This is a genomic window from Nocardiopsis sp. LDBS1602 (assembly GCF_035818715.1).
GTDB lineage: Bacteria > Actinomycetota > Actinomycetes > Streptosporangiales > Streptosporangiaceae > Nocardiopsis > Nocardiopsis alba.
Genome location: NZ_JAYLVW010000002.1, coordinates 768,690 through 826,360, shown reverse-complemented (window position 1 = coordinate 826,360; position 57,671 = coordinate 768,690). Strand labels below are relative to the sequence as shown.

At 69.4% G+C, this 57,671-nt stretch carries 51 protein-coding genes and 1 other RNA gene (1 of these 52 only partly in view); 22 read left to right on the top strand and 30 right to left on the bottom strand.

Annotation, left to right across the window (positions count from 1 at the left end):
* Positions 1 to 419, bottom strand: the beginning of a protein-coding gene (locus tag U9J66_RS11775) for a serine hydrolase domain-containing protein (protein ID WP_326337667.1). Its footprint begins 1,123 nt before the window's first position; the window shows 419 of its 1,542 coding nt (coding positions 1–419); it begins with the start codon at positions 417 to 419; its stop codon lies beyond the left edge, outside the window.
* Between the two features lie 214 nt (positions 420 to 633).
* Positions 634 to 1,764: an NAD(P)-dependent malic enzyme gene (locus U9J66_RS11770; protein WP_202422495.1), complete on the bottom strand. Its 1,131-nt coding sequence runs from the start codon at positions 1,762 to 1,764 to the stop codon at positions 634 to 636.
* Between the two features lie 436 nt (positions 1,765 to 2,200).
* Here U9J66_RS11770 and U9J66_RS11765 point away from each other — a divergent pair, with 436 nt between their 5' ends.
* The 8 genes from U9J66_RS11765 (at position 2,201) to U9J66_RS11730 (ending at position 7,962) form a co-directional block, all read left to right on the top strand.
* Complete coding sequence (locus U9J66_RS11765) at positions 2,201 to 3,022, top strand: ABC transporter substrate-binding protein (protein WP_326337666.1); 822 nt, start codon at positions 2,201 to 2,203, stop codon at positions 3,020 to 3,022.
* A gap of 76 nt (positions 3,023 to 3,098) precedes the next feature.
* Positions 3,099 to 4,058 (top strand): amino acid ABC transporter permease, encoded by a 960-nt coding sequence (locus U9J66_RS11760; RefSeq protein WP_017533557.1) that lies wholly within the window; start codon positions 3,099 to 3,101, stop codon positions 4,056 to 4,058.
* Positions 4,058 to 4,870, top strand: a complete 813-nt coding sequence (locus U9J66_RS11755; RefSeq protein ID WP_014910999.1) for an amino acid ABC transporter ATP-binding protein — start codon at positions 4,058 to 4,060, stop codon at positions 4,868 to 4,870. The genes U9J66_RS11760 and U9J66_RS11755 overlap by 1 nt, the downstream gene beginning before the upstream one ends.
* Positions 4,871 to 5,036: 166 nt before the next feature.
* Positions 5,037 to 5,243, top strand: coding sequence for a DUF6199 family natural product biosynthesis protein (locus U9J66_RS11750; RefSeq protein WP_042283015.1), 207 nt, complete (start codon positions 5,037 to 5,039; stop codon positions 5,241 to 5,243).
* Between the two features lie 180 nt (positions 5,244 to 5,423).
* On the top strand, positions 5,424 to 6,014 hold the full coding sequence (locus U9J66_RS11745; RefSeq protein ID WP_014909797.1) for a class I SAM-dependent methyltransferase: 591 nt from the start codon (positions 5,424 to 5,426) through the stop codon (positions 6,012 to 6,014).
* 105 nt (positions 6,015 to 6,119) lie between these two features.
* Positions 6,120 to 6,611 carry a GNAT family N-acetyltransferase gene (locus tag U9J66_RS11740; RefSeq protein ID WP_017533555.1) on the top strand — a complete coding sequence of 164 codons (492 nt, stop codon included), beginning with the start codon at positions 6,120 to 6,122 and terminating at the stop codon, positions 6,609 to 6,611.
* Between the two features lie 125 nt (positions 6,612 to 6,736).
* Complete coding sequence (locus U9J66_RS11735; protein WP_026124824.1) at positions 6,737 to 7,162, top strand: anti-sigma factor; 426 nt, start codon at positions 6,737 to 6,739, stop codon at positions 7,160 to 7,162.
* 68 nt (positions 7,163 to 7,230) lie between these two features.
* Complete coding sequence (locus U9J66_RS11730) at positions 7,231 to 7,962, top strand: RNA polymerase sigma factor SigF (protein WP_026124823.1); 732 nt, start codon at positions 7,231 to 7,233, stop codon at positions 7,960 to 7,962.
* A 43-nt stretch (positions 7,963 to 8,005) separates the two neighbouring features.
* On the opposite strand, the gene U9J66_RS11725 is transcribed toward U9J66_RS11730, so the two are convergent.
* Positions 8,006 to 8,425, bottom strand: a complete 420-nt coding sequence (locus U9J66_RS11725; protein ID WP_014910339.1) for a hypothetical protein — start codon at positions 8,423 to 8,425, stop codon at positions 8,006 to 8,008.
* Between the two features lie 128 nt (positions 8,426 to 8,553).
* Here U9J66_RS11725 and U9J66_RS11720 point away from each other — a divergent pair, with 128 nt between their 5' ends.
* Both U9J66_RS11720 and U9J66_RS11715 read left to right on the top strand, forming a co-directional pair.
* Positions 8,554 to 9,486, top strand: coding sequence for a diacylglycerol/lipid kinase family protein (locus U9J66_RS11720; protein ID WP_042283017.1), 933 nt, complete (start codon positions 8,554 to 8,556; stop codon positions 9,484 to 9,486).
* A gap of 271 nt (positions 9,487 to 9,757) precedes the next feature.
* Entirely contained in the window at positions 9,758 to 10,018 is a 261-nt protein-coding gene (locus U9J66_RS11715) for a WhiB family transcriptional regulator (protein ID WP_014913036.1), read from the top strand.
* An 80-nt stretch (positions 10,019 to 10,098) separates the two neighbouring features.
* On the opposite strand, the gene U9J66_RS11710 is transcribed toward U9J66_RS11715, so the two are convergent.
* Entirely contained in the window at positions 10,099 to 11,649 is a 1,551-nt protein-coding gene (locus tag U9J66_RS11710; RefSeq protein ID WP_014913377.1) for a sensor histidine kinase, read from the bottom strand.
* Positions 11,650 to 11,789: 140 nt separating this feature from the next.
* Here U9J66_RS11710 and U9J66_RS11705 point away from each other — a divergent pair, with 140 nt between their 5' ends.
* Positions 11,790 to 12,533: a GntR family transcriptional regulator gene (locus tag U9J66_RS11705; protein ID WP_026124822.1), complete on the top strand. Its 744-nt coding sequence runs from the start codon at positions 11,790 to 11,792 to the stop codon at positions 12,531 to 12,533.
* 47 nt (positions 12,534 to 12,580) lie between these two features.
* Here the strand turns inward: U9J66_RS11705 and U9J66_RS11700 are convergent, their stop codons facing one another.
* From U9J66_RS11700 to U9J66_RS11685, 4 genes are all read right to left on the bottom strand, one after another.
* The gene (locus U9J66_RS11700; RefSeq protein ID WP_017533552.1) at positions 12,581 to 13,912 is read right to left on the bottom strand and encodes an HD-GYP domain-containing protein; all 1,332 of its coding nucleotides are present in this window, start codon (positions 13,910 to 13,912) and stop codon (positions 12,581 to 12,583) included.
* Complete coding sequence (locus tag U9J66_RS11695; protein WP_326337709.1) at positions 13,909 to 15,237, bottom strand: HD-GYP domain-containing protein; 1,329 nt, start codon at positions 15,235 to 15,237, stop codon at positions 13,909 to 13,911. Before U9J66_RS11695 ends, U9J66_RS11700 begins: the two co-directional genes overlap by 4 nt.
* A gap of 785 nt (positions 15,238 to 16,022) precedes the next feature.
* The gene (gene rsrA, locus U9J66_RS11690) at positions 16,023 to 16,334 is read right to left on the bottom strand and encodes a mycothiol system anti-sigma-R factor (RefSeq protein ID WP_014910737.1); all 312 of its coding nucleotides are present in this window, start codon (positions 16,332 to 16,334) and stop codon (positions 16,023 to 16,025) included.
* Positions 16,331 to 17,005 carry a sigma-70 family RNA polymerase sigma factor gene (locus U9J66_RS11685; protein WP_014909874.1) on the bottom strand — a complete coding sequence of 225 codons (675 nt, stop codon included), beginning with the start codon at positions 17,003 to 17,005 and terminating at the stop codon, positions 16,331 to 16,333. Before U9J66_RS11685 ends, rsrA begins: the two co-directional genes overlap by 4 nt.
* A 347-nt stretch (positions 17,006 to 17,352) precedes the next feature.
* Here U9J66_RS11685 and U9J66_RS11680 point away from each other — a divergent pair, with 347 nt between their 5' ends.
* Positions 17,353 to 18,177, top strand: a complete 825-nt coding sequence (locus U9J66_RS11680) for a class I SAM-dependent methyltransferase (RefSeq protein WP_017533550.1) — start codon at positions 17,353 to 17,355, stop codon at positions 18,175 to 18,177.
* Between the two features lie 94 nt (positions 18,178 to 18,271).
* Here U9J66_RS11680 and thiC read toward each other — a convergent pair whose 3' ends face one another.
* The 8 genes from thiC to U9J66_RS11640 form a co-directional block, all read right to left on the bottom strand.
* The gene (gene thiC, locus U9J66_RS11675) at positions 18,272 to 19,939 is read right to left on the bottom strand and encodes a phosphomethylpyrimidine synthase ThiC (protein WP_042283019.1); all 1,668 of its coding nucleotides are present in this window, start codon (positions 19,937 to 19,939) and stop codon (positions 18,272 to 18,274) included.
* A 229-nt stretch (positions 19,940 to 20,168) separates the two neighbouring features.
* On the bottom strand, positions 20,169 to 21,020 hold the full coding sequence (locus U9J66_RS11670) for an SOS response-associated peptidase (protein ID WP_017533549.1): 852 nt from the start codon (positions 21,018 to 21,020) through the stop codon (positions 20,169 to 20,171).
* Between the two features lie 86 nt (positions 21,021 to 21,106).
* Complete coding sequence (locus U9J66_RS11665; protein WP_042283021.1) at positions 21,107 to 22,126, bottom strand: DUF3068 domain-containing protein; 1,020 nt, start codon at positions 22,124 to 22,126, stop codon at positions 21,107 to 21,109.
* On the bottom strand, positions 22,123 to 26,586 hold the full coding sequence (locus U9J66_RS11660) for an alpha-(1->3)-arabinofuranosyltransferase (protein WP_326337665.1): 4,464 nt from the start codon (positions 26,584 to 26,586) through the stop codon (positions 22,123 to 22,125). Before U9J66_RS11660 ends, U9J66_RS11665 begins: the two co-directional genes overlap by 4 nt.
* Positions 26,583 to 27,914, bottom strand: a complete 1,332-nt coding sequence (locus U9J66_RS11655; protein WP_326337664.1) for a glycosyltransferase family 4 protein — start codon at positions 27,912 to 27,914, stop codon at positions 26,583 to 26,585. Before U9J66_RS11655 ends, U9J66_RS11660 begins: the two co-directional genes overlap by 4 nt.
* Positions 27,915 to 28,271: 357 nt before the next feature.
* A complete protein-coding gene (locus U9J66_RS11650; protein ID WP_014910046.1) occupies positions 28,272 to 28,412 on the bottom strand; it encodes a hypothetical protein in 141 nt (46 codons plus the stop codon).
* Positions 28,409 to 30,262 (bottom strand): hypothetical protein, encoded by a 1,854-nt coding sequence (locus tag U9J66_RS11645; RefSeq protein WP_326337663.1) that lies wholly within the window; start codon positions 30,260 to 30,262, stop codon positions 28,409 to 28,411. The genes U9J66_RS11650 and U9J66_RS11645 overlap by 4 nt, the downstream gene beginning before the upstream one ends.
* Positions 30,262 to 32,115, bottom strand: coding sequence for a GDSL-type esterase/lipase family protein (locus U9J66_RS11640; protein WP_326337662.1), 1,854 nt, complete (start codon positions 32,113 to 32,115; stop codon positions 30,262 to 30,264). The genes U9J66_RS11645 and U9J66_RS11640 overlap by 1 nt, the downstream gene beginning before the upstream one ends.
* A gap of 153 nt (positions 32,116 to 32,268) precedes the next feature.
* Between U9J66_RS11640 and U9J66_RS11635 the strand changes: the two genes are divergently transcribed.
* Positions 32,269 to 33,174, top strand: coding sequence for a hypothetical protein (locus tag U9J66_RS11635; RefSeq protein WP_042283231.1), 906 nt, complete (start codon positions 32,269 to 32,271; stop codon positions 33,172 to 33,174).
* Positions 33,175 to 33,201: 27 nt separating this feature from the next.
* Here U9J66_RS11635 and U9J66_RS11630 read toward each other — a convergent pair whose 3' ends face one another.
* Entirely contained in the window at positions 33,202 to 33,717 is a 516-nt protein-coding gene (locus U9J66_RS11630) for an NADPH-dependent FMN reductase (RefSeq protein ID WP_014909830.1), read from the bottom strand.
* A 628-nt stretch (positions 33,718 to 34,345) separates the two neighbouring features.
* Between U9J66_RS11630 and nagA the strand changes: the two genes are divergently transcribed.
* The 5 genes from nagA (at position 34,346) to U9J66_RS11605 (ending at position 37,984) form a co-directional block, all read left to right on the top strand.
* Positions 34,346 to 35,479, top strand: coding sequence for an N-acetylglucosamine-6-phosphate deacetylase (gene nagA / locus U9J66_RS11625; RefSeq protein ID WP_017533543.1), 1,134 nt, complete (start codon positions 34,346 to 34,348; stop codon positions 35,477 to 35,479).
* 102 nt (positions 35,480 to 35,581) lie between these two features.
* Positions 35,582 to 35,890, top strand: coding sequence for a hypothetical protein (locus U9J66_RS11620; protein ID WP_014908392.1), 309 nt, complete (start codon positions 35,582 to 35,584; stop codon positions 35,888 to 35,890).
* Between the two features lie 113 nt (positions 35,891 to 36,003).
* Entirely contained in the window at positions 36,004 to 36,510 is a 507-nt protein-coding gene (locus U9J66_RS11615) for an SRPBCC family protein (RefSeq protein WP_017533541.1), read from the top strand.
* Positions 36,511 to 36,560: 50 nt separating this feature from the next.
* A complete protein-coding gene (locus U9J66_RS11610) occupies positions 36,561 to 37,235 on the top strand; it encodes a DUF6891 domain-containing protein (RefSeq protein ID WP_326337661.1) in 675 nt (224 codons plus the stop codon).
* Entirely contained in the window at positions 37,232 to 37,984 is a 753-nt protein-coding gene (locus U9J66_RS11605) for a helical backbone metal receptor (RefSeq protein WP_161110542.1), read from the top strand. The genes U9J66_RS11610 and U9J66_RS11605 overlap by 4 nt, the downstream gene beginning before the upstream one ends.
* 9 nt (positions 37,985 to 37,993) lie before the next feature.
* On the opposite strand, the gene U9J66_RS11600 is transcribed toward U9J66_RS11605, so the two are convergent.
* The 3 genes from U9J66_RS11600 to U9J66_RS11590 form a co-directional block, all read right to left on the bottom strand.
* On the bottom strand, positions 37,994 to 38,716 hold the full coding sequence (locus U9J66_RS11600; RefSeq protein ID WP_326337660.1) for a DUF2812 domain-containing protein: 723 nt from the start codon (positions 38,714 to 38,716) through the stop codon (positions 37,994 to 37,996).
* Positions 38,713 to 39,045, bottom strand: coding sequence for a PadR family transcriptional regulator (locus U9J66_RS11595; protein WP_017533537.1), 333 nt, complete (start codon positions 39,043 to 39,045; stop codon positions 38,713 to 38,715). The genes U9J66_RS11600 and U9J66_RS11595 overlap by 4 nt, the downstream gene beginning before the upstream one ends.
* A 156-nt stretch (positions 39,046 to 39,201) precedes the next feature.
* Positions 39,202 to 40,404: an MFS transporter gene (locus tag U9J66_RS11590; protein WP_326337659.1), complete on the bottom strand. Its 1,203-nt coding sequence runs from the start codon at positions 40,402 to 40,404 to the stop codon at positions 39,202 to 39,204.
* A gap of 59 nt (positions 40,405 to 40,463) precedes the next feature.
* On the opposite strand from U9J66_RS11590, the gene U9J66_RS11585 reads away from it, so the two are divergent.
* Positions 40,464 to 41,456 carry an ArsR/SmtB family transcription factor gene (locus U9J66_RS11585; RefSeq protein ID WP_326337658.1) on the top strand — a complete coding sequence of 331 codons (993 nt, stop codon included), beginning with the start codon at positions 40,464 to 40,466 and terminating at the stop codon, positions 41,454 to 41,456.
* A 65-nt stretch (positions 41,457 to 41,521) separates the two neighbouring features.
* Here U9J66_RS11585 and ssrA read toward each other — a convergent pair.
* From ssrA to U9J66_RS11535, 10 genes are all read right to left on the bottom strand, one after another.
* Positions 41,522 to 41,893, bottom strand: a transfer-messenger RNA (tmRNA) gene (gene ssrA / locus U9J66_RS11580).
* Positions 41,894 to 42,418: 525 nt separating this feature from the next.
* Complete coding sequence (locus U9J66_RS11575) at positions 42,419 to 44,398, bottom strand: penicillin-binding transpeptidase domain-containing protein (RefSeq protein WP_161110546.1); 1,980 nt, start codon at positions 44,396 to 44,398, stop codon at positions 42,419 to 42,421.
* 37 nt (positions 44,399 to 44,435) lie between these two features.
* Positions 44,436 to 44,900, bottom strand: coding sequence for an SsrA-binding protein SmpB (smpB, locus tag U9J66_RS11570; RefSeq protein ID WP_014911332.1), 465 nt, complete (start codon positions 44,898 to 44,900; stop codon positions 44,436 to 44,438).
* Between the two features lie 67 nt (positions 44,901 to 44,967).
* Positions 44,968 to 45,879, bottom strand: coding sequence for a permease-like cell division protein FtsX (gene ftsX, locus U9J66_RS11565; RefSeq protein WP_014912537.1), 912 nt, complete (start codon positions 45,877 to 45,879; stop codon positions 44,968 to 44,970).
* 86 nt (positions 45,880 to 45,965) lie between these two features.
* Positions 45,966 to 46,655 carry a cell division ATP-binding protein FtsE gene (ftsE, locus tag U9J66_RS11560; protein WP_014911876.1) on the bottom strand — a complete coding sequence of 230 codons (690 nt, stop codon included), beginning with the start codon at positions 46,653 to 46,655 and terminating at the stop codon, positions 45,966 to 45,968.
* A 356-nt stretch (positions 46,656 to 47,011) separates the two neighbouring features.
* Positions 47,012 to 48,124: a peptide chain release factor 2 gene (prfB, locus tag U9J66_RS11555; protein ID WP_014911712.1), complete on the bottom strand. Its 1,113-nt coding sequence runs from the start codon at positions 48,122 to 48,124 to the stop codon at positions 47,012 to 47,014.
* Positions 48,125 to 48,238: 114 nt separating this feature from the next.
* Entirely contained in the window at positions 48,239 to 53,119 is a 4,881-nt protein-coding gene (locus U9J66_RS11550) for an NAD-glutamate dehydrogenase (RefSeq protein WP_326337657.1), read from the bottom strand.
* Between the two features lie 483 nt (positions 53,120 to 53,602).
* On the bottom strand, positions 53,603 to 54,349 hold the full coding sequence (locus tag U9J66_RS11545) for an HAD family hydrolase (protein WP_014909538.1): 747 nt from the start codon (positions 54,347 to 54,349) through the stop codon (positions 53,603 to 53,605).
* Positions 54,350 to 54,470: 121 nt separating this feature from the next.
* Positions 54,471 to 54,722 (bottom strand): DUF397 domain-containing protein, encoded by a 252-nt coding sequence (locus U9J66_RS11540; protein WP_326337656.1) that lies wholly within the window; start codon positions 54,720 to 54,722, stop codon positions 54,471 to 54,473.
* A 2-nt stretch (positions 54,723 to 54,724) separates the two neighbouring features.
* The gene (locus U9J66_RS11535) at positions 54,725 to 55,582 is read right to left on the bottom strand and encodes a helix-turn-helix domain-containing protein (protein WP_326337655.1); all 858 of its coding nucleotides are present in this window, start codon (positions 55,580 to 55,582) and stop codon (positions 54,725 to 54,727) included.
* Positions 55,583 to 55,764: 182 nt separating this feature from the next.
* On the opposite strand from U9J66_RS11535, the gene U9J66_RS11530 reads away from it, so the two are divergent.
* The 3 genes from U9J66_RS11530 (at position 55,765) to U9J66_RS11520 (ending at position 57,590) form a co-directional block, all read left to right on the top strand.
* Positions 55,765 to 56,082 (top strand): hypothetical protein, encoded by a 318-nt coding sequence (locus tag U9J66_RS11530; protein WP_014908268.1) that lies wholly within the window; start codon positions 55,765 to 55,767, stop codon positions 56,080 to 56,082.
* Between the two features lie 171 nt (positions 56,083 to 56,253).
* Positions 56,254 to 57,342: a methyltransferase domain-containing protein gene (locus U9J66_RS11525; protein WP_326337654.1), complete on the top strand. Its 1,089-nt coding sequence runs from the start codon at positions 56,254 to 56,256 to the stop codon at positions 57,340 to 57,342.
* Between the two features lie 113 nt (positions 57,343 to 57,455).
* Positions 57,456 to 57,590, top strand: a complete 135-nt coding sequence (locus U9J66_RS11520; RefSeq protein ID WP_326337653.1) for a hypothetical protein — start codon at positions 57,456 to 57,458, stop codon at positions 57,588 to 57,590.
* Positions 57,591 to 57,671 lie beyond the last annotated feature (81 nt).

The window sequence follows — 57,671 nt, the reverse complement described above, 5'->3', positions numbered from 1 at the left end:
TCCGAAAGCAGGGCACCGACGGTGGTGTCGAGGTCGACCTCGCCCCGGTCCACCATGTCGGCCAGGATCATCCCGGGGAGGACCTTGGCGACCGAGGCCGAGGCGAAGGGCGTGTCCTCGGTGACCGGCGCCCCGTCGTCGCCGACCTCGCCCAGACCGGCCGTGCGGACACGGAACCCGCCGTCCGGCCCGGGTTCGACGACCGCCACGGACAGCCCGTGGTAGCCGGTGGGGTCGTCGATACCCTCCCGGACCGACGCGGCCAGATCCGCGTCACCGGTCGTGGCCGTCCCGAGCTCGTAGGGGGCGGGGGCCACGACGACCGTGAGGATCGCGGCCACCCCGGCCAAGAGCGCCGTCGCGGCCACCGTCACGGTTCTCGTGAGGGGGCCTTCTCGGGTGGGGGGCGGTGTGCCCATGAGGTCTGGTTCTCCCTGTCGCGGGGGGACGGCCCGGACGCCGTACCCGACAGGCAGAAAACTACGGATCCGACCCGTTCCGGGGCACTACGTCCCGCACACCTCTTCGGGTCGCCCTTCCCCCACCCTCCTCACGTGCGCCACCCCCACCACGACGAGGGGCCCGGCCCGTGGACGTACCACGGGCCGGGCCCCGATCGCTCGGGAACGGACGTCAGATACGGGCGACGCCGTCCTTGCGCGCCTGCTCGGCGACGGCGGCCGAGACCGCCGGGACCACGCGCTCGTCGAAGGTGCTCGGGATGACGTAGTCGGCGCTCAGGTCGTCGCCGACCAGGTCGGCGATGGCCCGCGCGGCGGCCAGCTTCATGTTCTCGGTGATGTCCGAGGCGCGGACGTCGAAGGCTCCGCGGAACACGCCGGGGAAGGCGAGGACGTTGTTGATCTGGTTCGGGAAGTCGCTGCGCCCGGTGGCGACGACACTCGCGTACTTGTGGGCGACGTCCGGGTGGACCTCGGGGTTGGGGTTGGCCATCGCGAAGATGATGGCGTCCTTGGCCATGGTCGCCACGACGGACTCGGGCACCTCGCCGGCGGACAGGCCGATGAACACGTCGGCGCCTTCGAGGGCGCTCTCGATGGAGCCCTGGAGACCGGCCTTGTTGCTGATGGCGGCCAGGTCGCGCTTGATCGGGGTCAGGCCGTCGCGACCCTCGTAGATCATGCCCTTGGAATCGGCGACCGCGATGTCGCCGATCCCGCCGTCGATGAGCATCTTGGTGACGGCGACGCCGGCGGCACCCGCGCCGGAGACGACCGCGCGCAGGTCGCCCAGGGTGCGACCGGTCAGGCGGGCGGCGTTGTGCAGGGCGGCCACCGTCACGATGGCGGTGCCGTGCTGGTCGTCGTGGAAGACGGGGATGTCCAGACGCTCACGCAGCTTCGCCTCGATCTCGAAGCAGCGCGGGGCGGAGATGTCCTCCAGGTTGATACCGCCGAAGGAGGGCGCCATCCGAGCGACGGTCTCGACGATCTCGTCGGCGTCGGTGCAGTTCAGAGCGATCGGCACGGAGTCGACGTCGGCGAACTGCTTGAACAGCAGCGCCTTGCCCTCCATGACGGGCAGGGAGGCCTCGGGGCCGATATTGCCCAGCCCCAGGACGGCGGTACCGTCGGTGACGACGGCGACCAGGTTGCTCTTCCAGGTGTAGGTCTCGACCAGGTCGACGTTCTCGGCGATCGCGTCGCAGACACGGGCGACGCCGGGGGTGTAGGCCAGGGAGAGGCCCTCGTGGTCGCTGACGTCCACGGAACCGGTGACGTGCAGCTTGCCGCCACGGTGCATGGCGAAGGCCGGGTCGCGGTCCAGTTCGGACGTGTCCTCGTTGCGCGAAGTAGTGGTCACTGCTCAAACCCCTCGGTCTGCTATGCGTCCCGCGTCGGCCATGACGGGGACGATGGGCCGCGGGACGCGCGCGAAGACATGGGTGCTAGGGGAGCTCTCCACGGCGCCGGTCGGCCATGACCGGTGGTGTCGCCGGGAGAGTCGGTCTTCGCCGGACTCCTATACGAGTACTGCGCGTCCGCATCTCACGGGGATAACCCGTTACGCAATCCTCTCACAACGGTGACCGGAGGAAAATCGCGGGTCGGCACGATGGAGCGTCACCGATATGTGACACCATGCCCTCCGACCTCGCGGTCCCCCCGCCCCACAAGGGTCTCGGCCCCGCGAACCCCCTTCCCCATCAGGTCGTTCCCATGCCCCCAAGGAGATCCCCATGCCCCCGCGCAAGCCCCTCACCGTCGCCACCGCCCTCGCCGCGGCGGGGGTCCTGACCCTGGCCGGTTGTGGCACCGAAGACGACGGGACCGTCACCATCGGTGTCGAGGCCACCTATCCTCCCGGCGAGTACCTCGACGAGGACGGTCAGACCGTCCTCGGCTTCAACGTCGACCTGGTGACCGCCGCCCTGGCCGAGATGGGCGTCGAGCCGGTCTGGGAGCCCACCACCTTCGACTCCATCATCATCGGCGTCGACACCGGCACCTACGACATGGGCGCCTCCTCCTTCACCGTCACCGAGGAGCGGATGGAGCAGGTCAACATGGTCAGCTACTTCTCCTCGGGCACCCAGTGGTTCGCCCCGGCGGGCAACCCCGACGACGTCGACCCGGACAACGCCTGTGGTCTGCGCATCGCGGTGCAGACCGGCACCACCCACGACACCGACATCGAGGCCCGCAGTCAGGAGTGCGTCGACGCCGGCGAGGACCCCATCACCATCGAGAAGTTCCAGAGCCAGCCCCAGGCCACCGAGACCGTGGTGTCCGGCCTCAACGACGCCTCCCTCGCGGACCTGCCGACCTCCCTGTACGCCATCCAGGAGACCGGCGACAAGCTGGAGTTCATCGGCGAGCAGTATGACGCCGCCCCCTACGGCGTGGTCCTCCACAAGGACGACACCGAGCTGAGCGAGGAGCTCGCGGCGGCGTTCAACACCATCATCGAGAACGGCACCTACGCCGAGATCCTGGAGGATTGGGGCATCGAGGTCGGCGCGCTGGAGGCCGCCGAGGTCAACCCCTCCGTCTCCGAGTAACCGCCACGGCCCCCCACGTCGCACAGGGCCGTCCCTCCCCCCATCGCCCTCCACCCTCTTCACGAAAGTCTGATCCGTGACCTCACCGAGCTCATCGGTGGACGGGCCGGGGTCCCGGGAACCCGCCCCGGACCGTTCGTCCGCTCCGATCACCGCCGTCCCCGTCAGGTATCCCGAACGCTGGGTCGCCGCCGGTGTCGTGCTGGTCCTGGCCGCGATGTTCGTGAACATGCTCCTCACGAACCCGGCCTTCGACTGGCCCTTCATGTTCGAGCACATGTTCTCGGACCCGGTGGTCCGCGGTGTCTGGGTGACCCTCAGCGCCACCGTGCTGGCCATGCTCATCGGTGTCCTGCTGGGCATCCTCCTCGCGGTGATGCGTCTCTCCGGTAACCCCGTCCTGGTGGGGGTCTCCTGGACCTACACCTGGTTCTTCCGAGGCGTGCCCCGACTGGTGCTCGCGGTGCTCTTCGGCAACATCGCCATCCTGTACTCGACGATCCACATCGGACTCCCGTTCGACAACTACTGGATGCCGCTGCTGGGTCTGGAGGGCGACGCCCGCTTCTTCGAGATCAACACGCGCACCCTCCTGACCGGTTACACGGCGGGTCTGCTCGCCCTGGCGCTGTCCGAGGGCGCCTACATGGCCGAGATCATCCGCGCGGGCCTGCAATCCGTGGACAAGGGGCAGACCGAGGCAGCCCAGGCGCTCGGTATGAGCCGGAGCAGGATCATGCGCCGGATCACCCTCCCGCAGGCCATGCGGGTCGTCATCCCTCCCACCGGGAACGAGACCATCGCCATGCTCAAGGACACGGCGCTCCTGGCGTACGTGCCCGTGACCATCGAGCTCTTCTACCAGCTCCAGGCCATCGGAACCCGGACCTACCAGATCTTCCCGATGCTGGTGGCGGCCTGCCTCTGGTACCTGGCGATCACCAGTGTGCTGATGGTCGGCCAGTACTTCCTCGAGCGCAGGTTCGACCGCGGCGAGCGCGGAGTCCGTGACCGGATCGTGGGAGGGGCGCACTGATGGCCGAGGAGAACAGGGAGCACGAGGACGTGAACGCGAACGACGGGACGGACGGGGCTCTCGTCGTCGCCGAGAACGTGCACAAGAGCTTCGGCCGGCTGGAGGTCCTCAAGGGCATCGACCTGGAGGTCCGGCGCGGTGAGGTCATGTGCATCATCGGCCCCTCCGGTTCGGGCAAGTCGACGTTCCTGCGCTGCGTCAACCACCTGGAGAAGCTCTCCGCCGGCCGGTTGTGGGTCAACGGCGAGCTGATGGGATATCGGCAGAAGCGCGGGAAACTGTACGAGCTGCGCGACTCGGAGATCTCGGCCCAGCGCAGCGACATCGGCATGGTCTTCCAGCGTTTCAACCTGTTCCCGCACCTGACCGTGCTGGGCAACGTCATCGAGGCCCCCACGCAGGTCAAGCGGGTGCCCAAGGCCGAGGCCACGGAGCTGGCGATGTCCCTCCTGGAGCGGGTCGGACTGCCGGACAAGGCGAACGCCTACCCCGAGCAGCTCTCGGGTGGCCAGCAGCAGCGGGTGGCCATCGCCCGCGCCCTGGCCATGGAGCCGTCCCTGATGCTGTTCGACGAGCCCACCAGCGCCCTGGACCCCGAACTGGTCGGCGAGGTCCTGGACGTCATGCGCGACCTGGCCCGGGCCGGTATGACCATGATGGTCGTCACCCACGAGATGGGCTTCGCCCGTGAGGTGGGCGATTCCCTGGTCTTCATGGACGACGGCGTCGTGGTCGAGTCCGGTGTGCCCTCCGAGGTGCTGTCCGATCCACGGCACGAGCGGACGCGGGCGTTCCTGTCCAAGGTGCTCTGACCCGATCCCCCCCTCATCGAAGGCCCCCGTTCCTCGGAGCGCGGGGCCTTCGATGTGCCCCGGATCACATACCCGGGCCGAAACCCCATAGCCTCGGACGGCGTCGACCAGTGACGAGGAGACTCCGAAGCGTTCGGAGTCGCGTCACCATCCCCCAAGGAGAAGCGTGGGTCCGCTCTACGTCCTCTTGGGCGTCATCGCCCTCTGGTACGTCATCGTGCTCATCGAGCCCCGGGTCGTCTGGTACGTACAGTCCTGGAAGTACCGGGACCCGGAGCAGAACGAGCCCAGCGACACCTACTTCGCCATGCATCGCCTGGGCGCGGTCGTGATGCTCATCCTCATCCCGGTCGGATGCGGCATGCTCACCTAGGCGGCGTGCTCCGGCATCCCTTCGCGTCCGCCGCCGGCGGGCGCCCTCGTGCCCGTCCGCGGGGCCGGAGCCCGGATCCTCGGACAACACTCGAACCCGCCCCCGATGACCTTGACCCGGGGGCCCCACGCCCCCCAGAGTCTTTGCTCGGGGGCACGTCTACCGGTCCCGGGGAGAGACATGGACGCGCGTACGGAAAAGGCACGGCGGATCTGGGAGCACCGGGCCGGCCGCTACGACCTCGGTCGCCACTGCGAGCACGTGGCGATCAGGAACACCAGGGAGATCCTGTGCGGCGGGGCCCGCGGACACACCCTGGAGGTCGCAGTGGGGACCGGGCGGAACCTGGACTTCTACCCGCCCCAGGTCAGACTGGTCGGACTCGACCTGAGCCCGGCCATGCTCGCCAGGGCCCGGAACCGGGCCGAACGGCTGGAACGCCCGATCGCCCTCGTCGAGGCCGACGCCCGACGGCTCCCCTTCGCCGACCGCTCCTTCGAGACCGTGGTGTGCACGCTCTCCCTGTGCACGATCCCCGACCAGGAGGGCTCCCTGAGGGAGATGCGCCGCGTCCTGGTCCCGGGGGGCCGTCTGCTTCTGGTGGACCACATCGAGTACACCCGGATGCCGTTGCTGCTGCGCGAACGCAGGAGCGAACACCCCCGCAGGCTGCCGCGCGAGGTCGCCGAGGAGGTCGGCTTCCAGGTGGGCCACCACGACCGGGTCTTCTTCGGTCTGGTGGAACGGGTGGTGGCGCACCGCCCGCACTGAGCCCGTGAGGGCGCGGCCCGTGGATCCCCATGCTCCACGGGCCCTCCGGGCGGCGCATACCCTGGAAAGGTCCACCCGACCCCGACCCGTCTCCGAGGTGGTCCGATGATCCGCCCCGCCCGTCCCGACGACGTTCCCGACATCCACCGGATGATCGGCGAGCTCGCCGAGTACGAGAAGGAACCCGACGCGGTCGTGGCCACGGAGGAGGATCTGCGCACCGCCCTGTTCGGTCCGGAGCCCGCGGTGTTCGCCCACGTGGCCGAGCACACCGGGGAGGACGGCGTCACGGTCACGGCCGGGTTCGCCCTGTGGTTCCTCACCTACTCCACCTGGACCGGCAGGCACGGGATCCACCTGGAGGACCTGTACGTGCGGCCCGAACTACGGGGCCACGGGCACGGCGGGGACCTGCTCCGGAACCTGGCCCGCATCTGTGTGGAGCGCGGCCTCACCCGGCTGGAGTGGTCGGTGCTCGACTGGAACACACCCGCCATCCGCTTCTACGAGTCGTTGGGCTCCACCCCGATGGACGAGTGGACGGTCCGTCGTCTGGACGGCGACGCGCTGGTCTCCCTGGGCTCGGTTCGGGCCTGAGGCCGGCCATTCGTCTCGTGTTCGGGCGTTCTCGGACGGACACGATCTTCGTTCCCTGCGGCGGTGGCAGGGTGAAACGAGATACATTGCTCTCAAGCGGCAACCTCGCCCCCCGAAGGAGGGACGTGACCGAAGAAACCGCTGTGCCCATGGCCGACGCCACCGGAGTACGCGACGCCGTCACCGTCAACATGCCCGCCGACAGCGCCTACCTGTCGGTGTTGCGGACGGCGACGGCGGGTCTGGCCGCCCGGCTCGACTTCACCCTCGACGAGATCGAGGATCTGAGGATCGGTGTCGACGAGGCCTGCGCGATGCTCCTCTCCCAGGCTCTGCCCGGCACAGAACTGACCACGGAGTTCGAACTCACCCCCGACGGGATGCGCATCTCCGTCTCGGTGCTGACCGCCGACGGGCGTCTTCCGGCCCGCGACACCTTCGCCTGGACCGTCCTGTCGGCCCTGGCCGGGGACGTCGACTCGGGGGTCGCCTCGGACGATCGCGTCTACATCGTCCTGTACAAACGCCGCGGCACGCTGGAGCCGGCGTGAGCGAAAGGGGGCCCGCTCTGACAGCGAAGACCGAGCACGCGGTGCCCGATCGGGCACGCGCGAGAGAGTTGTTCGAGCGCCTTAACGAGCTCGACGCGGACTCGGCCGAACGCCGCAGGATCCGCGACGAGCTGGTGGAGCTCCATCTGCCCTTGGTGGAGTACCTGGCCCGACGGTTCCGCAACCGAGGCGAGTGGCTGGACGATCTCACCCAGGTGGCCACGATCGGACTGATCAAGTCCATCGACCGGTTCGACTTGGAGCGAGGGGTGGAGTTCTCCACCTACGCGACCCCGACGATCGTCGGCGAGATCAAACGCCACTTCCGTGACAAGGGATGGGCGGTACGGGTTCCCCGCCGCCTCCAAGAGCTGAAGCTGTCGCTGACCAAGGCCGTCAGCGATCTGTCTCAGCGGGAGGGGCGCTCCCCCACCGTCGCCGAGCTGGCCCAGCACCTTCAGATGACCGAGGAGGAGGTGCTGGAGGGCCTGGAGTCCGCCAACGCCTACTCGACGGTCTCGTTGGACGCTCCCGACAGCGGTGACGAGGACGCCCCCGCGGTGGCCGACTCGCTGGGGATCGTCGACGAGTCCTTGGAGGGGGTGGAGTACCGGGAGTCCCTCAAGCCCCTGCTGGAGCAGTTGCCGCCGAGGGAGAAGCGGATCCTGCTACTGCGCTTCTTCGGCAACATGACCCAGTCCCAGATCGCGCAGGAGCTCGGCATCTCCCAGATGCACGTCTCGCGCCTGCTGGCACGGACCCTGGCACAACTGCGACAGGCGCTGACCACCGACGACTAGGAAGTGTGCTCTCCGGGCCGCGCGGGGCCCGTGGGAGAACCCGCTAGGAGCTACGACCGCGGTGCTGCCGACGTCCGGACGACTCGTCGGGGAACAGCGCCGCGGTCGTGGACGGAGCGAGGACGGCGGCCGCGGCCACGATGGCCGTGCCGAGCATGACCGCTCCGATCACGTACTGATCGCTCGTGAACATGTAGTAGGACACCACGGCCATGAACAGCTGGGTGACCACGACCGGTGTCCTGGCCCATTCGCGCAATTGCAGCAGGCCGCGCGCGACGTGGATCAGCAGAACGCCCACGCCCACACCGATCACGGTCAGCGGAAGGGCCGAGGAGGCCACGTCCGAGGCCTGCCCGGTGAAGGCGGTGTACAGGCTGTAGAGTCCGGCGAGCGCCGCGACCAGCCCGATCAGGGCCTCCAGCGCGGCGGCGACGATGATGGTGATGGGACGCGAAGACACCTGACGAGCCTATACGCGCTCCGTCCCCTCCTCTCCCGGGCCCCGGCCCACCCCGCCCTCGATGCGCGAATGTGTCCCATATCACCCCGAAGCGCGAGGACGTTCCCACCTACCTCTAGACTGGCCGGGTGCGCGCCCTCTTCATCGTGAACCCCAAAGCGACCACGACCACCGACCGCACCCGCGAGGTGATCCTGGACGCGCTGGCGTCGGAGCTGGACGTCACCACCGTCGAGACCGCCTACCGCGACCATGCTCGCGAACTGGCGCGCGAGGCCTCGTCCCGCGGCTACGAGCTCGTCCTGAGCCTGGGCGGCGACGGCACCGTCAACGAGGTCGTCAACGGCCTCCTGAGCGCCCCGAAGGACCTGCCCCGCCCCCGCTACGCAGTCATCCCCGGGGGCAGCGCCAACGTGTTCATCCGCTCGTTGGGCGTCTCCGGAGACCCGGTCGAGGCCACCGGCCAGATCCTGGGAGCGATCCGCGCCGGCCGTGAACGCGAGGTCAATCTGGGCCGGATCACCGGCGACCAGGACGACCGCTACTTCACGTTCTGTGCCGGATTCGGCTGGGACGCCGACGTCGTGCAGCAGGTGGAGCATGAGCGGGAGAACGGCCGGAAGGCCACACCCGCCCTGTACGCGGAGGTCGCGGTAAAGCTGTTCTTCGGCGGGGATATCCGCGATCCGTCACTTACCGTGTCCACCGGCGGAAGGTCCCTGGACGAGGTCTATTTCGCTCTGGTCACCAACACCACGCCGTGGACCTACGCCGGGGCACTCCCTCTTCAGCCGACCCCGTCCTCCCGTTTCGAGCTGGGCCTGGACGCTTTCGCGCTGACCCGCTCCTCCTACTGGCTGACCGGCTGGGTCCTTTCCCAAATGTTCCTGCCCAAAGGGCTTCCCGCACGTGGCGACGGCTACGTGACCTGGCACGATCGTGACTCTCTGCGGGTCACCTCGAACCACCCGAGGGCCTTCCAAATCGATGGTGAATACCTGGGAGAGCGTGAAGAGGTCAACTTCCACTCGGTACCGAAGGCATTACGAATCTTCTGTTAATTACCGAGAAAAGAGCCATTCACGGCGACTGTGACACACCCGACACGTCGAACAGGACCTTCGGCCTCGGGAACTCTTGCGTGCCCTCCGTGATGCTGTCACGCTCAAGATATCGCCGCGAGTTACGGGCGAGTTAATTTGGGCGCTTCCCGCATGGCCGCGGGGTGAAACCTCGACCCCCGACGTGCGGACCCCTCCGGTGGGGCCCTTCCACCGGGTGCCCTTGCACAGCGATCGTGAAAAGCTTCACAACCTGTGAGGAGTGGACCGCATGGACTGGCGCCATGACGCAGCCTGCCGTGACGAAGACCCCGAACTCTTCTTCCCCATCGGCGCCCACGGACCCGCACTGATCCAGATCGAAGAGGCCAAGGCCGTCTGCGGGCGCTGTCCGGTCAGCTCCGCGTGTCTGCGCTGGGCCCTGGAGAGCGGTCAGGACGGTGGCGTCTGGGGCGGCACCTCCGAGGAGGAGCGGCGTCGCATGAAGCGTCGCGGCGGCCTCACCACGCGACCGATGGTCCGCACTTCCTAGAACCGTCCCACTCGGGACACACGAAGCCGACGTTCCCCCCCGGCGCGAGGGGGAACGGCTCCACTCCCTCGGACGACCCCCTACCCGTAGGGGACCTCGCCCTCCTCGTGCTCCAGCGGCAGGCTGATCGCGACCTCCGTGCCGCCGCCCTCCTTCGGTTCGATCGCCAGGGTGCCGCCCAGCTCCCCCACGATCAGGGTCCGCACGATCTGCAACCCCAGACTCGTGGTCCCCTCCAGATCGAAGTCCTCCGGAAGCCCCCCGCCGTCATCGGAGACGGCCAGTTCCAAGGTGCTCGGCACCTCGGACCCCGGCTCGGAGTCGAAACGCCGCACCCGCACCTCGATCTCCCCCGGCCCCTGGCCCAGACCGTGCTCGACCGCGTTCTGCACCAGCTCCGCCAGGACCATCGACAACGGCGTCGCCACCAGGGCGTTCAGCAGGCCGAAACCACCGTTCCGGCGCGGGATCGCCGCCTTCCCCGTGGAGGAGACCTCCGCGGCCATCTGCATGACCCGGTCCGCGATGTCATCGAAGTCGACGACCTCGTCCGGTGTGTGCGAGAGCATCTCGTGCACGATCGCGATCGACCCCACACGGCCCACCGCCTCGTCCAGGGCGGCGCGCGCCTCCGGCACGTCCAGACGACGGGACTGAAGCCTCAGGAGCGCCGCCACGGTCTGGAGGTTGTTCTTCACCCGGTGGTGGATCTCCCGGATGGTGGCGTCCTTGGTCATCAGCTCGCGCTCACGCCGCCGTAGTTCGGTGACGTCCCGGACCATCACCAGGGCCCCGATCCGCACCCCGTCGATGACCAGGGGGATCGCTCGCAACTGGACCGTGACCCCGCGCGCCTCGACCTCGGCCTCCTGAGGGGCCCGGCCGCTGGCCGTGTAGGTCAGGTTCTCGTCACGGGCCTCGCCCGGCGCCGCGAGCTCCAGGGTGGTCCGGTCCAGGCGCGCCCCGACCAGATCGGCGGCCAGACCCAGACGTCGGTACGCCGACAGCGCGTTGGGGCTGGCGTAGACCACCTCGCCGTTCTGGTCCAGCCGCAGCAGACCGTCGCCCACCCTCGGGGAGCGCACCATGAGCGGCCCCTGGTCGCTGAAGGGGAAGGCGCCCTCCGCGATCATCTGCGCCAGGTCGCCCGCGCTCTGGAGATAGGTGAGTTCCAGGCGGCTGGGGGTGCGGGCCGAACTCAGGTTGGTGCTGCGCTGGATGACCGCGATGAGGTTGCCCTGGCGGCGGACCGGAATGGTCTCCTCCCGCACGGGTACCCCGCCCGACCAGTCCGGGTCTCCGTCCCGGCAGATCCGCCCCTCGCTCCAGGCCCGGTCGATCAGGGCGCGACGGCCGACCACCCTGGCCCCCGAGCGGGAGGTGACATCGGCCATGTCGTCCCGTAGGACGGTCTCGACCAGGTCGTCCTGAAAGGCGGTCGGACCGGTGGTGGGCCGCATCTGCGCGGTGGCGACCCAGCCGTCGTCGTCACGGAGACGCACCCACAACACCAGGTCGGCGAAGGAGAGGTCGGCCAGAAGCTGCCAATCGGAGACAAGGGAGTGGATCCACTCCAGGTCCGCCTGTTTGAGTGACGTATGACGGCGAATGAGGTCGCTGAGGTGAGGCACTCACAAATCATCCCACGAAGCGGTGCATACTCAAGGGATACGCACTCGACCAGTGGTCCACACCAATCGGGGGCCGAAGGGCCGACCGCCGGCCGCTGACGGGCCGGGTGTGTGAGAGCGTGACGCCGCGAAGGAGACTGATGACTGGTCAGCGCACAACACTGGACGGCAACCCTCGTGTGCCCAAGTACTACCAGGTCAAGAAGCAGCTGCTGGAGCTGATCGACGCCATGCCCGCGGGCAACCCGGTTCCGCCGGAGCGCGCCCTGGCCACCCAGTTCGGCACCTCGCGCACCACCGTGCGCCAGGCCCTGACCGAGATGGTCGTCGAGGGACGCCTGCTGCGTATCCAGGGCAAGGGCACGTTCGTCGCCAAGCCGAAGGTCGCGCAGATCCTCCAGCTGACCAGCTACACGCAGGAGATGCGCGCCCACGGCCTGCACCCCGCCACCCGCATCCTGGACGTCAGCTACATCAACGCCGACGACCAGCTGGCCGAGCTGCTCGCGATCCGTTCGGGCGGCCGTGTGCTGCGGATCGAACGTCTCCGTCTGGCCAACGGCGAGCCGATGGCCGTGGAGACCGCCCACCTGGCCGCCCGGCGCTTCCCGGGCCTACGACGCCAGCTCGACCGCTACGCCTCGCTCTACGAGGCGTTGGCGAGCGCCTACGACGTCTCCCTCGCCGAGGCCGAGGCCTCCATCGAGACGGTCCTGGCGACGCCGAACGAGGCACGTCTGCTCGGTGTCGACGTGGGTCTGCCACTGGTGCTGCACTGCCAGCACAGCTTCGACGGCGACGGACATCCCGTGGAATGGGTCCGCTCGCTCTACCGGGGCGACCGGTACAAGTTCGTCACCCGCCTGCGTCCCCCCACGGACTGACCCCGTTCCCCGACCGCCCGGGCCCTTCCCCGGGCCGCGGGGCGGTCTCAGGAGCGGTTCAGGATGCCGGCCAGGGCCTCCACCACACGCGGGTCGTACTCGCTGTCGGTGTCCATGCGCAACCGTTCCAGGACGGCGGTGCGGCGCTCGGCGTCGCCGCTGTCCCCCACCAGGTCGTCGAAGGCGTTGGCGACCTTGATGATGCGACTGCCCAGGGGCGGCACCCCCTCGTCGCCGTCGCCGGCCAGCGGCTCGCACTGACGTCGGACCAGTTCGGCGACGTTGTCCAGCACCCCGGTCTCCCGAATGATCGCCGACCCCAGCTCGGCGATCCGACGCTGTTCACGCGGGGAGGCCAGCACGGTCGCCCCGCCCGCGATGGGCTCGCGCAGGGAGAGCTGACCGATGTCGTGCATGAGCGTCGCGTACTCCAGCTCCAGCAGTTCGCGCTCGGACAGCCCCAGTTCACAGGCGATCCCGTGGGCGAGCCGGCTCACCCTCCGGGAATGGCCGTTCTCGACGTAGCCGCCGACCTCGGTGACCCGGGACAGCGCCCGCACCGTCTCCAGGTAGGTGCGGCGCACCTCGGCGTGCCGACGGAAGGCGACCTGGGACACCAGGAGCGGGGCGCTGAACACCAGCAGACCGACCAGGCCGGTGACGGTGCAGGCCAGAGCGATGAGCACGCCGCTGGAGGAGATCGCGACACCGGTGGCGAACTGTGCCCGGGCCTCGTCCCGGCCGGCCACCCACAGGCGGGTGCGCAGGCGCTCGGCCCGCAGCACCGCGGAGACGGCCACGTCCACCAGCCAGGCCAGCGCCACCAGCACCGTCATGAGCAGGGTGACGAGGATCGAGGGCTCGGTGAGGGACAGGTACTCGGCCAGGGGCCGGAAGGAGGCCGCGAGCAGCAGGGCGACGAGCACCCTCCGAGCGGCGTCCTCCACCCTGGGCGTGCGCCCCACGGCCACGTGCGGCAGTTCGCCCAGAGCCACTCCCAGGGCGACCACGGCCACGACCTGGCCTACGCCGTGCTCGACCGGATCGCCGCCCACGCTGAGCAGGAACGCGTAGGCGATCGCCCCGGCCAGGGCGATCGGGGCCGATTCGCGGTTGCCGGGCAGGGTGATCCTGACCAGCTCACCGCAGGCGATGACCAGGCAGAAGGCCAGCGCGACCGAGGGGTCGACGACCCCGTCGGAGGCCGTGCCCACCAACCCGACCAGCCCGGCGAAGCCCACACCGGACACCAGCATCGCCCGCAGGGGACGGGAGGTCTGCCAGAACGGAACGTTCCTCCGGTGGTTCAGGACCCCGCCCTCGGGGCCCTCGCTCTGCACGTCCGAAGGCGCGCGTTCGTCCGACCGCCGCGTCATCACCGGTCCTGACCGCCCGTTCCCGCTCCGGCCGAGGTGGACTCGGCGACCGTCACCGCTCCGCCGGAGCCCTTCGCGGGCACGACGTCCGCGCCCTGTTGGGGAGAGCCGTAACAGCCGCCCGGCGGTTCGGCGATGTCCGGGGTCTGCCATCCCTCGCGGGAGACGGCCCGGACCAACGCCTCCACCATCCTCGGGTCGAACTGGGTCCCGGCGCAACGTCGGAGTTCGGCGATCGCCTCCTCCACCGACCAGGCCTTGCGGTAGGACCGCGTGGAGGTCAGGCAGTCGAAGACGTCGGCGACGCTGATGATGCGGGCGGACTCGGGGATCTCCATCCCCACCAGCCCCATCGGGTATCCACGTCCGTCCAGACGCTCGTGGTGGTGGCGGATGCCGGCGAGGGCCTCGTCGAGGAAACGGATCTCGCGGACGATCTCGTAGCCACGGGTCGGGTGGAGCTTGATCGCCGCGTACTCGTCCTCGGTGAGCTTCCCGGTCTTCTGGATCACCTTGGTGGGCACACCGAGCTTGCCGATGTCGTGGAGCATGCCGGCGTAGCGGATCTTCTGCACGCGTTCGGCGGACATGCCCAGTTCCGCGGCGATCATGGCCGAACCCTCGGCCACGCGCATGCAGTGCCCGCGCGTGTAGTAGTCCTTGGTCTCCACCGCCTGGCACAGGGTGGCCAGGGTGGCCTCGTGCGCCCGCACCTCGGCGGTCTGTTGGCCGAAGGTCCAGCGTGCGATGAACAACGGCAGCAGCACCAGGAGCGGCGCGACGACCCCGACCGCGCCCCAGACCGCGGCGATCGCCAGGCCCAGCATCTGGTAGCCGATGGAGGTGACCTCCAGCGCGATCAGCGGACGCCAGCGTCGCGGCCGTGAACCGGCCGTACGGGCCACTCCGAGGCACCACATGAGGATGCCGATGAGCACCGAGTTGAACAGCGTGTGCGCGAGGACCGCGGCGACGTAGGGCGTGACGATGCCGGGGAAGTCCGACTGTCCCGGTACGCCGACGGTGCCGCCGAGGGCGAGATAGACGTGTCCGGCCGCGTACGCCGCGAGCGCGAACTGGGCTCCGTTGAAGGCCCGTTTGACCAGGCCCTGCCTGCGCAGCACCAGACAGGAGGAGAACCCGACCACCGCCGCCCCGACCGGGCCGACCAGAACGATCGCGGCCAGCGAGACCGCCGAGCTCGGCGATATCCCGGCCTCCTCCACGTCGACGAGGACGTGTGTGCTTATCGACTCCGCGACGACGAAGAGAACCGCGATGAGTACCAGGGTCCCCAGGTCGATACCCGTGTAAGGCCCCACGAGCACGATGGTGACGGCACTGACAACGATGATTCCGACGTAGACACGCGCGCCCCCTGGAAGAGCCCGCACCCCCGTTCACCCCCCACCGACGACGACCGGACTGTCATGATTTCACCGGTTCTGTTCTACCACCAGGACCACCCGGCAAAAGTGGAAGTCGAAAAATCCCCGTACGACTTCGGCACGCTCCCGTCGAGGAACACGGCCGCCCCCTCCCCATGGCGACGCCCCGCTCATCCCCCGAGTACGCCGCGCAAATTACCCCATTCGTTGGATAAGGCGTCCAGTTTAACGGGCCACAACACCACCATGATTACCCACAACCCGAACCGGGCTCATGATCGCGCCCCACTGAGGTGTGCATTTCCGGACTACGGAATTACTAATTCAATTAACAAACCTAAGTAACTACCGAGAGTAACTGTGAACCTTTTTCACACTATAGGGGACACGCCTGCCCACCGGCGTTCTCGACCCCGACCGAAGCGGATCCGACCAGGCATGATCACACATCGTGATGACATGAAACAAGTCGAACGACCTTCAAGGAAATTCATTCCGACTAGGTCACGACACGAAAGAGAGGAGCGCCATCGGGCGTGTCGAGCACCACAGGAAGGGCCGCGAAGAGGCCGCGTGACCAAAACCCTGAAACCCAAGGGAAACACCATGACACGGAACCACACAAGCCCACAAAAGTGACATATGCCAGCAGAACCCCACAATTGGCTTCAGGGAACAAAAAAGGCGAAGGCTGGAATTCCAGCCTTCGCCCCGGCGTGGGGACCCTAGACGGATGTTTCCGGGGTGTCCTCCCGGGCCTCACGGGCCAAGTGCTCCTCACGTGCCGCCGCCAGCCGACCGAGGATCCTGGTCCTCAGCTCCGGCGGGGCCGTGTCACAGCCACAGTGCTTGGCGACGAGCTTCTTCACGGCCTCCTCCAGGCCGTACTCGTCCAGGCACGGACCGCACCCGTCCAGGTGTCTGCGCACCTCATCGCAGTTGGACTCCTCGAGCTCACCATCGATATAGGTGTAGAGCTTGTCGAGCACCTCACTGCACGGGGTGTCCGATTCCGCTTTGTCGTGGCCGCCGCTCATCGCAGATCTCCTCGATCCGATCCGGTCGCCTGTCCCCGCCCAGCGGCGGAAGTTCCCGTGGCGACCGCCCCGGCGGCCTCGGCCGCACGCGTCGCCGGGAGGAAACCGCGGTCCACCGCGTACTCCTCCAAGTGGGAACGGAGCTGCCGCCGTCCTCTGTGCAGGCGCGACATGACCGTCCCGATGGGGGTCCCCATGATCTCGGCGACCTCCTTGTACGCGAACCCCTCGACGTCGGCGAGGTAGACCGCGATCCGGAAGTCCTCCGGCAACTCCTGTAGGGCGCGCTTGACGTCGCTGTCGGGGAGGTGTTCGAGCGCCTCGGCCTCGGCCGACTTCAGCCCGGCGGCCGTGTGCGACGCGGCCTGGGCGAGCTGCCAGTCCTCGACGTCCTCGGTACCCGCCTGCTTCGGCTCCCGCTGCTTCTTGCGGTAGGAGTTGATGAAGGTGTTGGTGAGGATGCGGTACAACCACGCCTTGAGGTTGGTCCCCGCCTTGAACTGGTGGAAGGAACCGAACGCCTTGGCGAAGGTCTCCTGAACGAGATCCTCCGCGTCCGCGGGGTTGCGGGTCATGCGCAGTGCCGCCGAGTAGAGCTGGTCGAGGTAGGGGAGCACATCCCTCTCGAACCGCTCGTCCCGTTCCTCGGCTGTCTCCTGGCTCTGTTCCAAGCCCTTCGGCCTCCTTGCGCTGGTCCCGGCTTGGGCTTCCATATCCCAACGATACGGTCCCACGACCTGGACCCGCGCGTCGACGCGGCCCCGCGTCGACACCGCTTCCTCACGCTCAAGGCACGCGCCGGCTGTCGGCATGATCTCGTGACCCTCCACTTCCGTCAGCGGACGCCTCCGGGTTCCGCTCCCCGGACGGTGTCGTTGTCAACAACGATCCCTCCGCGCTGATTCCGGATCGGGTGGGGACCAAGGGCCCGAAGTTCGTCGATCGGCCGATTGGCCTCGTCGTCGAAGGTGAGGCATGGCAGAGTGCGGGTAGGACCCTTTGAAGGATTGGGAGAGGAGTGCACGTGCGATCGTCCTCGACTCCGGCCTCCGATCACCCTCGATCACCCGCCGCCCAGTTCGCCACCACCGACCGTCTGTCGGATTACTGGCGCTTCTACTGGGCGGTGGCCGAGGCTCAGATCGGTCGTTGGCTGCCGACCACCCCGTCCCGGCTGCTCGACCTGTCCGGTCCGGACTTCCAGGGGACCCCACGCGCCGTTGCCGCCGGGCACGACGTGGTCACCCTGCTGCCCTCCGTGGACGCCGCCGTGCGACGCCCCCTCACCCTGGTGAACGGCCGGGCCGTGGTGCCCCCGCGCCCCTCCCGCCGAGGCCGCCTGCGTCACGTGGTCGGCGACTCGGCCCTCCTTCGTTCCTTCGCCGACGCCTCCTTCGACGGGGTGATCGCCGACAACCGGGTGCTCTCGCGCCACCTGGCCACGGAGGCCTCCATGGCCGAGGTCGCCCGTGTCCTGCGGCCGGGCGGTCGCGCCCTGTTCTGCGTCGACTCGGTGGTGCTGGGCATGGCCCTGCTGGCCGAACAGGACTACTGGCCCGAGCTCAGCCACGCCCCCAGCGCCGACGTACTCCTGGTCCCCTGGCCGGACGGCTCCATCACCCGCTGTTTCACCGCCGAGCAGCTCACCGAGATGGTCGCCGAGGCCGGACTGGAGCTGGAGTGGGTCAAGCCGCGGACGGTGCTGTCGGCCTCGACCGTGGAGATGATGCTGGACCGCGATCCGCGTTCGATGAGCCGGCTGGTCGAGATGGAACTGCACGCGGCCGAATCCGACGACTACGTCGGCGTCCACCTGATCGCCAGCGTGGTCAAACGCGGCTGAGACGCTCGAGCATCCGCACGCGCACCCGCCCTCTCGTCGAAGCCGTCGGGCCCGCCGCTCCTGCTGAGAACGGCGGGCCCGAGGGCGTGCTCCCCTAGTCGGCCAGCGGCAGGTAGACGCGGTTGCCCTGTTCGGCGAACTCCGCGGACTTGTCGGCCATGCCCTTCTCGATGGCCTCGACCGTGTCCAGACCGTTCTCCTCGGCGTACCTGCGCACGTCCTGGGAGATCTTCATCGAGCAGAACTTGGGACCGCACATGGAGCAGAAGTGCGCGGTCTTGGCGGGTTCGGCGGGCAGGGTCTCGTCATGGAAGGCCTGGGCCGTCTCGGGGTCCAGCGACAGGTGGAACTGGTCCTTCCAGCGGAACTCGAAGCGCGCCTTGGACAGCTCGTCGTCCCACTCCTGCGCCTTGGGGTGCCCCTTGGCGACGTCGGCGGCGTGGGCGGCCAGCTTGTAGGTGATCACACCGGTCTTGACGTCGTCGCGGTCGGGCAGACCGAGGTGCTCCTTGGGGGTGACGTAGCAGAGCATCGCGGTGCCGTGCCAACCGATCTGGGCGGCGCCGATCGCGGAGGTGATGTGGTCGTAGCCGGGGGCGACGTCGGTGGCCAGGGGGCCGAGCGTGTAGAACGGCGCCTCGCCGCACAGCTCCTCCTCCAGGCGCACGTTCTCCTCGATCTTGTCCATCGGCACGTGGCCGGGGCCCTCGATCATCACCTGCACGTCGTGGGCGCGGGCGATGTGGGTGAGCTCGCCGAGGGTCCGCAGCTCGGCGAACTGGGCCTCGTCGTTGGCGTCGGCGATGGATCCGGGGCGCAGACCGTCACCGAGCGAGAAGGTGATGTCGTACCGCCGGAAGATCTCGCAGAGCTCCTCGTAATGGGTGTAGAGGAAGCTCTCCTTGTGGTGGGCCAGGCACCAGGCGGCCATGATCGAGCCGCCGCGCGAGACGATGCCGGTGACGCGACGGGCGGCCAGCGGCACGTAGCGCAGCAGGACGCCGGCGTGGACGGTCATGTAGTCCACGCCCTGCTCGGCCTGTTCGATGACCGTGTCCCGGTAGATCTCCCAGCTCAGCCGGGTGGGGTCGCCGTCGACCTTCTCCAGCGCCTGGTAGATGGGGACGGTGCCGATCGGCACCGGGGAGTTGCGGATGATGCGTTCGCGGGTCTCGTGGATACGCTTTCCGGTGGACAGGTCCATCACGGTGTCGGCGCCCCAGCGGGTGGCCCAGACCATCTTCTCCACCTCCTCCGGTACCGAGGAGGTGACGGCGGAGTTGCCGATGTTGGCGTTGATCTTGACCAGGAACCGCTTGCCGATGATGGTCGGCTCGGACTCGGGGTGGTTGCGGTTGACCGGGATGACCGCCCGGCCGATCGCGATCTCCTCCCGGACGAACTCGGGGTCGACGCCCTCGCGGGCGGCCACGAAGCGCATCTCGGGGGTGATGATCCCGGCCTTGGCGTAGGCGGCCTGGGTGACCGCGCCGCCGACGGGTTCCAGGGCCCAGTCCTCACGGGTGCGGGGAAGGCCCCGGTGGACGTCGATGTCGGCGTTGTCGTCGGTGTACGGGCCTGAGGTGTCGTACAGGTCGAAGTGGCTGCCGTTGGTGAGTTCCACCCGCCGCGCGGGGACGCGGAGCGTGCGACCGGAGGGGTCTTCGAGCTCGCTGTACACCTTGTGAGATCCCATGATGGGACCAGTCGTGACCTGGTGCACGTCGGCGGTGGGGGTTACGCGGCCGTCGATAGCCGTCATGGCATGCCTTCCTACGTCGGAATTACCCGAACAGGTTCTGCGGTCGGCGACACCGTCGAGTCGCCCTCTCAGCCCGCCATGGCGCGAGCTCCCGCGTGTGCGTATTCAGATGTGCGCACGTCGAACGTGCGTGGGGACACCACGATCGGGGTGTCCGGGCCGGGGACGCCGTCCTCGGCCTCGCACACCATACACAGGCCATGCCCCGACCTGTCCAGGGTTCACCGGGTCAGAAAAGTGTCTCCGGTTCGTCACCCTCGGTGTCGGAGACGGGTTCCAACAGGTCGGGGCGGTTGTTCTTGATGCTGTTGACGTCGGTGGAGACCTCGTCGACGTCGAAGCGGTCCACCGGCGTCCGGTCCATCAGATGGGTCAGCTCGTCGAGACCGGTGGAGGGATCGAGCCAGGAGGCCCACCCGTCGGAGGGGACGATGATCGGCATGCGCTCGTGGATGTGGGCCAGCTCGGGCGCGGCCTCTGTGGTGATCACCGCGCACGACCAGACCCAGGCCCCGGGGTCGTTCTCGTCGACCTCGGGGTCGCGCCAGCGTTCGAAGATCCCGGCCAGGGCGAGCGGTTCCTCCTGGTGGTAGTGGATCGAGAAGGGTTTCTTGGCCGCCTTGGCCTTGCGCTTACGGTGCTGGGGATCGGTCGCGGGCGAGGTGCTCGCCTCGGCGGTGCCGTCCTTGTTGAGCAACTGCCACTCGTAGTAGGCGTCGGCCGGAAGCAGACAGCGGCGGTGCCGGAACGCGGAGCGGAAGGCCGGCTTCTCGGCGACGGTCTCGCTGCGGGCGTTGATCATCCGGTAGCCGATGTTGCGGTCCTTGGCCCAGGAGGGGATCAGTCCCCAGCGCAGGGTGTGCAGGGAGCGCGGGCCCGGCTCCGCCTCTCCCGACCCCTGCGGAGGCGGGCCGAAGACGGCCTGGACCGGGCGTCCCGGGGAGATGTTGTAGTCCGGGTCGAGCTCCTCCAGTGGTGGCCAGGCGCGCGGGTCGGCCTCCTCCCCCACCGCCTGTTCGGGCAGGCCGAAGGCGAGTTGGAGCTGGTGCACGTTCCTGGACTGGGCATAGCGACCGCACATGTGTCCGATTCTACGCCCCCGCCCCACACCGGTCCCGGGAGCACCACCGGCCCCGAGACGGTACCCGCCTCCCGCTCCGCGCGGGTTCAGCCGGCCTCGACCGGGGTCGGTACGGTCGCCTCCTCCTCGTCCCGTCCCGTTCCGGGGTCGTCCTCGCCCCGGGCCCGCCAGGCCTGGACCAGGCCGAGCAGGATCGCGAGGGCGCCGAGCGGACCGGCGGCCCAGGGAACCCACAGGTCCACCGCCCTGAGCAGCAGGGACCGGACCCGGGCCCCTTCGACCAGGGAGGCGACCTGCCCCTCGGCCAGGGAGAGCTCGGCCTCCAGCAGGGAGACCTTTCCGGAACCGTTCAGGGGACGCAGGGTCTCGGAGCGCTCCTCGGTCATGTTCACGACCGCCCCGGTGGTCGGTTCCACCCAGAAGGTCCGTTCCAGCTCCAGCCAACGGGTGGCCTCGACCGTGCCCCGGGCCCCGCCGTCGAACAGGAACGCGGGCACCTCCCGTGCCGATTCGGGGACCTGGGTGGGCGGCACCGTCTGCGTGTAGCGGCGGACCGCCAGCCCTCCGACCTCGTCCTCCTCGTCGAACCCGACGGAGGGGGCCGAGCGCATCTCGGCGTCGTAGAAGGAGTGGCCGTCCTCGGGGGCCCCGGCGGGCCAGTTCAAGACCAGACCGGCCTGACGGACCGCGCGGTCGCCGTCGACGTGTTCACCGCAGCAGTTGACCGCGCGTCCGGTCTCCCGGTCCACGATGACGCGCCGGCTCCAGTGGTCGATGATCCGGTCGGAGACCGAGGTGTCGACCGTCATCTCCCAGGCGGACCAGTCCGCCCCGTGGAGCGAGGCGTCCACCCGGGTGGCCCGTTCCACCTCGACGTTCTCGTGGTTCTGCCATGTGGCGGTGTCCAGGTAGGCGGCGTCCGAGGCGGTCATCCTCAGGGTCTGTGAGAACTCGCCGGGGATCAGCGCGACCCGGTCGTGCACGTACAGCGGCAGGAGGAGCGCCAGGGTCATCAGGAACGCCCCGGCGGCCACCAGGAGTGTCCCCTTGGGCGGTGACGCGGAAAGTCCTCCGGGCGCCCGCCCCATCTGGGAGAACGTGCTCACCCGCGAACCTCCTCGACCTCGTGCGCGCCCTCGGGCCCCGGTTCCCCACCGTCGTGGTCGGGCCCGATCCCGTCACGGCCGCCCTCGTCCGAGGGCGACCCGTCACCGGGTCCACCGTCCTCGTCGACGTCGGGAAGGCGCGACGGTCCCTCGACCGTCGTCCCGTCCACCTCGGATCCGGATCCCGTCTCCTGTTCGATGCCGGGCTGCCCCAACGCCAGGACCAGCCGGGCCATCGCGGGCAGACAGAGCACCTGGGGCACCCAACCGCGCAGAGCCGTGCCGAGCGTCTCGGTGACGTCGTGGAAGGGCATGTTCAGGGCCAGGTGGGTACCCGCGGCCGTGGCCAGCCCGGCCAGGGTCAACGACACCGTCACGACCCAGGGGCCGGCCAGGTGCGGCAGCATCCGTCCGCCCAGGGAGGGACGGCCCGGTTTGGCGTGGCGCAGTCGCCCCGGAGCACGGCGCGACAACCACCAGATCGCCGCCAGGATGGTGCCGACCAGGGCGGCTCCGGCCCAGCCGGCCACCCACACCCCGTAGGCCAGGCCCAGGGGCAGGACCACCCGACGCGGCAGCCGGCCGGTGCCGGCGGTCGGCAGGCTCCGGGCACCGCGCGACGGCTCCTCCGCCGTGCGCCGACCGCCGGGCAGCAGGCGGCGCGGCCAGGCGACCAGGATCACCAGCAGGGCGGCGAGCCCGCCGCCCACGGCGAGGACGCGCTGGTAGAGGGTGTCCGGGGTGTAGGTGAGGGTGACGGTGCCCGCTGTGCCCCCGGGCAGCTCCCAGGCCTGTTTCCACCCCTCCAGACGGACCGGTTCCAAGGGGCCGTCGATTCCGTCGACCCGGGCCTCCCAGCCCTCGTTGAAGTTCTCGTTGACCACGAGCAGGCTGTCCTCGTCGACGTCCACGTCGAAGCGGCGCTCTCCCGGACCCCACGAACGCAGGGTGTCGACCTCGGCCATCCGGACCTCGGGGCGTTCGGCCACGGAGTCCCCGACGGTCTCCACCAGGGCCGAGCGGACCTGGTACCGGTTGCCCGGGTCCACGACCACGCGGTTCTCCCCTTCGGAGAGGTCGAGTTCGGTGCAGGCCTCATAGCTCAACGGGCGCCCGTTGAGCTGGTCGGCGAGGGTGCCCTCGCTGATCCGGGTCTCCACCCTCTGGTCGTTGACCCGCAGGGTCGGGCCCAGCCCGCAGGCGGTGGAGACGTCGGCCTTCGGTGCCGGGTCGACCGGTTCCACCCCGGGCAGTTCGATGGTGCCGATCTCCAGGGCCTGCCCCTCGGGACGCTCGAAGGTCAAACGCAGGGAGGAGGTGGTGAGCGGGGCGAATTCGACGCGCTCGCTCCCGTCCAGCCAACCCTCGCGGACGGTGTCGTCGCCCTCGATGGTGACCTTGATCGGACGCATCACGCTGTCCGCCCGGGGGAACTCCACGTCCAGACGGTCCAGGGTGGTGGCCTCACCCAGCTCGATGTCCAGCCAGGGGTTCTTCTCCTCCGGGTCCGGATACCAGACCGTGGCGGGGTCGTCGTCGAGCGCCCCGCGCCCCATGGCGGCGGGGTGTCGGACCGCGGTGGAGGATCCGGTCACGTAGGGGGGTCCACTCGCCCGGTTTGCAGCGTTCTCCGCCTCGCGCGGGTCGGTCAGGACCACCTGTCCGGAGATCCGGTGCGGGACGGCGGCGGACTCGGCGGACAGTTCGAAGGTGCGGTCCAGGCGGCCGGAGTCCTCACCGCCGACCTCCAGGTCCTGGTTGCACACCCACACGTTCGAGCCCTCCATGCAGCCGGGGGCCGTGCCGGTGGAACCGGTGAAGAGCAGCGTTCCGGCGTCGGCGGGGCCGGGGACGTCGAGGGTGCGGGCGGCCTCCAGTCCCGGGATCTCGATGGTGGAGATCCCCACCCGGGTACCGAACCGGTACTCCGGTTCCCAGGCGAGTTCGTCGACCCTGATGCGCAGGCTGGACGTCATTCCGGGCGGGGCGTTGAGCCGTTGCGGCTCGTCGGTCTCGGCGACGGCCGCCTCGGTCCTGCCCTCGTCGGTGATGAGGGTGACGCGCGAGGGCGGCGGCTCTCCCGGAAGCTGTTCGAAGGCCACGTTCAGCCCGTCGAGGTCGCGGGGTTCGGTGAACTCGACCTCGATCCACTGGCCGAGGGCGCCCTCGAAGGCGCTGGAGCGCCAGGCCGTGCCCAGGTCGTCGTCGAGCGCGGCGTAGGGCGCGTGGCCCGGGTCCCGGTCGCCCGGCCGGACCTCGACCCCCGCCTCCGATGTGGAGGCGGTGACGCCGGCGATACCGATGTCGCGCGCGTGGGCGACGTACTCCTCCCAGGCCGGGTCGAGGACGTCCGGGGCGGGGACGTCGCGTTCGTACTCCTGCTCCTCGGTCATGGTGCCCGAGACGTTGCGGCGCACGTCGGAGTAGACCACCTCGCGTCGGCGCGCTGTGTCGGTGACGATCGTGTCCTCGGCCGCGACGGCGTCGGCTCCGGGGTCGTCTCCCAGCAGGATGGGGCGGTCGTCGTCGACCAGCCCCTGTTCGGCCAGGTGCAGGACGGACTCGGGGCCTCCGGTGACCCGGAGCGTCTCGTCGGCGGGCACGGTGCCGACCGTGGGAGCGGCGTCCTCCACCTCGTAGACGGTCAGGGACGGGTAGGCCTGGTCGAACCATTGGGAGGCGGAACGGTGGTCGAGGGAACCCACGACCGGCCCGAACTCGGCCGCCTCGGAGATGCCGGGCGAGTTCCGCAGGGTCTGGTGGACCCGGGAGGGCCAGCCGCCGTTGTTGCCCACACGCTGGAGGTCGTTGCGGACGACGAGGTGGGTGACGCCCAGGCGGGCCAGGGTGGCGGCCAACCCCTCGGATCCGCGCCCGGAGGAGACCCGTTGGTCGATCTCGTGGTTGATGCGGGAGATCCCGGAGGAGCCCCAGGGGATGATCTGGTGGTTGGTCCAGGCCCCGGAATAGAGGGGCTGGAGGGGCTCGTCGAGGGGGCGGCCCCATTCGTACTCGCCCCGGGCCGAACCCGGCAGGGCCATGGTCATACCCGGGTCCCCGGCGTTCTCCTCCAGCCAGTCGACCGCCTCGTACCAGTACTCGGGGATCTCCTCGAAGCCTCCCCTGGGTGCGACGCCGACCGTGGCGAGGGGGGTGAGCGTGATCAGGAAGACCGCGGCCCCGGCACCGGCGACCACGCGGCGTACCCGACCGGAGACGGCCTCGCCCCGGCGGTCGGCCAGGTCGCGGGCCACCACGACGGGCAGGTGCGCCAGGCCCAGGACGATGGGCAGCCGGATGAGCGCGTCGAACTTGTGCACGTTGCGGAAGGGGGAGAGCGCCCCGTCGAACAGCTCCCGCATCCAGGGCGCGAAGGGCCCGGTGAGCGCGCCGGTGTAGCCCGCGACCACGATGGCGGTACCCACGAGGACGCTGGTGATGAGGAAGAGGCGTTCGGGGGTGCGCCGGTTGATCAGCCCGGCCAGGCCGAGCCCGGCGACCAGCGCGGTGACCGCCACCAGCCACGGGGCCAGCGAGAGCTCCGCGCCCGCGGGTAGGGCGGTGTTGCCCATGTCGGGCAGGAAGCCCATCCAGTTGGAGGTGCCTCGCAGGGCGTTGAACAGCGAGGTGATGCCGGTGGTGACGGCCGCGTCCTCGGTGTAGGGCATGAACGAGTACACGTACCGCGCCATGATGAACAGCGGCGCGATGTACCAGAACGAGGCCAGGACCAGGGCCACCGACCACCAGGCGATGAGCCGTCGTTTGCGCGGGCCCCGGGCCCGGGTGATCAGGTACAGGCCGGGGACGACCAGCACGGCCAGTTCCGAGGCGGCGTTGGTGCCGCCGCACATGAGGAAGGCCAGGCCCGACAGCAGGGCCATGCGCGCCGGCGGGTATCCGTGCCGGGCGCCCAGGATCAACGGCAACAGGATCCACGGCATGAGCAGCATGGGCTGGAGCTCGGCCGAGTTGTAGGACAGCAGGGTGAGGACGCGCGGGGCCAGGGCGTAGGCGACCCCGGCCACGATGCGGGTGTTGACGGTCCCCAGGCCCAGCGCCTCGGCGACCTTGTAGACGCCGAGGAAGGCCGCGATGAGCAGGACCGCCATCCACAGCCGCTGGACGAGCCACTCGGGCATGCCCAGGGTCTCGAACAGCAGGTGGAAGGGGCCGTTCGGGAAGAAGTACCCGTAGGCCTGGTTCTGGAGCTGCCCGAAGTAGGAGGCGTCCCACAGGTGGAACGCGCGCTCCATGAACCCCAGCGGGTTGATCGTCAGGTCGAGCTTGGTGTCGCCGACGATCCGGCCGGGGTCGATGCTGGCCGCCAGCACTCCCAGAAGCAGACACACCGCGAGGACCTTGAGCCGCGACCGCAGCCCCTCGTCCGGTCCGCCGGGGGCGGACGGTGTTCTGGAATCCTCCGGTTCGCGCCTGGCGGTGGATTCCGCCGAAGTCACATCTTCGCTTTCTTGCCTGCTGCCGGGTCGGGGGTGTCCATGGTGGGGTCGATGCCGAGTTCCGTGGCGACGAGGCGGGTCATCCGGGCGCCGCCGGCCTCCCAGGTGAACCGGGACGCCCAGGCGCGGCAGGCGCGACGGACCTCCTCGGCCCGTCGGGGATCGGACAGTTCCCGCAGCGCCCTGGAGACGGTCTCGGCGAGGGTCTCGCCTTCGCGGACGAGCCAGCCGGTCTCACCGTCACGGACCGAATCGCGCAGTCCGTCCACATCGTAGGCCACGGTGGGCACGCCGAGCCGCGCGGCCTCGATGACCGTCAGCCCCCATCCCTCGAACTCGGAGGCGGTGACGTGGAGGTGGCAGGAGGACAGGACGGCGTTCTTGTCCTCCTCGGAGAGGAAGCCGTGGAGGTCGACGCGGTCGTGGAGTCCGTCCCGCTCGACCTGTTCGGCGAGGTGGGCGCCTTCGGGGCCGCGTCCGATGATGTGCACGCGCAGGCCCGGATGGGTCTCGGAGAGGGAGCGGGCCAGGTCGACCACGCGGGAGACGCGCTTCTGCACCACCAGCCGTCCCAGGCTGACGACGGTGGGGGCGGCGTCCGGCTCGGGCCCGGGCGGCAGGGGTTCCAGGGCGGGGCCGCCGTTGTGGACGATCTCGATGGGGGCGCGCCAACCGAGCTTGTCGCGCATGGCGGCGCGGGAGGACTCCGAGACGGTGACGGTGGTGCAGTTCCGGTAGACCCGGGAGGCCACGGTCGACTCCATGAACCGGCCGAACCAGGCCAGCGGCGGCGAGAAGTAGGCGTCGAACTGGAGGTCGTGGACGTGGTGCACGATGCTGACGACCCGGGTCTCCCTGCGCAGGACCAGACGGGAGAGGAAGGGGATGCCGTTCATGCAGTCGAAGGCCAGGTGGTACTCGCGTCTCCACAGGGCGAGCCAGGCCATGACCCGCGGGTAGACGGTGAACTTTCCGCCCATGCGACGGATGACGATGCCGTCCTTGGTCTCGACCCTGGCCTGGTGGGGTTCGCGTGCGGTGAGGAAGGTGACGATGGCCCCGCGTTCGGCGAGGTGCCGGCTGATCCGCCAGGCGTACTCCTCGGCCCCGCCCGCGGTCGACTGCCAGGGGTCGCGCCAGTTGATCATGACGATGCGGACACCGTCGAGACGCGGTCCGAGGTCGACGGGCGGCTCCTGTTCTCCGGTCTTTCCGGGGATCGCCGTCTCGTCGGCCTCCGCCGGGGCGGGGGCGGGGATGGCGGCCGGGGCCGTGGGGGCCGTGGCGTGTCCGGGCTCCGCCCGGTGGGGGACCTTCTGGAAGACCACACGCTCTCCTTCCGCGCGGTGTCCGGTTCCCGGGAGGGGATCGCCACGCTCCGCGTGCGGTCGATCTCGGTGAGCGAGCGCTTCGGGGAGGGGTCGAGCGCACGCCGAACGGGCCCGGGGGCCGGACGTCAGTGGGGTGGGCGGTCGTCCCGGGGAACGAACGCGAGGGGTGTCGGCGGGTTCGGGTTCCCTCCGTCGGGCCGGTGGACGAGGTCCGGACGCGTGGGGCGCCCCACCGGCGGCGGGGCGCCCGCCGGACCTCGGGAACCCGACGTCCAGGTCGCCCTTTCCGGTGGGTTCCGCGCCCGTCAGGGACCGGTCGAACCGGTACCGACGGTCACGGCCGGAGAGGGCTTCCTAGCGATCGCCGTAGTTGTAGAGGGTTTCGTTCACCGGTTCCGCGGTGGCGGTCGACTCGGTGGCGAGGTTGGTGACCATCACGGTGGTACCTCCCGCCAGAGCCGCACCGATCACGCAGGCGGCGATTACCTTGATCACTTGGGGATCTCCTTCCGCGCGCCCCGGTCCGTTCTGGGTTGGGGACGCTGGAAACCGAGACTAGAACCTGATCTAGCCATAGACCAGATGATTGCCCCAACTGTAACTAACCCCCCGGTAACTTCCAACCCCGAGATGCCCTCTTTATCCACGTTCATGTGCTGGTCTCGTACTTCCAGAAGGGTCATATCGTCCCCCTGGACCACCGTCTCCAAGCCTGGGAAATCAGATGAGAACCGGTTATCGACAGGGGCCGAGACAGCAACATGACTCACCCCGAGCGAGGACAGGATCTCCGCCCACTCCCCCGGATCGGCCGTGGGCATCCCCGTACGCGGATCGGGTTCGAGCAGGCGGGCCGCCTCCCGGGCGCGGGCGTCCTCCCCGGCCACCACCACGGTCCCGCCGTCGGGGGTACCGACCCGCAGATCGTCGTTCCAGACGGTGCGCCGGTCGAAGAGCCGGGTGGCCGGATCGAGCACCACCACCGGCCTTCCCGACCACTCCACCCCCCGGTAGGCGCTCCAGGGCAGGACCAGCACGGCCCCGGAACCCGGATCGGCGGCCACCGCCTCCTGTGCCCTCGTCCACTCCCGGGGGTAGTCGACCGGGACCAACCCGCCGCCGGCACCCCACGCCAGCCCGGGCAGGACCACCACCGGCCCCAAGGCCACGAACACGGCGACCATCGTGCGCACGAGCCCGACCTCGGAGACGTTCCGGGACGGCCCGCTCCCCCGTCGCGCGTCCTCCGAGAACCCGCGCAGCAGCCACACCAGGACGGCGCCCGACCCGAGCGCCTGAAGCAGGGCGAGCGGGGCCACGTACAGTTGTCCGTCGCGCAGAAGACCGAACCCCGGCCACCAGCCGATCAGGGCGGTCAGCACCTCGCGCCCCGGGCCGGTCGCCCCGGCCAGGGCGATCGTCGTCCCCGCCACCGCGGCCACCGACAGCCCCGCGGCCATCGCCGGACGGTGGCGACGCGTCCACCACACCCAGCCGGCCAGGGACACCGCCACCAGCAGCGCCCGGGCCGCGGCGGCCACCGGCTCCCCGTACCCGGGCGGCACGGCGCCCGCGTTCCACACACCGCCCGACAGCAGCAACGAACCGAGCACGCCGAAGGGTGTGTCCGCCCGGGCCGCGAAGGCCTCCACCCCCACCGGATCCGTCGTCGCCCCACTGGTCAACGAGGGCACCAGCCAGGGCAGGGACACCAGGACCAACGCCGCGACCAGCGTCCCCGCGGTCCGCCACCGGCGAGGACCGAGCAGCGCCTGCGGACCCGCGGTCAACGCGCTGAGCGCCACCGACGAGAAGCCGCCCACCGCGGCGGGGATCAGCGCGCGGAGCGTCCCGGCCAGACCCCGTGGGGCCGGCTCCGCCGACGCCCGGACGACCGCCGCCAGCACCCAGGGCAGCCCCGCGTATCCCAGGAGGACCGCCCACTGCCCCAACAGCAGCCGTTCCGCCACGAACGGGTTCCACACGTAGGACAGACCGGCGGCGGCACCCGCCGCCGCCCCGACCACGTCCGGCCCTCCCGCCGCGCGCACCGCCCCGGACAGGATCCGGAAGGCCCCCACGAAGCCCAGGACGAACACCGCCGCCAGGGCCAGGGACTGCACCACGTCGCCCGGCAGGACCAGGGACAGAGCGGCGACCACCGCGTCGCTGGGCATCGCCCGGGGGAAACCGTCCGCGCCCGCCAGCACGGTGGCGAGCGAGAGGTCGGGCACGAAGACCATGTCGTAACGCAGCACGTAGCCGGGGCCCAGGGCGGGCCCCAACGCCGCCACCGCCGCCAGGGCGCCCAGGAACCAGGGCAGAGCACGGAAGAGGAACCCCATCAGCGCTCCGCGAGGACGAGGACGTCGGAGAAACCGCCCTCCACATGATCACGGTGGGAACGCACCACGATCTCCACCGGGCCCGGCACCGAGACCGGCCACCGGGTCGTGTCCCCCTGGGAACCGAGGGAACGCCAACCCTCTCCGTCCTCGGGTCCCCGGTCGTCCCGGGGGAAGCAGGAACGGCCGGGATCCGGATCGGGCCGCACGGGCGGGGCCGGAGGGGTGGGGGGCGGCTCGGTCACGGGCGGAGGCGGATCCGGGCGAGGCGGTTCCGGAGTAGCGGAGGGCGACGGCACGGGCTCCTGCGGCGCCTCCCCCTCGGGCCGTTCGTCGTCGAGCGTTCGGGGCCAGCCGATGGGACGGCGGAAACGGTCCAGCGGGACGCACTCCAACCGACGGACCCACACCTCGTAGTGACCGGCCTCGTCCACCTCGTCCCAGACCGCCACGGTCCCGCTCTCCTCGACACGGAGCCCCGTCGGCCCCGGAGGCGGATCGTCGTCCCACGTCAGCCGGAGCGGCTCGGAGGCCGCGCCCTCGTCCCGTCCTCGGTAGGTACGGACCGTGAACTCGTAACGGGCGCCGCTGAACAGGGAATCGACGAGGATCGACCGTTCGTCGTCGTCCCGCTCCACCTCGATGGGCAGGACGAAGGGGTCGTCGGGTTCCGGTTCGAGCCGACGTTGCACCACCCGATAGTCGGTGGCGCCGGGAACCGCCTCCCAGCTCAGGAGCAGGCCGTCCTCGGTCTCCTCCGATTCGGGCTCGGGGGCGGTCAACGGCCCCAACGGGAGGTCGGGCAACGGTCGCGGGAAGCCCTCCTCCCCCACGCTCAGCGGGCCGGCCAGGGCGTCGGCGAAGGCCGCCGCGATCTTCAGCTCGCCCCGGGCGTTGGGGTGGGTGGCGTCCCAGTTGTCGTAGGCGGGCGCGTAGTCCTCCGCGGTCCGGGCGACGATCATCGGCGATCCGCTCGAGGAGAGCTGTTCGGACAGGTCGACCAGGCCGGCGTTGAACCGGTCGATCTCGGCGTTGACCCGGTCGTCCTCGTCGGTGCCGTCCACCTTGGGCAGTTCGCCCACCACGAAGCGGGCCTCGTCGACCACGACGCGGACCGTGGAGACGATCTCGGCGATGCCCTCCAGGGCGTGGTCGGCCCCGCCTCCCTCCAGGATGTCCTCAGTCCCGGCCAGCACCAACAGGTACTGGGGGTCGTGTTCGGCGGCGGTCATGGCGATCCCCTCCGACAGCTCCCGCGCGGTCGCGCCCCACCGGGCGGCGTGGTCGGTGTCGAAGTCGGGGATCGCGTACCCCTGGTCGCCGAACTCCTCGTCGTCCAGGGAGTACACGTCGTCCCTGGGACCGACGAAGTCGAAGTCGACCCCTTGTTCCCGCAGGTGGGACCAGAGGTGATAGCGCCAGGTCCGATCGCCGGCGCTGCCCTGCGTGGCCGAGTCGCCCACCAGCATGATCCGCAGTTCCCCGTCGGGCGGACCCGGGACGGCGACCGGTTCCTCCGGTCCGAGACCATCGCCGCCGACCGCCCCGGCGCCGGACCGGATCACCAGGAGGGTGATCGCCATGGCGGCGAGCATCATGCCGAGCAGGCCGAGGGGTCCGGGCTCGAAGCGGGAGTCGCCGGGGGTCCACAGGCGTCGTAGGCGCGGGTGTACGCGAGAGTTCAGTTCCCTGAGCCGGTCGCGCAGCGCGTCGAGGTCGAGTGGCCGAGGACGCCTGGGAGAGGACTCGGAGCCCGTCACCTCGTCGGCGACGACCTCGTCCTCGGGAGTGGCGTCCGCCTCCGGATCCCGCACCGTACCCCATCTCTCGCCGCCACCGCCCACGATGGCCACAAGTTCTTCTCAGGTGGCCGAGCACCATTCCCCCTGCTAGGAGCACCGGGGGGAGGACACTCGCCAGACAAGACTAGAACTGGTTATATGGAGGCCGTCAACCTTCGGGCCCGATCGGGCCACGGAAATACCCAGCCGAAAGGCCTCCTCCTCGTGGTCGGACTCCTGGTCGCGCTGTTCTCGGCGGTGGTCTACACGATCGGCCTGACCGTGGAACAGCGCGCGCTGCACGGATCCGAGTCGATCTCGATCAACCGACCCCTCCACCTCGTCAGGGTACTTCTGGGCAATCCGCGGTGGATCCTCGGCTGTGCCTTCGCGGCCCTGGGCAGTGTCGGTCTGATCGTCTCCCTCGGTCTGGCCCCGGTGTCGGTGGCCCAACCCGCCTTCGCCGCCGGTGTCGCGACGACGTTGTTGATCGTCACCCTGGTCCGCGGCGAACGGATCACGCGCGGCGAGTACGTGGCCCTCGGGGTGATGCCGGTGGCGCTGGGACTGCTCGGTCTGTCGACCGTGGACGGCGCCACCACCGGGACCACCGCGAACACACCCCTGCTGGTGACCGTCAGCGTGACCACCGTCGTGGCGTGCGTAACGGTGATGTACCTCGTCGGCGGAGGCGGCCGCTACGTGTCGGCCGCCGCCATGGGCGCCGCCGCCGGTCTCGCCCAGGGCAGCGCCGGACTCCAGGGCAAGGGTCTGGGCGGGCTGCTCGCCGACAACGGGCTCTGGGCGGCCGTCGTCCCCGCCCTGCTGTCGCCCTACCCGTACCTGTACCTCCTGGGCTGGGGTGTGGGGATCGTCCTCTTCCAGACCTCGTTGCAGCGCTCCCGGGCCTCCATCACCGCTCCGGTCGCCAACGTGGTCGGCAACGTCTTCACGGTGGTGGCCGGCACCCTGCTGTTCGGCGAGAGCCTGCCCGAGGACCCGCTCACCCTGGCCCTGCGCGTGGGCGGGTTCGCCCTGACCCTGGTCGTGGTGGTGCTGGTCCGAGGCAACGTGGCCCAGGCCGAGGCCGACACCAGCCGACTACGAGGAGAGCCCGTCCGCACCGAGTGACCGGCGCGAACGGGCCCGCGTGCGCTCCTAGGCGGCCACGGAGACGGCCTGGTGCAGCCCGGGCGCGGCCACGTCGGCCCAGGCCCGGATGACGCCCTCCGGTGCCTCGACCTCGTCGGCGGCCAGTACCAGACCGGGCTCGGCGACCCAGGCGCCCAGGTCGGCCAAGAGGACGCGCAGGTCCTCCTCGATGCCATGGCTGTTGCGCAGGTCGTCGACGACGGCCAGCGGGACCGCGACGGTGTGGCCGAGACCCAGCTCCGGCAACCGGTCCAGGAAGACCTTGAGCAGACCGGTGTAGGTGCCGTGGACCTGGGGCGAGGCGATCAACAGGACGTCGGCGGCGTGGACCCGCTCCAGGGCCTCCGTGACCGAGGCGGCGGACTCGGTGAGCAGGTCGGGGCCGAGGTCGGCCAGATCGATGACGTCGGGCTCGGAGGTGATGCCCGCACGGGCGGCGACCTCGGCGGCCGCGGTCAAGGCGGCGGAACGGGTGAAGGAACGGGGACGGGGATCGGCGACGAGCACGGTGAAGCGGGTCATGCGGAGAACTCCTGGGGTTCGGTCTGAACGAGCCGGGATCGACCGGAGGGAACGCGGGGGGCGGTGGTCGGATTCGTCGACACCGGAGAAGAACCGTGTTCCACACGTTCCGAGGCGCGGCGCGGGACCTTTGCGTCCATCGTGGTGACGCGCGTCGACTCGTGCGAAGGTGCTCATTCGGACCGAGGGTCCGGTCCCGATACGGGGCTGCTGAGCGTCCGGTGTCTGTCAGGGCACAGGGGGCACGGGTGCATACCCGTGGCGCGGGGCTCTGGGCCCCGCGAAGGCGCTAGCTACGACAGAGCGCGCTCGCCTGCTGTCGCAGATCGACATGCAGGCGCTGGACAAGCAGCTCACCGGCGGACATGCCTCCATCATGGGGCGCCCCGGCCGCTATCGTCAATGCGTGCCGTCGTCCCTCCCGCGGGGCCGACGGGCTCCGCGCGTCCCGGTCCATCTCGCGGACAACCGTCCCAGGGAGCGGAATCACCACGTTCCCCTGGGAAGACGTGACCTCGGTGGGGTGCGCACGACCCCTTCCGAACCGCCCGGTCACACGGATGTAATTTTCGACACACGATGTCCGCCGCCGAAGCGGCGGTCCTTGGACCCGAGGAGAACCCCACCGATGGCCCAGACATCCCTGACCCTCACCGGCGCTCGCGTCGTGACCGCCGACGGCGTCCACGAAGGGTGGATCCGGATCGACGACGGCCGTGTGGCCGAACTCGGCACCGGAGACCCCGGAGCGGGAGAGCGGCACGACGTCGGCGGCGCCCTGGTCGCCCCCGGCCTGGTCGACACCCACGTCCACGGCGGCAAGGGGCACTCCTTCCCCGGCTCCTCCCCCGAGGGGGTGCGGGAGATCGTGGAGTTCAACCGCGCGGCCGGGGTGACCTCCCTGGTGGGAGGGCTCGTCGCCGCCTCGCCCGAGGCGACCCTCCGCCAGGTGGAGACCCTCGCCGAACTCTGCGATGAGGGCGAGCTGGCCGGGATCTACCTGGAAGGCCCCTTCATCGCCCGCGCCCGCTGCGGGGCGCACGACCCCGACCTGCTGCGCGACCCCGACACCACCGAGTTCGACGCCTGGCTGGCCGCCGGTCGAGGCCACGTCCGCATGATCACGGTCGCCCCCGAGCTGCCCGGCGCCCTGGACCTGATCCGCGCGGCGACCTCCTCCGGCGTGGTGGCCGCCGTCGGGCACACCGAGGCGGACTACGAACAGACCCTGGCCGCCGTGGAGGCCGGGGCCACGGTCGCCACCCACCTCTACAACGCGATGAGCCCCCTCAAGCACCGGGAGCCGGGGCCGATCGCCGCGCTGCTGGGCGACGAGCGGGTGACGGTCGAGCTGATCCTGGACAACGTGCACGTCCACCCGGGCGCGGCACGACTCGTGTTCGACGCCGCCGGCGCCGACCGGGTCTCGCTGGTCACCGACGCGATGTCGGCGACCGGGTTGGGCGACGGCGAGTACACCCTGGGCGAGCTGCGGGTGCGGGTCCACGACGGCAAGGCCCACGTCGTGGAGACCGGGGCGATCGCCTCCAGCACCATCGTGCTCCCCCAGGCCGTGCGCAACGCGGTGGCCCTGGGGGTGCCGGCCGAGGACGCGATCCGATCGGCCTCCTCGGTGCCGGCCACCGCTCTGGGACTGCCCGGGATCGGTGTCGTCGAGACCGGAGCGCACGCCGATCTCATCGTTCTCAATCACGACCTTTCGGTCGCTGACGTGATGTACCGGGGCAGGTGGGTGGGGTAACGGCGTGTCGTGGGCACGGTACGGACTAGTAACTTTCCTCTGGGCGACAATCGAAGGCAGGGCATCGAGGAAAGCACCGTGCTCGTCACGAAAGGATCCGCCATGGCCCAGTCGAGACAGGCGAACGACCAGCAGCCGACTCCCGTGCCCTCCGAGGAGCATGGGCACCTCGGCAAGCTCGCAGGCGAACTGTCCCGCTACGCGGTCCGTGCCGAGGTGGTGGAGGAGCCCGGATTGTGCCTTCGTGTGAGCAATCCGGAGTCCGCCCACGCGGTCGAGGACGTGATCTGTGAACGTCGGGAACACGACTACGCGTTCCTCGCCTCGTTCGGGGTCCACCTGGGGAACAGCGGAAGCGTGTCACTCACGGCCCACAAGGTCGCGTGGCTCGTGGGAGCGACCAAGGAATAGCCGGGCCCGTGTACGACGGGGGCCGCGCCCACGGGCGCGCCCCCGTCGAGCGGGTGCGGGGCGTCCCCGTGGACTTGGTAACTTCGAAGGTCCCCGGACGAACAGGATGTCCCGTGAACGCCTTCCGTTACGAGCTCGCGCCCGTCGACGAGACCTTCTTCGACACCGCTCCGATGCGGCGGCGGATCGGGCTGGAACTGGCCGCCGACCCCGACGAGGTCTGGGCGGGCCTCACCTCGCCCCGGCCTCTGTCCTGGTGCCGCGCGCTCGGCGACGTCCACTACTCCTCGGAGCCCCCCTACGGCGTGGGCACCACCCGTGAGGCGAGCGTCCTGGGCGCCTACCGGATGCGCGAACGCTTCTTCCGGTGGGACGAGGAGGCGCGCCACAAGTCCTTCTACGCCACCGAGAGCACCCTGCCGCTGTTCGAGTCCTTCGCCGAGGACTACCACGTGCTGCCCTTCGACGGCGGCAGCAAGCTCGTGTGGTCCTTCGCGTTCTCACCGTGGCGACGGCTGGACAGCGCCCTCCAGCTGGGCCGCCCCCTGGCCGACAGTCTGCTCGCCTCCCTGGTCAAGGACACCCGGGCCCACTTCGGCCCGCTCACCGAGGTCCGCTGATCCGAGGCGTCGCCCTCCGAATGTCGTCGCGCCGAGGCAGGATCTCCACCATGCGGAACCCCTTCCCCGATACGGACCCCGAGAAGGTCCTCGAAGACGTGCTGACCACGCTGCGCGCCCAGGTGGCCCTGGGCGTCCTCTCCTTCGACGCGATCGTCGACCGCCACATCGGCGACCTCGTCCTGGACGGTCTGCACAGGTACGTCCCCGACCCGACGGCGCTGCCCACCGACGACCCGGAGGAACAGCGCGCCTGGCTGATCGCCGTCCTGGACGCGGAGTTCGCCGCCGCCCTGCGTGAGCAGGGCGAAGGGGAGGATCTCCTCGACTCCGAGCGGCTGAGCGCGGCCTTCCGCGATCTGGACGCGAACGGGATCCTCGCCCGAGAGGACTACGCCTGCTGCAACACCTGCGCCGTCTCCGAGCTGGCCGGCGAGGCCGGGGCCGAACGCGAGGCGCGTGAACGCGACGGTCGTCCCCCGGTCCGCGGGTACGTCTTCTACCACGCGCAGGACGCCGAGAGCCTGTTCCCCTTCCTCGGCTTCGGCTCCTACGTCGATCGCTCCCCCGAGGGCGACACCGCCGTCGGGGAAGAGGTCGTCGAGGCCCTGCGCCGCCACGGTCTGTCCCCGAAGTGGAACGGCGACCCGAAGCGGAAGATCGAGGGCCCGTCCCTGCGCCGTCGACGCACGGGACACCTGGCCCGGCATCCGAGCGCCGCGTGAGAGCCGCCGACGACCTGGGCCACCCGGTGGCGGTGCCGACGCCGCCACGACGGGTGGTGTGCCTGGTGCCCTCGCTCACGGAGGCCATCGCGCGCACCGCACCCGAGGCGCTGATCGGCGCGACCGAATGGTGCGCCCATCCGCCCGGGCTCGACGTGGAGCGGCTGCGCGGGACCAAGAACCCGCACGTGCGCCGGATCGTCGAGCTCGCCCCCGACCTGGTGGTCGCCAATCGGGAGGAGAACCGGGAACGGCACGTGCGGTTCCTGCGCGAGGCCGGCGTCCCGGTGTGGGTCACCGACATCCGCACCGTGGGCGGGGCCCTGGACTCGATGGGCCGTCTCCTGGCGCTCATCGCTCCGGGATCCGAGCCCGCCTGGCTGACGGAGGCCCGCGCCGTATGGGCCGCCCCGCCCCCGGCCGAGCGGCCCCGGGTGGCCGTACCGATCTGGCGCGACCCGTGGATGTTCGTCGGCGCCGACACCTTCGCCCACGACGTGCTGACCCGGCTGGGAGCGGTGAACGTGTTCGCCGACCTCCCGGGGCGCTATCCCGAGGCGGACCCCGACGAGGCGGCCGACGCCGACCTGGTGCTCCTGCCCGACGAGCCCTACGTGTTCACGCCGGACGACGGCCCCGAGGCCTTCGACGTGCCCTGGGCGCCGGTGTCCGGACGCGATCTGACCTGGTACGGGCCTTCACTGGTCGAGGCCCGACAGCGGCTGGCCCTGGCCCTGAGACGGGCCTGAGGCCCGCGGTCAACGGTTGCGGAACCTGGCCACCAGCCGGAACACGGCCATGACCGCGCCCAACCCGATCACCGCTCCGACGACGGCGCCCAGCAGCGTGGCCACACGGTCGGATCCGTCACCCTCCCACAGGGTCGTCCCGAGGAAGAACAGGGAGATCAGCACGACGACCAGGGCGACCCCGACCGACACCAGCCCTCGGGCGCTCCAGAAGAAGCTCCGGGCGGTGGGTTCGGGCCGCTCGCCCAGTTCGGCCGCAGGCCCGACCGAGGCCGCGGTGGGACGCTTGAAGTAGGCGTAGGTGAAGAAGTAGCCGAAGAGCTCCCAGCCCTCCGGTTCGAGCCGTTCCGCCGCCCGCTCGCGTTCACGACGACCGGGCGCGATCACCTGGCGGTACTCCCACACCTGCGGGGTCTCCCCACGGTGGCCGACGAAACGGCCCATGCCGTCGAGCCGCTCCAGCTCCCACCCTTGGGCGCCCATCTCGTTCATCCGGGCGTGCGCCTCGAAGGCGTCGGCGCCCCAGACCAGGGTCTCCGGGGCGGCCTCGGACTCGGAACCGGTCTCCCCCAGCAGATCGTCGGCGAAGTCCGTCACCGGGCCGAACTCCTCCTCCGGATCCAGCCCGCCCTCCATCAGGAAGGAGGACAGGTCGTCCACGGTGGCCCGGACCCGTTCCTCGGACACTCCGCGATCGCGCAGCAGCGCCGTCAACTCGTCGAGGTAGCTCACGAGACCCCGCCCTTCCTCAATACCTCGCGTACCGATCCGTCGAATTCCATCCATGCGGTGCCCTGCTCCATCAGGACCTCACGGCCCTGGTCGGTCAGTCGGTAGTAGCGCCGTCCCGGACCCTTCTCCGCCGCGCGGAACTCCGCGACCACCAGGCCCGCCTCCTCCAACCGGTTCAGGACCGGGTAGAGGGTGCCGCCCTTGATCCGACCGAGGCCGGACTCGTCCAGCCGGGCCGCCAGGGCGTAGCCATAGCTCTCGCCCTCGGTCAACGCCGCCAGGACCAGGAGGTCGAGGACCCCCTTCAACCAACTCGATCGACGATCCATGTGTCCTCCTTCAGACTTCGGGGGCGATGTTCTCGAAGACGTGCCCGACCCCTCGAAGGGCGAGTGCGGGCATGGAGAACTCGGGCGACATCGACGCCTCCCAGGTAGGTCATCTGAACTATCTAGACCGTAGACCAACCTAGTTAGGATTACAACCTAGATAGCCGTGCGGACCCCTCTTCTCCCTACGAACCGGCGTCCGAACACCGCCACCGAGACCGCTCCGCCCACCCCGGCCAGAGCCACCACCAGATGCGCGGGCAGAAACTCGGCCATCGCCCCGGCCAAAGCGAACCCCGCACCCTGACTGATCATCAGCCCCGCCGATCCCAGTGAGAACACCCGCCCCCGCGTCTCCTCCGGGGCCTCCGCCAACAACAGGGCGTCCAGCGCCAGCGTGTAACCCCAGCCCAGAGCGCCCAGGGCCAGGACCGCGACCGCGACGGCCGGCCCGGGCTCCAGCACGAACAGCGTCATCGGCAGGAAGGCGACGAAGGCCAACGGCAGCATCCAGCGTCGACGCGCCTCCGCGTCCAGCAACGCCCCCGCCGCGACCTCGCCCACCACCGTCCCCACCGGACCGGCCGTGAGCAACAGGGCCACCAGCATCGGACCACCGCCCATCGACGACGCCAACGGCGCCGCCAGCGCCTCCGGCCACACGAACAGGGCCGCGGGCACCCAGCTCAACAGGAGCACCGCGCGCAGCCCCGGCGCCCTCAAGGCCCGGAACGTCCCGCTCAAGGAGGAGGCGACCAAACCCCCGGACACCTCGCGCCCCGGACGCCTCACCGTCCCCAAGCCCACCACCAGGGCCGAGAACACCATCAACGCCGCGGCGATCGACAACGCCACCGGCGGCGAGGCCGCCAACATCAACGCGCCTCCGAACGAGAACCCGCCGATCTGCGCGGTCTGGGCCGCGATCCGCAGCAACGAACGCCCCAACGGGAAGCCCTCGGGGGTGAGCACGTCGGCCAGGGCGGTCGAACGCGCCCCCGAGTACACCGGGGCGACCGTTCCGCTGACCACCAGCAACATCAGCATCACCGGGACCGGCGTTCCCGGAATCGCCATGCACGCCATCACCGCGCCACTGACCAGTTGCGTCGCCACCATCACCGTCCGGGCCGGGAAACGGTCGGCGGCCGACGACAGCAGGGAGGCCCCCAGCAGGTGGGGCAGGAAACCCAGCGCGAAGGCCAGGGACGACAACAGCGGGGAACCGGTGCGGTCGAAGATGAGGACGGACAGGGTGATCTGGACCGCCACCAGGGACAGGATCGACAGGATCTCGGCGACGAACAGGACCCGGAACTCGGGGACCCTCGACACACCGCGGAAGGAGGATTCGGACATGTGGCCCAGCCTGGGCCGAGTCCGAAGAGCGCTCAATGGATTCGGGTATGTTCGAATCCATGCCCGGACAAGTGGTCTTCGAAAGCACGGACCTGCTGCGATGCCGCTTCGCGACCTCTCCCCTATGGGAGACCCTGGCGGCCCTGCACACCCTGTTCGAGCCCCACCGGCAGAACTTCCACCTGCCCTGGGTCCGCTCCGCCCGGCTCCCCGACGGGGTCGACCTGTCCACGGTGCTGCTGCTGTTCCCCCGCCCCGGCTACGTGCCGGACTTCCTCTCCCCACCGCCGGAGGGGCCGCTCACCTCGATCGAGGACGAACTCGCCCGGGTCCGGGCCACGCCCGTGGAGCGGGTCGACGACGAACTCCGCTCCTGCCTGCTCGATCCGCGCCGGGCCCTTCCCACGAGCGTGACCGACCCCTTCCTGGACGACCCCGAGGCCACGCGCGACTCCCTCTCCGACCTCTTGGCGATCTGCTGGGACCACCTCATCCGGCCGCACTGGCCTCGCGTTCGCGCCCTCTTGGACGCCGACATCTCGCTCAGGGCGCACACCCTGGCCGAGAAGGGCCTGGCCGCCCTGATGACCGATCTCGACGGCCGGCTCGCCTGGGACGGGACCACCCTGAACATCGCGGAGCCCTCCGCCATCGACCGGGTACGGCTGGGCGACCGTGGGCTGCTGCTCATGCCGAGCGCCTTCGTGTGGCCCGACCTGGTGATGATCAGCGACGATCCCTGGCAGCCCACGCTGATCTACCCGGTCCGGGGCGTAGGGGAACTGTGGACGGCCGGGGAAGCTCCCCCACGGACGCTGGTCCCGGTCCTGGGCCGCACCCGGGCCCGGCTCCTGGCCCATCTGGCGCTACCGGAGACCACCGGGAACGTGGCGGCGCGGCTCGCTCTCTCCCCCGCCACCGTCTCGGCCGCTCTGACCGCGCTCCGGGGCGCCGGGCTGGTCGAGGCCCGCCGTTCGGGCCGTGAGGTGTTCTACGTGCGTTCCCCGCTGGGAACGGCGCTCCTGGGAGGGGCGGAGCGCGAGGAGGCGTGAGGACGTCCGGAAACAGCGAAAGGCCGCCGTTCGGGGACGATGTCCCTCGAACGACGACCTTTCACTCGTGGAGGTGGCGGGAATCGAACCCGCGTCCTTCAGCACCGAGCCAGGGCTTCTCCGGGTGCAGTCCGTGGTGCCGTTCTACTCGGCCCCGACGCTTGCACGAACACATCGTCGACAGGCCCAGCCACGAAAATGTCCCACTCGGGCCCCGTGGCCTGATCCGAGCGGTGAGTCATCTGGCTGATGCCGGACCCCGAGCCGATGACGAGCTCAGGCCGACAGAGTCACAATCGCTTAGGCAGCGAGAGCGAACTCAGTGCGCTTGGAATTGGCACTTGAATTTACGTGAATGCAGGATTAACGAGGTCACAGACACAACCCTCGACCCGCTTCCCCTGGAACGACTACCGAAGTCGAAACCGATCACCCCCTGTGAAGTTGTCAAGACCACCTGGACCCGAGGGCCGGGCGGCCGACATGCGAGTGCGAACACCCGCGTATCCGTCACTCTACCCGTAGAACAGCACGGGGACCAAGCCGATTCCCGGCACGGGGAGGGAATCGAGATCGATCCCGGAACAGGGAGAAACCCCCGTGAGGCGGACACAAGAGAGGTCGACGCGGCTCACGGGGGCGGCCGGCAGGGTCGGGCCGACCTTCAGACCGGCAGGATCTCCCCCGAGATGAGGTCCTGCCTCATCGAACTGGTCCGCTACCCCCTGTCGCGGGCCCAGTCACCCGGAAAGACGCTCGTGAGGCCGTGAAGGGTTGCCCCGGGTCTCACCTCTTTTCGAACCCGTCGTCGAGATGCCCGTTCACCCGCCCTGAGATCACCCCGGTCACCCTGACCGAGGCGCTTCCCCGGGCTCTGTGAGGCACGTGAAAGACCCCCGGGGCCGGCGTTGGAGATCGAGTCCCTCCACACCGACCCCGGGGGCCGTCGATCGCGTCATCCCCTAGTGGTCCGGCCCGGCCTCCGTGCCGGGGAGGGAGTCCGGGTTCACGGCCTCGCCGAGAGGAGGCTGCTGCTGTCCCTCGACCGTCTCCTCGGTCTCCGGAACACCGTGCGCCACACCGTTGAGGAAGCCCGTGGCCGCGGTCACCGCGTACTGCTGCCACATGGTCATCTCGGGGTCGACCTCGGCGAGCACCGCGAAGGCGATGTCGCCCTGGTAGCCGACGAACCAGTGCAGGGAGGTGTCGTCCTGCTCGGCCCTGGCGGCCTGCCCGTACACCGGCTCCTCACCGACCCCGACCTCGGGGAAACGGTTGGTGACGGCCTCGCGCAGACCCTCGCGGATCACTTCGAGGTGCGCCTCGTCCAGCGAGCCCTCGGTGGCCGGAGAGGGGCCCTCCTCGCGGACGAGGGTGGGGCCGTTCCAGGAGCCGTCGGCGATCGCGGCGGCGGCGAGGGCCATCCCGAGCGGGCTCACCTCGACGCCGTCCTCACCGATCATGGCCGCGGCCGCGTCGGCGTCACCCGAACCGACCTCGACGGTGCCGGTGGAAGTGGGAAGCGGAAGCTGCCAGTCGGCGCCCAGCCCCAGGCGCGCGGCCGAGTCCTGGATCTGCTCGGCACCGACCTCGGAGGCGACGTCGACGAAGCCGACCGTGCACAGGAAGGCCAGGTTGCGGGCCAGGTCCGGGTCCCCGGCGAGGAAACCGCCACTGGGGTTGGTGAAGGTCCGGTCGCCGACCTCGGACTGATAGTCGCAGGGCATCGGACTGTCCGAGGTGACCGCACCCGATTCCAGGGCGGCCAGGGCCGACACCATGGTGAAGGTACCGCCGGGGCTGTAGGCCCCGGTGAAGGCGGCGTCGTCGGTGGCCTGTCCGGAGGCGTTGGCCGCGGCCAGGACCTCGCCCGAAGCGGTGTCGACCGCCACGAGGTAGCCGTCGCCCGGCATGCCCTCCAGGGCGCTCTCCGCCGCCCTCTGCACGTTCAGGTCCAGGGTGGTCTCGATGCCGCCGCTGCGGACGCCCTCCCAGGACTCCAGGACCGCGGTCTGCTCGCCGTCCTCGCCGAGGGTGACCACCTGGGTGGTCGCGTTACCGGCGAGTTCGTGCTGGAAGAGGTTCTGGAGGCCGCTCAGACCGACGGTGTCGCCGGCCTGGTAGGAACCGGCCACGCGGGAGGAGACCCGGTGCTCGGCCGTACCCGCGACCTCTCCCACCAGGAAGGGCGAGACCCTCGGAGAGAGGTTGATCTCGATCTCCTCGGTCTGCACCCCGGCGATCTTGCCCGCCTCGCTCAGCAGGGTGCCGTCCACGCTGGAGTCGCGCATGAGCACCAGTGGCTGGAACTGCTCGGGCGGGGCGGAGCGCACGCGGTTGAGCAGCGGGTCGGGGTCCTCGTCGAGGAGTTCCGCCAGCTCGGTGACGCCCTCCTCCTTGTCGTCCATCTCGGCGGGCAGGACACCGAAGGCGGTCACGCTGTCCGCGGCGACGAGGGGTTCGCCCGAACGGTCGAAGATCTGGCCGCGCTCCTCGATCTCGTAGCTGACGGCCAGCCGCTCGCCATCGTCGAGATCGGGGTGGACGACCGAGGACGACCAGTCGATCAACCAGCCCTGCGGACCGTCGGTCAACGGCATGCGGCCGGTGTAGTTCCACACCGGGTCGCCGATACCGAGGTCCGCAGAGACCTCGAACTCCGCGAGGGCCTGGTCGCCGTCACGGGTGATGGTGCCCAGGTCGAAACGGACGGAGGCCAGGTCGAGCTGGTCGTGCACGTCGGCCAGGGCCGCCTCCACCTCGGCCTGGTCGCCGTTGGTGAACCCGGCGGCCCGGGCGTGGTCCCCGTCCTGCCAGGAGAGCAGGAAGGACCTGACGGCCACCTCCGGGCTGGGGTGGGTCGTACACGCCGCGAGGGACAGGGCGACGAACAGGCCACTGCCGGCGGCCGCGATCCTGCGGCCGAGGGGACGGGGGGACACCTTGTGTGTTCCTTTCAGGCGCCTCGACGTAAGAGGGCTATCGCCGACGGCGAAGCGCGCGTTCCATGTCACGCTTGGCCTCACGTTCGGCGATCGCATGGCGCTTGTCGTACTCACGCTTACCGCGGGCCAGAGCGATCTCGACCTTGGCCCGGCCGTCACTGAAGTACAGGGACAGCGGGACCAGCGTGCGCCCGGGTTCCCGGGTCTTGCCGATCAGTCGGGAGATCTGCTCGCGGTGCAGGAGTAGCTTACGTGATCTACGGGCCGAGTGGTTGGTCCACGTGCCCTGTGAGTATTCCGGGATGTGGACGCCTTCGAGCCACACCTCGTTGTCGTGGATGTGCGCGAAGCCGTCCACGAGGGAGGCACGTCCTTCTCGGAGGGACTTCACCTCGGTACCGGTCAGGACCAGGCCCGCTTCGTAGGTCTCGTCGATGTGGTAATCGTGCCGGGCCCGGCGGTTCTGGGCGATGAGCTTGTGCCCGGTTTCCTTCACCACGGTTGTATCCCTTCATGAGTCCGGGGGGCCAGTGGCCCCCCGGTACCCGGCGCCCACCCGAGGGCCGTCAGACCTTCAGGTAGCGACGCAGGGTGAGGAACGAGGTCACGGTGCACAGGAGCACACCGAGGATGACCGAGACGCCGATGACGTAGAGCAGGGCGCCCGTGCCCAGGGCGACGTCGAACTGGAACCAGTCCTCGATCCGGGTGAGCAGCGTGAACCTGGTGGCCACGATGAACCCGGACGCGATCACACCACCGATGAAACCGGCGATGGCGCCTTCGAGAAGGAAGGGGAGCTGGATGTAGAAGTTCGAGGCGCCGACCAGGCGCATGATGCCCGTCTCGCGGCGCCGGCTGTAGGCCGACAGCCGGATGGTGTTGCCGATGAGCAGCGCGGCCGCGGCCAGCTGCACGCCGGCGACGACCAGGGCCGCCCACTTGAGGCCGTCGAGCAGCCCGAAGAACTGTTCGAGGACGCGTTGGTCGTTGGACACGGAGTCGACGCCGTCGGCCCCGTCCACGGCGTCGCGCACGGCGTCGTAGTTGTCCGGATCGGTGAGCTGCACCCGGTAGTTGTCCGGGATGTCACCCTCCTGGGCCGCCTCGGCCAGGGCCTCGTTCGAGGAGCCGATGCGGTCCTGGAAGTCCTGCCAGGCCTCGGCCGCGGTCAGGTAGCGGTAGCTATCGACCTCGGAGAGGGAGTCCAGCTGCTGCTCCAGGGCGGCGCGGTCCTCGTCGGTCGCGGCACCGTTCTCCTGGCAGGCCGCGGTCGGCGAGATCTCGTTGCACATGTAGATGGTCAACGTGATCCGCTGGTCCCAGTAGTTGCGCATCTCGGAGACCTGCTGGTTGACCAGCAGACCGGCACCGAACAAGGCGAGGGAGATGGCCACCGTGGTGATGACGGCGATGGTCATCGTCAGGTTGCGACGCAGGCCGATCCACGTCTCGGAGAGAACGAATTGTGCTCGCATGATCTGTTAAAGGTCCATCCTTCGGGGCTTCGCCGTGCCGGTGGTCTCGCGGTCGCCGACCGACGCCCGGCGACGAGTGCCAGGGGTCAGTACGCCTGGCCGTAGACGCCGCGCGTCTGGTCGCGCACTACCAAGCCCTCTTCAAGCTCGATCACGCGCTTGCGCATCGAGTCGACGATGGCGGCATCGTGGGTCGCCATGACGACGGTCGTTCCCGTGCGGTTGATTCGGTCCAGCACCTTCATGATGCCGATGGAGGTCGCCGGGTCGATGTTTCCGGTGGGCTCGTCGGCCAGCAGGATCTGCGGGCGGTTGACGAAGGCGCGGGCGATGGCCACACGCTGCTGCTCACCACCGGAGAGTTCACCGGGCATTCGTCCGGCCTTGCCTTCGAGGCCGACGAGTTCCACGACCTCGGGCACGACCTTCTTGATGAACCGCCTGGGCTTACCGATGACCTCCAGAGCGAAGGCGACGTTCTCGAAGACGTTCTTGTTCGGCAGCAGGCGGAAGTCCTGGAAGACGCAGCCGATGCGGCGACGCAGGTGCGGAACCTTCCAGTTGGACAGGCGCGCGAGGTCCTTGCCCGCGACGTGCACGCGCCCCTTGTCGGGCTTCTCCTCCTTCAGCACCAAGCGAAGGAAGGTCGACTTACCCGAGCCGGACGGGCCGACCAGGAAGACGAACTCGCCCTTGTCCACGTCGATGGAAACACCGTCGAGCGCGGGGCGCTTCTGGGTCAGGTACTGCTTGGTGACGTTATCGAAGTGGATCACAGGCGCATCACAAGGCTCTCGAAGGTAAGGGCACCCGGCGGAGGAGCTCCGCACGGGATCGTACCGGCCGCATGGCCAACCGACAGTTTAGAGGGGACGGTGGCCCGGATTGTCCAGGTCCCGTCACGCCCAAGAGATCTGTGGAGATCAGTGCACTATCGGACAACAGCCACGAGCATATCGGAGGTGTCAACCGATGATAACGTTCACATATAGCAGTTTCGGTAAAACCGCGGAGACGTGGACGCCACCTCCGGACCACGATCCATCGTGGTCGCCGGGACTGTACACCGGCCACGTCCGAAGCGCGACCGGGCGTGTCCCCGCCCCGGGGGCGGGGACGTACCGGTGCGTTCCTACTCGTTGTTCTCGCGGCTGCGCATCCACCGGATCTCGGCGTCGATGAAGCCGTCGATGTCCCCGTCCAGCACGCCCGAGGTGTTCCCGGTCTCCATGCCGGTGCGCACGTCCTTGACGCTCTGGTACGGGTGCAGGACGTAGTTGCGCATCTGGGTGCCCCAGCTGCTCACCGAGTCCCCGCGCAGCTCGTCCAGGGCCGCCTGCTCCTCCTGGCGCTTGCGGGCCAACAGCTTGGCCTGGAGCATCGACATCGCGGTCGCCTTGTTCTGCAACTGCGAACGCTCGTTCTGGCAGGAGACCACGATGCCGGTCGGCATGTGGGTGATCCGCACCGCCGAGTCGGTGGTGTTGACGCCCTGACCGCCGGGCCCGCTGGAACGGTAGACGTCCACGCGCAGCTCGGTCTCGTCGATCTCGATGTGGTCGCTCTGCTCCACCATCGGCACGACGTCCACGCCCGCGAACGAGGTCTGACGTCGGTTCTGGTTGTCGAAGGGCGAGATGCGCACCAGACGGTGGGTGCCGTGCTCGCCTCGCAGGGTCCCGTAGGCGAAGGCCGACTTCACCGCGAACGAGGTGGACTTGATGCCCGCCTCCTCCGCGTAGGAGGTCTCGTAGATCTCCGTGGGGTGGCCGTGCCGCTCCGCCCAGCGCAGGTACATGCGCTGCAACATCTGCGCCCAGTCGGCGGCGTCGACGCCACCGGCCTGGGAGTTGATGGTGACGATGGCCTCGCGCTCGTCGTGCGGGCCGTTGAGGAGGGTGCGCACCTCCAGCTCGCCGATCTCCTTACGGAGCTGTTCGAGCTCGCGGTCCGCCTCGGCCCTGGTGTCGGGGTCGTCCTCGGCCTCGGCGAGCTCGTAGAGCACACCGAGATCGTCGAGACGCCGCCCGATACCGCCGACCTTGTTGACCATGGACTCCAGGGTGGAGAGGCGACGCGTCACCTTCTGCGCGTTGTCCTGGTCTGCCCACAGTTCGGGGTCGGCGGACTGCTCACGCAGCTCGGCGATCTGGGTCTGCATCGCCTCCAGGTCCAACACGGCGGTCACACTCGCCAGGGTCGCCGCGAGTTCCTTGATCTTCTCTGCTGGGTCCAGTTCTGCCACGGACCCAGTGTAGGACCCCGGACGGGGCCCGGGCCCCGTCCAGAGGCCGAAGGGGCGTACGGATCGCTCCGTACGCCCCTCACGTGAGGCCCCGGTCCCACCGGGGCGCGCGCCCTATCCCACCAGGGAGCGGATCGACCGCAGGGCCACCGAGAGGGTGGCCAGGTCGAAGCGCTCGTTCTCCTGGATCTCGGAGAGGGTGATGCCCGCCCTCTGGACGGCCGTCTCGTTCTGCTCGCTCCAGCCGGCGATCAGCTCGTCGTCGGAGACGTCCGTGCCCGACTCCAGGACCCGACCGGTCAGGTCCGCGTGCGCGGCGTACAGGTCGTCGCGCAGGGCCGAACGGGCCGTGGTGACCCAACGGTCGTCACGGGGCAGATCGATGATCCGCTCACGCCACCAGCTGATGTTGAAGCGGTCCGCCAGCTCGAAGTAGAGCGCGGCGACCCGACCGACCGGGCTGCCGGTACGGTGCGCGATCTCCACCAGGTCCAGGGTGGAGTAGGCGGGCACCATGACCGCGACCCGCTCGGCGAGCGCGGCCGGCACGCCCATCTCGGTGTAGCGGTCACGGCGCTCCTCGAACGCCTCCCGGTCACGTCCGCGCAGCAGGTCCACCAGCTGCGGGAGCACCTCGCCCACGCCCTGGGCGAAGAACCCGATCTCGGTGCCCAGGTCCAGCGGGAAGGTGCGGTTGCGCAGCAACCAGCGGGCCGAGCGCTCGGCGAGCTTGCGGATCTCCAGCAGCAGGACGAGCTGGCTGTCCACGGAGATCCGGTGGTCCAGCGCCTCGATCTCGCCCCACAGGTCGCGCAGGCCCAGGACCTCCTGGACCACCAGGTAGGCGCGGGCGATGTCCGCGGCGCTGGAGCCCAGCTCCTCGTTGAGACGGAACGCGTAGGTGATCCCGGACCGGTTGACCATCTGGTTGGTCACCTGGTTGACGATGATCTCCTTGCGCAGCGGGTGCGAGGCCACCTCGGCCGCGAACTCCTCCGAACGCAGCGGCGTCGGGAAGTAGTCGGTCAGGGTCGACGCCAGGTAGGGGTCGTCGGCCAGGTCCGACAGGGCGATCTGCTCCTTGAGACTGATCTTGGTGTAGGAGAGCAGGGTCGCGAACTCGGGGCCGGTCAGCCCCTTGCCCGCGGCGCGGCGCTCGGCGATCGTCTTGTCGGAGGGCAGGTCCTCCTGCTTGCGCTTGAGGACCTTGGTGCGCTCCAGGTGACGCATGTAGCGGCCGTGGACGTGCAGCATCTCCCGGGCCTGCTTGCGCGCGGCGGCCAGGACCGTGTTCTGCGCGTAGTTGTCCTCCAGGACCAGCGACGCGACCTCGTCGGTCATGTCGATGAACAGGCGGTCCCGGTCGGCCTTGTCGAGCTTGCCGGCGCGCACCTCGCGGTCCAGCATGATCTTGATGTTGACCTCGTGGTCCGAGGTGTCCACACCGGCCGAGTTGTCGATGAAGTCGCTGTTGACGCGGCCGCCCTCACGGGCGAACTCGATCCGGGCCGGCTGGGTCAGACCCAGGTTGCCGCCCTCGCCGACCACCTTGACGCGCAGCTCGGAGGCGTCCACCCGGACCTGGTCGTTGGCCTTGTCGCCCACCTCGGCGTGGCTCTGGGTGGAGGCCTTGACGTAGGTGCCGATGCCGCCGTTCCAGAGCAGGTCGACCGGTGAGGTCAGGACCCGACGGATGAGCTCGTCCGGGGTGAGCGCGGTGACGTCGGCCTCGATGCCCAGGGCCTCGCGCATCTGCGGGCTGACCGGGATCGACTTGGCCGTCCGCGGGAACACGCCGCCGCCCTCGGAGATGAGGTCGGCGGAGTAGTCCTCCCAGGTGCTGCGCGGCAGACGGAACATCCGCTCACGCTCGACCCAGGAGGTGTGCGGGTCGGGGTCGGGGTCGACGAAGACGTGCCGGTGGTCGAAGGCGGCGATCAGCTTGATCTGCTTCGACAGCAGCATGCCGTTACCGAACACGTCACCGGACATGTCGCCGATGCCGACGGTGGTGAAGGGCTGCTCCTGGACGTTCACGCCCATCTCGCGGAAGTGGTACGTGACCGATTCCCAGGCGCCCCGGGCGGTGATGCCCATGCCCTTGTGGTCGTAGCCGACCGAGCCGCCGCTGGCGAAGGCGTCGCCCAGCCAGAAGCCGCGCTCGTTGGAGATGCCGTTGGCGATGTCGGAGAAGGTCGCGGTGCCCTTGTCCGCCGCCACCACCAGGTAGGAGTCGTCGGCGTCGTGGCGGACGGTGCGCTCGGGGTGCACGATCCGGCCGTCGACCAGGTTGTCGGTGACGTCCAGCAGGCCGCTGATGAACTGCTTGTAGCAGGAGACGACCTCGGCCATCACCTCTTCGCGACCGCCGTCGGGCAGACGCTTGCAGACGAAACCGCCCTTCGCGCCGCTGGGCACGATGACGGAGTTCTTCACCATCTGCGCCTTGACCAGGCCCAGGACCTCGGTGCGGAAGTCCTCGAACCGGTCGGACCAGCGCAGACCACCGCGGGCCACCGAACCGAAGCGCAGGTGGACGCCCTCGACGCGCGGCGAGTAGACGTACATCTCGTACCGGGGCCGCGGGTTGGGCAGGTCCGGGATCTCCTGCGGGTTGAGCTTGAGCACCAGGTACGGGCGCGCCTCGTCGCCGCCCTGGTAGTGGTTGGTGCGCAGGGTGGCGTTGATGACCGCCAGGAACGAACGCAGGATGCGGTCGTGGTCCAGGCTGGCCACGCCCTCCAGCTCGCCCTTGATCTTGCCGATGACGGCCTCGACCCGTTCGGTCCGCCCCTCGTCGGCGCGATCCGGGTCGAAGCGCTCCTCGAAGAGCTCCACCAGGAGGTTGGCGATCCCGACATTGGCGACGAGCACGTCGGCCAGGTAGTCGGGGGTGAAGGTGGAGCCGGCCTGGCGCAGGTACTTGGCGTAGGCGCGCAGCACGGTGAGCTGACGCCAGTCCAGCCCGGCGCGGACCACGAGGGCGTTGAAGCGGTCGGACTCGCCCAGGTCACGCCAGGAGGCGTCGAAGGCGTCCTCGAAGAGCGTGCGCAGACGGCCCGGCGACAGGTCGGAGGAGGGGATCGGGCCCAGACCGAAGTCGTAGATCCAGATCCTGCCCACGCCCTCGGCGTCCAGGGAATAGGGGCGCTCGTCGACCACCTCGACACCGAGGTGCTCCAGAACCGGCAGGACCCGGGAGAGCGAGATGGGCTCGCCGATACGGGCCAGACGGAAACGCCAGGAGAAGTCGTCGCCCTCTTCCTCGGGAAGGTAGAGCGAGGCGGTGAACTCACCCGCCCGCTCGTCCGGGGAGGTGCGCTGGATCAGGGCCTCGATCCCGGCGATGTCCCGGGCGGCGGTGGTGGGGCTGTTGTCGACCTTGTAGGCCTCGGTCAGCCCGGCGCCGTAACGCTCCTTGAGGGTGGTGGCCCGGGTGGGGCCGAACTCCTCGACGAGCGCGTCGTCGAAGTCGACGTCCCAGGAGCGGGCGGCCTGGCGGACCTTCTCCTCCAGGGCGACCTGGTCGATGTCGGCCAGGGTGTGCCCGTGCTGAGCGCGGGCCACCAGGTACAGGCGGGCCAGCGGGGCGGCGCCGATCATCACGTTGTGGTCCATCGTCGCGCCGCGGAAGGCGTCGGCGAGGACGTTCTGGATGTCGAGGCGGACCCGGGTGCTGTACTGGTCGCGCGGCATGTACACGAAGCAGGACATGTACCGGCCGCCGTACGGGTCGCGGCGCATGAACAGCTTGGTGCCGCGACGCTCGCGCAGACGCAGGACGCCGCGGACGATGTTGTACAGCTCGCCCACCGGGATCTGGAGGAGTTCCTCGCGCGGGAAGGTCTCCAGGAGCTCGATGAGGTCCTTGCCGTCGTAGCTGTCGGCCTCGAAGCCGGCCTGGGCCAGCACCTCGGCCTGCTTACGGCGCAGGATCGGGATGTGACCGATGCTGGTGGTGGCGGCCTGCGAGGTGAACAGTCCGAGGAAACGGCGCTCACCGACGATGTTGCCCTGCTCGTCGAACTTCTTGACGCCGACGTAGTCGAGGTACTTGGGGCGGTGGACGGTGGCGCGGGAGTTGGCCTTGGTGAGCACCAGCACGTAGGGCTCGCGGGCCTTGGCGCGGATCTCCGGGGGCAGGGCCGCGAAACCGCTGGAGGCGGGCGAGTCCATGCGCAGGATGCCCAGGCCGGTGCCGGGCTCGGGGCGCAGCGACTCGTCGCCGTTCTCGTCGGTGACCAGGGCGTACTCGCGGTACCCCATGAAGGTGAAGTTGCGGTCGGAGAGCCAGCGCAGGAACTCGACGCTCTCGCCGATCTCGCGGGGGTCGACCCCGCCGGAGACCAGACGGTCGGAGTAGGCGGAGACCTCGTCGGCGATCCGGATGATCCGGTCGCTCATCTTGGCGGCGTCCTCGTCCACCTGGCGGACGTCGCCGAGGACGGACTCCAGCCTCTCGGTGATCTCCTTGACGCGCTCGGGATCGCTCTGCCGGTCGATCTCGATGTGCATCCAGGACTCGTCGAGGGGCAGCAGGTCGTCACCGCCGATCTCGGGGTCGACCTCGCGCAGTCGGCCGGTCACGTCACGGCCGACGGTCATCTGGGGGTGGATGACGACCCGAACGCCCGTGGCCATCTCGGCCAGGGCCATGGTCACGGAGGAGACCAGGAAGGGAGCGTTGTCGGTGACGATCTCGACGATGCTGGTCTGCTGCTCCCAACCGTCCCGTTCGAGGTCGGGGGTGTAGACCCGGACCTTGGCGCGCCCCTGGGCACGTTCGGTGCCGAAGGACAGGTGGGCGGCGGCGGTCCCGCAGATCTGTTCGGGGCCGCGACCGCTGATCTCCTCCGGGTCCGTGTGCCGGTAGTAGAGGGGGAGCAGGCGGCGGACCTCGTCGGCGGCCTCGGGACTCAACCGTGTCCCGGGGTTCCATCGAGAGGCCGCGTCACTGAGCAGCTTCTGGAGGATGACGTCGGATTGCCCGGACATAGGGATCTCTCACTCCTTTGTGAGCAACGTCGCACGAGCGCTGTGAAGAACACTCGAAGGGTGTGACGGGCCGGCCGATCCTCCGGTCGCCCCGCCGGGAGAGTGAACTTCTGTGCTGGGTTGTGACTTCTCGTGAACCCCTTGAGGCGCAAGGGATCCACGAACATGGTGGTCGGGTCGGTACCTGTGCGCACAGGCGATATGGAACGAGGCGACGGGACACCGTTGTCCCACCTCGGAGGCGCTTCCGCGAGCGGAAACGCCCGCCCCCACCGTAGCGGGGACCGCGACCAGGCTACTGCTTTTCGCGTCGGAGAACAGGATCGACACCGTTACATGGCGGTTACGTATGGTCTCCACCGGAAGGTGAAGCTCGGTGGCGACGCACACAGAAGCACACGCCCTCCATCGACGACACCTTCCGTCGTTATCGACACGTTACCCCACGATGGTTTAGAGATCACCTTCGGGCGAACCAGCAGGCTACTTGGGGGTCGCCTGGTGCACGGCGGTCATCACCGCTCGAGGGTCGCCCAACTCGGGCAGGACGATCTTGGCGCCCGCCTCACGCAGCTGCCCCTCGGTCGCGGAGTCGTTGAGCACCGCGATGGGGGTGGCGCCTCCGAGCAGGGCCGCGCGCACGTCCGGAACGGAGCCGGTGATGAACACCGTCTCCTCCTCCCCGTAGACCCGTCCCCCCTCGCCCGCCGCGTGCAGGCGGATGGACTGGATCAGGCTGGACTTGGGGTAGTTCACCGAACCGAACCCGCCCATGGACAGGTCCAGGTAGCGGTCCAGGTCGAAGGCGACCAGCTTGGCGGTGGTGTTGGCGCGCGTACCGCCGCTGACCACGGTCTGGACCGTGTCCGGCATGGAGGCGACCGCCGCCAGCGAGGCCGCCGCTCCGGGCATGACCCGCCCCTTGGCCGGGATCTGGTCGGCCCGCCTGCCGAAGGTCTCCTCCAGGGTCGCCAGGAAGTCGGACAGGATCTCCCCGTCCGGCTCGATGTCGACGTAGTTGCGGGCGCAGAACTCGAAGAACATCTCGGAATCGGTTCGACCGGCCGACGACGTCAGGTAGACCAGCGGCTCGCCGGTGACCTTCTCGAAGGCCTCGGCGTAGGCGGCCCGCATGACCTGCCCGACGTCGAGGAGGGTGAGGTCGACGTTCCATAGCACCAGGCGGCTGATGGCTGCTCCTCGGCGTTCGGGGATCGGGGACGACCCCATTTTGCCGTATGGGCGATTCAGGGAGGAAACGGTGTCCCGACCCGGCCAGCCGGCGGGGGCGCGGCGCATGCGTCCACCCCCGACCGACACAGAGGCCGGTCGGGGGTGGACGGAGCTCGGCTCAGACCTGGGAGGGAAGGGTGGAGACCAGACGGGCGAAAGCGGACCACTCGGAGGCGCCCACCGCGAGGAAACCGTCCCCCGGGTTCTTGGAATCACGGATGGCGGCGCCTGTCGGCAGACCCGCCACCTCGACACAGTTCTCCTGAGCGGTGGAGTAGGAGGACTTACGGAAGGCGGGCGTCACCTGCGCGACCTCGACGCAGTTGTCCTGGGCGGTGGAGTAAGAGGACTTACGGAACTCCAGCAGCATGATCAGGCTCGCTTGTCGTAATCGGCGGCGATGGACTCGATGAGGTCGAGGGACTTCTTCGGGGCCAGGGCCAGGTTATGGACGGCGTCGAAGATCAGCCTATGCCGATCAACGTAGGCCTCATCCTCCACGTACAGGGATTCCACCCCGGTGGAGATGCTGACGATCCCCGGCTCCGGGCTGGGGAACTCGAGCAGGGAGAAGGCACCGTCCATCGCGGTGTGCGCTCCCGCCTCGAAGGGCACCGCCAACAGGGTGACCTTGTAATGGGCGGCCATGCCGGCGAGGAACCGAAGCTGTTCCACCATCACCTTTCGTGATCCCACCACCCGGTGGAGGGCCGCCTCATCGATCACACAGATGAATTGTGGTCCACTGGGAACGTCGAGCACGCTTCGGCGGGCCATACGTGAGTCCACCTTGCGCTGGGTGTCCTCCGGCGGAACGATTTGGCTGGACTCGAAGATCGCCGTGGCATAGGCCGGTGTCTGGAGCAACCCCGGAACCGCAAGCGCCTCGTAGGAGCGGATACGGACCGCCTCGGCCTCCAGGTCGGGCAGGGGCCCGGTGAAAAGGTCGGCATATTGATGCCAATCGCTGCGCCCGCGAGATTCCTCGGTCAGACTGAGCAGATGCGCCCGGTCCTCCCCCTCCACCTCATAGAGGTCGAGCAGAGCCTCCACTTCGGCGCGTTTGGGGTACTTCCACTCGTTGCGCTCGGCGCGTGTCAGCTTGGTGGCCGAGGACCAGCCCAGTCGCTCCACCACCCGCGCGGCGGACATACCGCTCTCGGCGCGCAGCCGTTTGAGCGCGGCCGACAGTCGACGCCGTCGCACCCCGGGCGAGTGCCCACCAGTCACGGAAACCCCTTCCAGGCAGAACCTTTGCGTCTGCATCGTAGTAGCCGGAGTAGCCGGCACTGATGGAATTTTTTTAGTCCAAACACAATAGATCTCTTGAGATTGTGTTCGAACACATGCATGCTGGAGTCAGCGGCACACCCGTACCGGGTGTCGCCTCCTCTACGTAGGGAGTTGACTCCATGGCGTCGACGATCACGTCCGAATCCGATCTGTACACCGAGGTCATCCAGATCATCCGAGGCGGTGAGCCCGACGACGAGGGGATCCCGCTGGCCGGACGGATCTCCCCCTTGGCCCCGAGCCTCAACACGCGCACCTGCGCCTGCTCCTCCGTCCTCTTCGGTTTCGGCTTCTGGGAAGCGCTCGAACGCCTGAACCCCTACCGCAAGGACAGCGACATCTGGATGCGCGTCTTCGCCGAAGGTGATGACGAGGGCGACCTTCCCGAAGGCGCACAGCTCATCGAGACGAGGCGGGTGAGCTACCGCGTCCGCTAGACACCCGTTCCGTGCCGTTGGGCGGCGCCACCCTCGTACCGTGGCGCCGCCCATCAGCACGGCCGGACACCCTCGATAGGAGACACCCCCCTTGATGATGAAACGCCCCGCCCACGATCCGTCCGCTCCCCGAGTGGCCGGCCGGCCGATGCACGGAGAAGGTGGTGCGGCGTGAACCTGGACGACCTGCACTCCAGTCTCGTCGCGAGGCTCGACACCTCCGAGACGGTGCGTGCGGCCTTCGCCGACCATCCCCGGCACCGGTTCGTCCCCGACCTGGTGTGGCCGGACATCCAGGGGTTGCCGTTGATCCGCTCGGCCGACCCCGAGCGGTGGACTTCCTACGTCTACGACGACGACGCGGTGGTCACCCAGGCCAACGACGGGGGCAGTGGGGCCATCAACCACCCCTCTTCGTCCTCGTCCGCCCCCCAAGTGATGGCCGACATGATCGCCGCCGCCAGGATCGAGCCCGGTATGCGGGTGCTGGAGATCGGCACCGGCACCGGCTGGAACGCGGCGATCCTCACCTCTCTCGTCGGACCCACCGGATCGGTGACCTCGATCGAGATCGACCCCAAGGTGGCCCGGCACGCACGCGGCCGACTGTCGGGATCGGCGGTCCGGATCGTCGAGGGAGCCACACCTCCGGAGGGTGTCTACGACGCGGTCATCGCCACGTGCTCCGCACACCGGATCCCCGACGAGTGGACGCGTCACCTCACCGAGGAAGGCCGCCTCGTCCTCCCCTGGGCTCCGTACGAGGCGGACGGTCCAACTCCCATCGCGGTCCTGGCCAGTGGGCGGAGCGGGGGCTTCGTCCGGGACGGCTCGTTCATGCGCGACCGGGGCCAACGCGTACCGAGACAGAGATTCCCCGGAATGGACAGGGAGACCGAGCGAGAGGGGAACCTCCCCTTCGGTTCGCGGGATCTACTCGATGAGGACCTCCTCACCCGCCTGGTACTGGCCACCCCCGAGATCACGATCGGCATGGGTCTACGCCCTTGGACGGACGGGGTACCGCAACCCATCATCGCTCTGAGCGCCGAGGACTCCTGGGCCTACATCTGGCCGGACGGTTCCACCACCGGTGGTGGCCCCCATGACCTGACCGAGGAGCTGAGTCGCTCCCACGATGAGCTCGACGGGGCGGGCCGGCCCGAACTATCGGAGTTCACGCTGGAGGTCTCCCCCGACCACCGCACCCACACGGTTCGCTCCGGCCCCCTCGGCCCCTGGCAACACCGGGTCCGATGAAGGTTCTCCCCGGGATCGATCAGGAGGGGCGGACCTTCGAGGTGACCCGCTTCGTCATGAGGGCGGATCCGGGCGCCTTGGACTACGACCTGAGAGTGGAGGACTGAGCGACCGTGCGACCACGTATCCGTGAGCGGACCGACGAGGAACTGGACGAACTGGGCACCATCTTGCCCCGGGTCCACGCCTTCGACGGCTCCCCCGGGGTGCCCGCGCACTGCTACGCCTGGTCCCCTTCTGCGACGTGACCCACCGCGGGGCGCGGCCCCCCCGGGGGGGGGGGCCCCCGGGGGGGGCGGGGCCAACAACCGACCCCCCCCCAAAACACC

Bases quoted from the DNA above. Each gene is read 5' to 3' on its own strand.
- U9J66_RS11765 (WP_326337666.1), top strand. From the start codon at position 2,201: ATGCCCCCGCGCAAGCCCCTCACCGTCGCCACCGCCCTCGCCGCGGCG.
- U9J66_RS11620 (WP_014908392.1), top strand. From the start codon at position 35,582: ATGGCCCAGTCGAGACAGGCGAACGACCAGCAGCCGACTCCCGTGCCC.
- U9J66_RS11550 (WP_326337657.1), bottom strand. From the start codon at position 53,119: ATGTCCGGGCAATCCGACGTCATCCTCCAGAAGCTGCTCAGTGACGCG.
- U9J66_RS11590 (WP_326337659.1), bottom strand. From the start codon at position 40,404: ATGTCCGAATCCTCCTTCCGCGGTGTGTCGAGGGTCCCCGAGTTCCGG.
- U9J66_RS11540 (WP_326337656.1), bottom strand. From the start codon at position 54,722: ATGCTGCTGGAGTTCCGTAAGTCCTCTTACTCCACCGCCCAGGACAAC.
- rsrA (WP_014910737.1), bottom strand. From the start codon at position 16,334: ATGAGCGGCGGCCACGACAAAGCGGAATCGGACACCCCGTGCAGTGAG.
- U9J66_RS11595 (WP_017533537.1), bottom strand. From the start codon at position 39,045: ATGGATCGTCGATCGAGTTGGTTGAAGGGGGTCCTCGACCTCCTGGTC.
- U9J66_RS11585 (WP_326337658.1), top strand. From the start codon at position 40,464: ATGCCCGGACAAGTGGTCTTCGAAAGCACGGACCTGCTGCGATGCCGC.
- nagA (WP_017533543.1), top strand. From the start codon at position 34,346: ATGGCCCAGACATCCCTGACCCTCACCGGCGCTCGCGTCGTGACCGCC.
- U9J66_RS11715 (WP_014913036.1), top strand. From the start codon at position 9,758: ATGGACTGGCGCCATGACGCAGCCTGCCGTGACGAAGACCCCGAACTC.
- U9J66_RS11630 (WP_014909830.1), bottom strand. From the start codon at position 33,717: ATGACCCGCTTCACCGTGCTCGTCGCCGATCCCCGTCCCCGTTCCTTC.
- U9J66_RS11645 (WP_326337663.1), bottom strand. From the start codon at position 30,262: ATGGGGTTCCTCTTCCGTGCTCTGCCCTGGTTCCTGGGCGCCCTGGCG.
- ftsX (WP_014912537.1), bottom strand. From the start codon at position 45,879: ATGCGAGCACAATTCGTTCTCTCCGAGACGTGGATCGGCCTGCGTCGC.
- U9J66_RS11610 (WP_326337661.1), top strand. From the start codon at position 36,561: ATGCGGAACCCCTTCCCCGATACGGACCCCGAGAAGGTCCTCGAAGAC.
- U9J66_RS11770 (WP_202422495.1), bottom strand. From the start codon at position 1,764: ATGCACCGTGGCGGCAAGCTGCACGTCACCGGTTCCGTGGACGTCAGC.
- U9J66_RS11670 (WP_017533549.1), bottom strand. From the start codon at position 21,020: ATGTGCGGTCGCTATGCCCAGTCCAGGAACGTGCACCAGCTCCAACTC.
- U9J66_RS11545 (WP_014909538.1), bottom strand. From the start codon at position 54,349: ATGGGGTCGTCCCCGATCCCCGAACGCCGAGGAGCAGCCATCAGCCGC.
- U9J66_RS11745 (WP_014909797.1), top strand. From the start codon at position 5,424: ATGGACGCGCGTACGGAAAAGGCACGGCGGATCTGGGAGCACCGGGCC.
- U9J66_RS11755 (WP_014910999.1), top strand. From the start codon at position 4,058: ATGGCCGAGGAGAACAGGGAGCACGAGGACGTGAACGCGAACGACGGG.
- thiC (WP_042283019.1), bottom strand. From the start codon at position 19,939: ATGACGGCTATCGACGGCCGCGTAACCCCCACCGCCGACGTGCACCAG.
- U9J66_RS11705 (WP_026124822.1), top strand. From the start codon at position 11,790: ATGACTGGTCAGCGCACAACACTGGACGGCAACCCTCGTGTGCCCAAG.
- U9J66_RS11740 (WP_017533555.1), top strand. From the start codon at position 6,120: ATGATCCGCCCCGCCCGTCCCGACGACGTTCCCGACATCCACCGGATG.
- U9J66_RS11530 (WP_014908268.1), top strand. From the start codon at position 55,765: ATGGCGTCGACGATCACGTCCGAATCCGATCTGTACACCGAGGTCATC.